This is a genomic window from Stenotrophomonas sp. 278 (genome assembly GCF_003935715.1).
GTDB lineage: Bacteria > Pseudomonadota > Gammaproteobacteria > Xanthomonadales > Xanthomonadaceae > Stenotrophomonas > Stenotrophomonas maltophilia_AH.
Window position 1 is genome coordinate 1 of sequence record NZ_RHPP01000015.1, and the last position, 47,799, is coordinate 47,799.

At 65.8% G+C, this 47,799-nt stretch carries 47 protein-coding genes; 11 read left to right on the forward strand and 36 right to left on the reverse strand.

Translation table 11 applies throughout. The features are described 5' to 3' along the window. The 3 genes from lptE to EGJ34_RS04360 form a co-directional block, all read right to left on the reverse strand. Positions 1–559, reverse strand: a 559-nt coding sequence (gene lptE / locus EGJ34_RS04350) for an LPS assembly lipoprotein LptE (RefSeq protein WP_125359315.1), incomplete at its 3' end; no start/stop codon positions are given. 124 nt (positions 560–683) lie between these two features. Next, positions 684–3,323 (reverse strand): leucine--tRNA ligase, encoded by a 2,640-nt coding sequence (gene leuS, locus EGJ34_RS04355; RefSeq protein ID WP_125359316.1) that lies wholly within the window; start codon positions 3,321–3,323, stop codon positions 684–686. A gap of 165 nt (positions 3,324–3,488) precedes the next feature. Beyond that, a complete protein-coding gene (locus tag EGJ34_RS04360; protein ID WP_125359317.1) occupies positions 3,489–4,088 on the reverse strand; it encodes a DUF998 domain-containing protein in 600 nt (199 codons plus the stop codon). Positions 4,089–4,213: 125 nt separating this feature from the next. On the opposite strand from EGJ34_RS04360, the gene trxA reads away from it, so the two are divergent. The 3 genes from trxA (at position 4,214) to EGJ34_RS04375 (ending at position 7,424) form a co-directional block, all read left to right on the forward strand. Beyond that, positions 4,214–5,071 (forward strand): thioredoxin, encoded by an 858-nt coding sequence (gene trxA, locus EGJ34_RS04365; protein WP_125359318.1) that lies wholly within the window; start codon positions 4,214–4,216, stop codon positions 5,069–5,071. A gap of 155 nt (positions 5,072–5,226) precedes the next feature. After that, a complete protein-coding gene (locus EGJ34_RS04370) occupies positions 5,227–6,867 on the forward strand; it encodes a CHASE2 domain-containing protein (RefSeq protein ID WP_260476901.1) in 1,641 nt (546 codons plus the stop codon). A gap of 92 nt (positions 6,868–6,959) precedes the next feature. Next, the gene (locus tag EGJ34_RS04375; protein ID WP_125359320.1) at positions 6,960–7,424 is read left to right on the forward strand and encodes a DUF4442 domain-containing protein; all 465 of its coding nucleotides are present in this window, start codon (positions 6,960–6,962) and stop codon (positions 7,422–7,424) included. Here the strand turns inward: EGJ34_RS04375 and EGJ34_RS04380 are convergent. Beyond that, entirely contained in the window at positions 7,357–8,739 is a 1,383-nt protein-coding gene (locus EGJ34_RS04380) for a hypothetical protein (RefSeq protein ID WP_125359321.1), read from the reverse strand. The two genes, EGJ34_RS04375 and EGJ34_RS04380, sit on opposite strands and share 68 nt — an antisense overlap. Positions 8,740–8,817: 78 nt before the next feature. On the opposite strand from EGJ34_RS04380, the gene EGJ34_RS04385 reads away from it, so the two are divergent. Continuing rightward, entirely contained in the window at positions 8,818–9,495 is a 678-nt protein-coding gene (locus tag EGJ34_RS04385; protein ID WP_125359322.1) for a DUF502 domain-containing protein, read from the forward strand. Positions 9,496–9,605: 110 nt separating this feature from the next. Beyond that, complete coding sequence (locus EGJ34_RS04390) at positions 9,606–11,516, forward strand: DUF885 family protein (RefSeq protein ID WP_125359323.1); 1,911 nt, start codon at positions 9,606–9,608, stop codon at positions 11,514–11,516. A gap of 73 nt (positions 11,517–11,589) precedes the next feature. Here the strand turns inward: EGJ34_RS04390 and EGJ34_RS04395 are convergent, their stop codons facing one another. From EGJ34_RS04395 to EGJ34_RS04525, 27 genes are all read right to left on the reverse strand, one after another. After that, positions 11,590–11,910: a hypothetical protein gene (locus EGJ34_RS04395; RefSeq protein ID WP_125359324.1), complete on the reverse strand. Its 321-nt coding sequence runs from the start codon at positions 11,908–11,910 to the stop codon at positions 11,590–11,592. Then, positions 11,907–12,599: a hypothetical protein gene (locus EGJ34_RS04400; RefSeq protein WP_221740379.1), complete on the reverse strand. Its 693-nt coding sequence runs from the start codon at positions 12,597–12,599 to the stop codon at positions 11,907–11,909. The genes EGJ34_RS04395 and EGJ34_RS04400 overlap by 4 nt, the downstream gene beginning before the upstream one ends. After that, entirely contained in the window at positions 12,580–13,128 is a 549-nt protein-coding gene (locus EGJ34_RS04405; protein ID WP_125359326.1) for a hypothetical protein, read from the reverse strand. The genes EGJ34_RS04400 and EGJ34_RS04405 overlap by 20 nt, the downstream gene beginning before the upstream one ends. Further along, positions 13,118–13,942, reverse strand: coding sequence for a type III secretion inner membrane ring lipoprotein SctJ (gene sctJ / locus EGJ34_RS04410; protein WP_125359327.1), 825 nt, complete (start codon positions 13,940–13,942; stop codon positions 13,118–13,120). Before sctJ ends, EGJ34_RS04405 begins: the two co-directional genes overlap by 11 nt. Further along, positions 13,939–14,229 carry a type III secretion system inner rod subunit SctI gene (sctI, locus tag EGJ34_RS04415; RefSeq protein ID WP_125359328.1) on the reverse strand — a complete coding sequence of 97 codons (291 nt, stop codon included), beginning with the start codon at positions 14,227–14,229 and terminating at the stop codon, positions 13,939–13,941. Before sctI ends, sctJ begins: the two co-directional genes overlap by 4 nt. Before the next feature lie 75 nt (positions 14,230–14,304). Further along, positions 14,305–14,634, reverse strand: a complete 330-nt coding sequence (locus EGJ34_RS04420) for an EscF/YscF/HrpA family type III secretion system needle major subunit (protein ID WP_125359329.1) — start codon at positions 14,632–14,634, stop codon at positions 14,305–14,307. 24 nt (positions 14,635–14,658) lie between these two features. Further along, the gene (locus tag EGJ34_RS04425) at positions 14,659–15,837 is read right to left on the reverse strand and encodes a PrgH/EprH family type III secretion apparatus protein (protein WP_125359330.1); all 1,179 of its coding nucleotides are present in this window, start codon (positions 15,835–15,837) and stop codon (positions 14,659–14,661) included. Positions 15,838–16,014: 177 nt separating this feature from the next. Continuing rightward, a complete protein-coding gene (locus EGJ34_RS04430) occupies positions 16,015–16,629 on the reverse strand; it encodes a lytic transglycosylase domain-containing protein (protein WP_221740380.1) in 615 nt (204 codons plus the stop codon). Further along, the gene (locus tag EGJ34_RS04435) at positions 16,626–16,871 is read right to left on the reverse strand and encodes a phosphopantetheine-binding protein (RefSeq protein WP_125359331.1); all 246 of its coding nucleotides are present in this window, start codon (positions 16,869–16,871) and stop codon (positions 16,626–16,628) included. Before EGJ34_RS04435 ends, EGJ34_RS04430 begins: the two co-directional genes overlap by 4 nt. Next, positions 16,868–19,261: a hypothetical protein gene (locus EGJ34_RS04440; protein WP_125359332.1), complete on the reverse strand. Its 2,394-nt coding sequence runs from the start codon at positions 19,259–19,261 to the stop codon at positions 16,868–16,870. The genes EGJ34_RS04435 and EGJ34_RS04440 overlap by 4 nt, the downstream gene beginning before the upstream one ends. A 124-nt stretch (positions 19,262–19,385) precedes the next feature. Further along, complete coding sequence (locus EGJ34_RS04445; RefSeq protein ID WP_125359333.1) at positions 19,386–20,549, reverse strand: IpaD/SipD/SspD family type III secretion system needle tip protein; 1,164 nt, start codon at positions 20,547–20,549, stop codon at positions 19,386–19,388. A 9-nt stretch (positions 20,550–20,558) separates the two neighbouring features. Then, complete coding sequence (locus tag EGJ34_RS04450) at positions 20,559–21,821, reverse strand: hypothetical protein (protein WP_125359334.1); 1,263 nt, start codon at positions 21,819–21,821, stop codon at positions 20,559–20,561. A gap of 30 nt (positions 21,822–21,851) precedes the next feature. Beyond that, the gene (sctE, locus tag EGJ34_RS04455) at positions 21,852–23,666 is read right to left on the reverse strand and encodes a type III secretion system translocon subunit SctE (RefSeq protein WP_125359335.1); all 1,815 of its coding nucleotides are present in this window, start codon (positions 23,664–23,666) and stop codon (positions 21,852–21,854) included. Between the two features lie 6 nt (positions 23,667–23,672). Then, positions 23,673–24,200 carry a type III secretion system translocator chaperone SicA gene (gene sicA, locus EGJ34_RS04460; protein ID WP_312023014.1) on the reverse strand — a complete coding sequence of 176 codons (528 nt, stop codon included), beginning with the start codon at positions 24,198–24,200 and terminating at the stop codon, positions 23,673–23,675. Positions 24,201–24,376: 176 nt separating this feature from the next. Further along, entirely contained in the window at positions 24,377–25,432 is a 1,056-nt protein-coding gene (locus tag EGJ34_RS04465) for an EscU/YscU/HrcU family type III secretion system export apparatus switch protein (RefSeq protein ID WP_125359336.1), read from the reverse strand. Next, a complete protein-coding gene (gene sctT / locus EGJ34_RS04470; RefSeq protein ID WP_125359337.1) occupies positions 25,429–26,226 on the reverse strand; it encodes a type III secretion system export apparatus subunit SctT in 798 nt (265 codons plus the stop codon). The genes EGJ34_RS04465 and sctT overlap by 4 nt, the downstream gene beginning before the upstream one ends. Before the next feature lie 4 nt (positions 26,227–26,230). Further along, complete coding sequence (sctS, locus tag EGJ34_RS04475) at positions 26,231–26,488, reverse strand: type III secretion system export apparatus subunit SctS (protein WP_125359338.1); 258 nt, start codon at positions 26,486–26,488, stop codon at positions 26,231–26,233. A 4-nt stretch (positions 26,489–26,492) separates the two neighbouring features. Then, on the reverse strand, positions 26,493–27,158 hold the full coding sequence (locus tag EGJ34_RS04480) for an EscR/YscR/HrcR family type III secretion system export apparatus protein (protein WP_125359339.1): 666 nt from the start codon (positions 27,156–27,158) through the stop codon (positions 26,493–26,495). After that, positions 27,155–28,102: a FliM/FliN family flagellar motor switch protein gene (locus EGJ34_RS04485; RefSeq protein ID WP_125359340.1), complete on the reverse strand. Its 948-nt coding sequence runs from the start codon at positions 28,100–28,102 to the stop codon at positions 27,155–27,157. The genes EGJ34_RS04480 and EGJ34_RS04485 overlap by 4 nt, the downstream gene beginning before the upstream one ends. Beyond that, positions 28,099–29,193 carry a hypothetical protein gene (locus EGJ34_RS04490; protein ID WP_125359341.1) on the reverse strand — a complete coding sequence of 365 codons (1,095 nt, stop codon included), beginning with the start codon at positions 29,191–29,193 and terminating at the stop codon, positions 28,099–28,101. Before EGJ34_RS04490 ends, EGJ34_RS04485 begins: the two co-directional genes overlap by 4 nt. After that, the gene (locus EGJ34_RS04495; protein ID WP_125359342.1) at positions 29,184–29,630 is read right to left on the reverse strand and encodes a hypothetical protein; all 447 of its coding nucleotides are present in this window, start codon (positions 29,628–29,630) and stop codon (positions 29,184–29,186) included. The genes EGJ34_RS04490 and EGJ34_RS04495 overlap by 10 nt, the downstream gene beginning before the upstream one ends. Beyond that, entirely contained in the window at positions 29,614–30,927 is a 1,314-nt protein-coding gene (locus EGJ34_RS04500; protein WP_125359343.1) for a FliI/YscN family ATPase, read from the reverse strand. The genes EGJ34_RS04495 and EGJ34_RS04500 overlap by 17 nt, the downstream gene beginning before the upstream one ends. Then, positions 30,924–31,319, reverse strand: a complete 396-nt coding sequence (locus EGJ34_RS04505; RefSeq protein WP_125359344.1) for a hypothetical protein — start codon at positions 31,317–31,319, stop codon at positions 30,924–30,926. The genes EGJ34_RS04500 and EGJ34_RS04505 overlap by 4 nt, the downstream gene beginning before the upstream one ends. Beyond that, a complete protein-coding gene (locus tag EGJ34_RS04510) occupies positions 31,316–33,382 on the reverse strand; it encodes an EscV/YscV/HrcV family type III secretion system export apparatus protein (RefSeq protein ID WP_125359345.1) in 2,067 nt (688 codons plus the stop codon). The genes EGJ34_RS04505 and EGJ34_RS04510 overlap by 4 nt, the downstream gene beginning before the upstream one ends. Further along, positions 33,379–34,503, reverse strand: coding sequence for a type III secretion system gatekeeper subunit SctW (gene sctW, locus EGJ34_RS04515; RefSeq protein ID WP_185750062.1), 1,125 nt, complete (start codon positions 34,501–34,503; stop codon positions 33,379–33,381). Before sctW ends, EGJ34_RS04510 begins: the two co-directional genes overlap by 4 nt. Continuing rightward, on the reverse strand, positions 34,484–36,193 hold the full coding sequence (gene sctC / locus EGJ34_RS04520; protein WP_125359347.1) for a type III secretion system outer membrane ring subunit SctC: 1,710 nt from the start codon (positions 36,191–36,193) through the stop codon (positions 34,484–34,486). The genes sctW and sctC overlap by 20 nt, the downstream gene beginning before the upstream one ends. Positions 36,194–36,196: 3 nt before the next feature. Next, a complete protein-coding gene (locus EGJ34_RS04525) occupies positions 36,197–36,889 on the reverse strand; it encodes a helix-turn-helix domain-containing protein (RefSeq protein WP_125359348.1) in 693 nt (230 codons plus the stop codon). A gap of 183 nt (positions 36,890–37,072) precedes the next feature. On the opposite strand from EGJ34_RS04525, the gene EGJ34_RS04530 reads away from it, so the two are divergent. From EGJ34_RS04530 to rnfB, 5 genes are all read left to right on the forward strand, one after another. Beyond that, entirely contained in the window at positions 37,073–37,468 is a 396-nt protein-coding gene (locus EGJ34_RS04530) for a VOC family protein (RefSeq protein ID WP_125359349.1), read from the forward strand. 131 nt (positions 37,469–37,599) lie between these two features. Beyond that, the gene (locus tag EGJ34_RS04535) at positions 37,600–38,049 is read left to right on the forward strand and encodes a DUF2147 domain-containing protein (RefSeq protein ID WP_125359350.1); all 450 of its coding nucleotides are present in this window, start codon (positions 37,600–37,602) and stop codon (positions 38,047–38,049) included. Between the two features lie 114 nt (positions 38,050–38,163). After that, positions 38,164–40,245 (forward strand): methionine--tRNA ligase, encoded by a 2,082-nt coding sequence (gene metG, locus EGJ34_RS04540; protein WP_125359351.1) that lies wholly within the window; start codon positions 38,164–38,166, stop codon positions 40,243–40,245. A gap of 48 nt (positions 40,246–40,293) precedes the next feature. Next, the gene (locus EGJ34_RS04545; RefSeq protein WP_125359352.1) at positions 40,294–40,884 is read left to right on the forward strand and encodes an HAD family hydrolase; all 591 of its coding nucleotides are present in this window, start codon (positions 40,294–40,296) and stop codon (positions 40,882–40,884) included. Between the two features lie 25 nt (positions 40,885–40,909). Continuing rightward, complete coding sequence (gene rnfB / locus EGJ34_RS04550) at positions 40,910–41,344, forward strand: Rnf electron transport complex subunit RnfB (protein WP_125359353.1); 435 nt, start codon at positions 40,910–40,912, stop codon at positions 41,342–41,344. A gap of 110 nt (positions 41,345–41,454) precedes the next feature. On the opposite strand, the gene EGJ34_RS04555 is transcribed toward rnfB, so the two are convergent. Continuing rightward, the gene (locus EGJ34_RS04555; protein WP_125359354.1) at positions 41,455–41,802 is read right to left on the reverse strand and encodes a RidA family protein; all 348 of its coding nucleotides are present in this window, start codon (positions 41,800–41,802) and stop codon (positions 41,455–41,457) included. Positions 41,803–42,008: 206 nt separating this feature from the next. Between EGJ34_RS04555 and mprF the strand changes: the two genes are divergently transcribed. After that, a complete protein-coding gene (mprF, locus tag EGJ34_RS04560) occupies positions 42,009–44,564 on the forward strand; it encodes a bifunctional lysylphosphatidylglycerol flippase/synthetase MprF (RefSeq protein ID WP_125359355.1) in 2,556 nt (851 codons plus the stop codon). Between the two features lie 144 nt (positions 44,565–44,708). Here mprF and EGJ34_RS04565 read toward each other — a convergent pair whose 3' ends face one another. The 4 genes from EGJ34_RS04565 to EGJ34_RS04580 all read right to left on the reverse strand — a co-directional run bounded on the left by EGJ34_RS04565 (position 44,709) and on the right by EGJ34_RS04580 (position 47,607). Then, the gene (locus EGJ34_RS04565; protein ID WP_125359356.1) at positions 44,709–46,049 is read right to left on the reverse strand and encodes an AcvB/VirJ family lysyl-phosphatidylglycerol hydrolase; all 1,341 of its coding nucleotides are present in this window, start codon (positions 46,047–46,049) and stop codon (positions 44,709–44,711) included. 71 nt (positions 46,050–46,120) lie between these two features. After that, positions 46,121–46,735, reverse strand: coding sequence for a DUF998 domain-containing protein (locus tag EGJ34_RS04570; protein WP_125359361.1), 615 nt, complete (start codon positions 46,733–46,735; stop codon positions 46,121–46,123). A gap of 39 nt (positions 46,736–46,774) precedes the next feature. Further along, on the reverse strand, positions 46,775–46,960 hold the full coding sequence (locus tag EGJ34_RS04575) for an oxidoreductase-like domain-containing protein (RefSeq protein ID WP_125359357.1): 186 nt from the start codon (positions 46,958–46,960) through the stop codon (positions 46,775–46,777). Between the two features lie 44 nt (positions 46,961–47,004). Further along, a complete protein-coding gene (locus EGJ34_RS04580; RefSeq protein WP_125359358.1) occupies positions 47,005–47,607 on the reverse strand; it encodes a hypothetical protein in 603 nt (200 codons plus the stop codon). Positions 47,608–47,799 lie beyond the last annotated feature (192 nt).

The window sequence follows — 47,799 nt, forward strand, 5'->3', positions numbered from 1 at the left end:
GGCTGGCCGGTGTCGCCGGCACCGCCGCCGGCGCGGTCGGGCTGGGCGCACGACCGCGTTCCAGTTCCTTGCGCACCACGCTGTCGATGCGACGCATGATGGATGCGGACATTTCGCGGCGCAGTTCGTCGGCCAGGATTTCACGCTCGGTGGTGGTACCGGTGGCGTCGGTCGGCGGCGACACGTAATCGCGCGAGAGTTCGATCACCTGCTGCGGCACCAGGTCGCTGCCATCCTCGCGGCGGAACACGAAGATCACCGCGTAGCGCAGGCTGTACTCCTGGGCACGGCCCTGGGCATCGATGGCGATGGGCAGGTCGCCCCAGCGCTCGGACAGCACCTGCAGCTGTGCCGCGGGCCCCTTGCTGTCCTCATCGGCCAGTTCCGCACCTGACGCCTGCAGCCCCCGGCGCAGCAGCTTGGCCAGCTCGCTGTACGGCGCGGTGGAGACCACCCGGACGGCAGCGGTATCGGCCGGCAGCATGAGCTTGTTGCGCAGGTGGAAGCCGCACCCGGTCAGGGCAGCGGTGAGGACGAGGGCAAGCAGGAGTCGGATCATGGGCACAGTCTGATTGAGCCGGGCGATACCGGCAACAGGAAATTCGCCCTCCACGATGCCCGAACGCGCGTGAACAAAGGTTGGATGGAACCGCCGCCGGGTGATGCCCGGCGGCGCGGGGCCATCACCCCGCCACGATGTTCACGATCTTGCCCGGCACGATGATGATCTTGCGCACGGACAGCCCTTCCAGGAACTTGGCGGCGTTCGGCTCGGCCACGCCCAGTGCCTCGATCTGGTCACGGGAAGCATCGGCCGCCACCTCGATGGTGCCACGCAGCTTGCCGTTGACCTGCACCGCCAGGGTGACCGCATCACGGACCAGCGCCGCCTCGTCAGCCTGCGGGAAGCGCTGGTCTTCCAGCAGCGACTCGCCCTTGCCCAGCACCTGCCACAGCGCGTGGCTGGCGTGCGGAGTAATCGGATTGAGCAGCAGCACGGTGGCCTGCAGGGCTTCCTGGCGCACGGCCCGGCCCTGTTCGGAGCTGTCGTCGAATTTGGCCAGTGCGTTCATCAGCTCCATCACCGCGGCAATGGCGGTGTTGAAGCTGTGGCGGCGACCGAAGTCGTCATTGACCTTGCCGATAGTTTCGTGGGTCTTGCGGCGCAGCGCCTTCTGCTCGGCGTTGAGCGCGGCCACATCCAGCGCCGGAGCGGCACCGTCGGCGGCGTGCTTGTGCACCTGCGCCCACAACCGGCGCAGGAAGCGCGCCATGCCGTCCACGCCGGCTTCGTTCCATTCAAGCGACTGTTCCGGCGGTGCGGCGAACATCGAGAACAAACGCACGGTGTCAGCGCCGTACTTGCCCACCATGGCCTGCGGGTCGACGCCGTTGTTCTTGGACTTGGACATTTTCTCGGTGCCGCCGATCTGCACCGGCTGGCCGTCGGCGATCAGCGTCGCACCGGTGATGCGACCACGCTCGTCGCGCTGCACGTCCACGTCGGCCGGGTTGATCCAGTCCTTGGAGCCGTCTTCGTTCTGGCGGAAATACGTATCGGCGATGACCATGCCCTGGCACAGCAGGTTCTGCGCTGGCTCGTTGCTGTCCACCATGCGCGCATCACGCAGCAGCTTGTGGAAGAAACGGAAGTACATCAGGTGCAGGATGGCGTGCTCGATACCGCCGATGTACTGGTCGACCGGCAGCCAGTAGTTGCCGCGCTTGTCCACCGCATCGCGGGCACCCGGCGAGGTGTAGCGGGCGTAGTACCAGCTGGACTCCATGAAGGTGTCGAAGGTGTCGGTCTCGCGCTCGGCCGCACCGCCGCAGTCCGGGCAGGTGGTCTTGCGCCATTCCGGGTCGGCCTTGATCGGTGAGCCGGTACCGACGAAATTGACGTCTTCCGGCAGGACCACCGGCAGCTGCTCTTCCGGCACCGGCAGCGCACCGCATTTCGGGCAGTAGATCACCGGAATCGGGCAGCCCCAGTAACGCTGGCGGCTCACGCCCCAGTCGCGCAGGCGATAGTTCACGCGGCGCTGGCCCTGGCCCTTGCGCTCGAAACGCTCGGCCAACGCTTCAAACGCACCCTGGAAGTCCAGGCCGTCGAACTCGGCCGAATTGACCAGCTCGGTTTCGCGGCTCTTGTCGCCGTACCAGTCCTGCCAGCGGCTGCCGTCATATTCACCCTCGTCCTTGCGCGGGCTCTTGAGCGCAATGACCTGGCGGATCGGCAGGTTGTATTTGTTGGCAAATTCATTGTCGCGCTGGTCGTGTCCCGGTACGGCCATGACCGCTCCGGTGCCGTAGCCCATCAGCACGAAGTTGGCCACCCACACCGGCACGGTGTCGCCGGTGACCGGATGCACGGCGCGCAGGCCGGTGTCCATGCCGCGTTTTTCCTGGGTTTCCAGTTCTGCTTCGGACACGCCGCCCTGCTTCATTTCAGCCAGCAGCGCCGCCAGCGCCGGGTTCGATTTGGCGGCATGCAGCGCCAGCGGGTGTTCGCCGGCAATGGACACAAAGGTCACGCCCATCACGGTGTCCGGACGGGTGGTGAACACGCGCAGCGGATCCAGCGCGCTGCCGTCGACATCACGCACGTCGAACTGGATTTCCAGCCCTTCGGAGCGGCCGATCCAGTTGCGCTGCATGGTCTTGACCGAGTCCGGCCAGCCCGGCAGGTCGTCCAGCCCGTCCAGCAGTTCCTGGGCGTAGTCGGTGATGCGCAGGAACCACTGCGGAATTTCACGCTTTTCCACCAGCGCGCCGGAGCGCCAGCCACGGCCGTCAATGACCTGCTCGTTGGCCAGCACGGTCTGGTCGATCGGGTCCCAGTTCACCACCGCGTTGCGACGGTACGCCAGGCCCTTGCGCATCAGGCGGGTGAACATGCGCTGCTCGTGCACGTAGTAGTCCGGCGTGCAGGTGGCGAACTCGCGCGACCAGTCGATCGCATAGCCCATGGCCTTGAACTGGCCGCGCATGTGCTCGATGTTGGCGTAGGTCCACTTGGCCGGCGCGGTTTTGTTCTTGATCGCCGCGTTTTCGGCCGGCAGGCCGAAGGCATCCCAGCCCATCGGCTGCAGCACGTTGTGACCGGTCATGCGCTTGTAGCGACTGATCACGTCGCCAATCGTGTAATTGCGCACGTGGCCCATGTGCAGCGCACCGGACGGGTACGGCAGCATCGAAAGGCAGTAGTACTTCGGCTTGTCCGAAGACTCGTTCACCTCGAAGGCACGGGTGGCGTCCCAGAACTTCTGGGCGGCGGATTCAACCTGCTGCGGGTCGTAAACGTTGGGTTCGACGCTGGTCATGGAAACGCGTGTGCGGCGGCAAAGCGGCACAGGGTACCGCAGTGCGGCAAAGCGCTCCAATCGGTGCCGGAAACGACATCGGCGAGGACTTCATGCTGTTGATATATCAAGGATTTGTGAAGGACGACGTCCGACACCCCCTTTGACAAGCGCGCAAGCCCGGCGTCAGCGCCGCGCCACCGGCAACACCACGGCCAGCCACACCGCCCAGGTCACAAACGCCAGCCGCTGCGCCAGCGGGGCCGGCATCACCATCTGCAGCACCAGCGCGCCAAGGCCCACCAGCACGCCCGCCGCCAGATGCACCGCCGCCAACCGCCGCCCAGCGGACAACCCGCGTTCGCCCAGTCCGGACAGCACCGCGCCCGGCACGAAGGCGAGCACCCACACCATCCACGCACTGGCGTGGTACTGGCTGGCCCGGCTTTCAATATCACTGGCGTCCAGCGGCAGCAGCCCCATCGCGGCAAACGCCAGCCCGGACAACAGCAGCATCTGTCCGCCCACCCGCAGCGACCACGGCGCGGTGCGCGGCACCCGCGCCAGCAGCCGCAGCGCTACCGCCACTGCAATCAGTCCCGGCACCACAAACCCCAGCACATTGAAGGCCAGCGCGTGCGGCACCCCCAGCGCGCCCAGCAGCGCCACCGGATGGCCCAGCGGCAGGTAACCCGGCAGCGCGGCACCAAAGCCGATCACCGCCAGGATGAACAGGCCCGCGCCAACCGCGCCTGCCCACGGGTCATAACGTTGAAGTGTCTGCATGCGCCCATTGTCTGCCACCCGGGCGCGCACGCCTATAGCCGGGCATGACGGCAACGGCCGGGGTTGCGCCGGGCCATTCGCGTCACCATAAACTGGAGACATCTTTACCGGTTGAACTGCCTGCCATGAGCGAAGTGACCCACGTCTTTGAAGCCACCACCGCCACCTTCGAGGCCGAGGTTCTGCAGAAGTCGCTGCAGACCCCCGTGCTGGTCGACTTCTGGGCGACCTGGTGCGAACCCTGCAAGACGCTGGGGCCGATCCTCGAAAAGCTGGCCGCCGAGTACAACGGGGCCTTCCAGCTGGCCAAGGTGGACGTGGACAAGGAGCAGCAGATTGCCGCCGCCTTCCAGATCCGCTCGGTGCCGACCGTATTCCTGGTCAAGGGCGGCCAGCTGGTCGACGGTTTCCCTGGCGCATTGCCGGAAGGCCAGCTGCGCGAGTTCCTGACCCAGCACGGCATCACCCCGGCCGAAGCTGCCGATGAGGCCGCCGCCGAGCCCGAACCGCTGGATCCGCAGGCCCAGGTGGACGTGCTGCGCGCCAGCATCGCCGCCGAGCCCGACAACGAAGCATTGAAGCTTGATCTCGCCGTGGCCCTGCTGCAGACCGGCGGCACCGCCGAGGCCCGCTCCCTGATCGACGCCCTGCCCGCCAACCTCGCCACCGATGAACGCGCCGTGCGCGCCCGCGCGCGCCTGGATTTCGCCAGCGCGCTGCAGGATGCACCGTCGCCGGAATCGCTCGACGCGCGGATAGCGGCCAATGGCGACGACCTGCAGGCCCGCCATCTGCGCGGCGTGCAGCTGCTGCTGGCTGGCCAGGACAGCGCCGCGCTGGATCAGTTCATCGCCCTGCTCGAGCGCGATCCAAACTTCGCCGGGGGCCTGCCGCGCAAGCTGCTGGTGGATGCCTTCAAGGTGATTGACGACGCCGCGCTGGTGGGTAGTTACCGCCGCCGCATGGCCGCGCTGCTGTTCTGAGCCGGGCCGGAAGCGGCACGGCTCCCCTTCCCCGCACGGCAACCGGGTCATAATGCCGGCGCGGGGTGCGGTGCACTCCGGTCCATCCGGGGGGATGTCCGGTTCCGACCATGGGGGTCGCGAGCCAAGCCCCGTGCATCGGGGCTCAGATGATCGTGAGTTCACACCGCTTGCCGCACCCGCTGTCCTGGCCAAGGCGCATCACGCTGCTGGTGCTGGTTGGGCTGGTGGCCGCCACACTCAGTCATGCACAGGTGTTCTGGAAGCAGGACGAAGCCCTCTACGACCGTTGGGTGGGTTCGTGGCGCTACACCCCCGACCCGCGCCTGCTCATCATCGCCATCGACGCGCCCAGCGTGCATGCGCTGGGGCCGCTGCCATGGCCGCGCTCCACCCACGCGCAGCTGCTGGATCGCCTGACCGAGGCCGGGAGCCACCGTGTGGTGATGGACCTGCCGTGGTCCGACCCCGATACAGAAGACGCCAGCCAGGACGCGGAACTGGCGGCCGCCATCCGGCGCAACGGCAGCGTGGTGCTGCCGGTCGCGGCAGTGCCCACCCGGCACCCCGGCGTTGCCGAGGAGCGGTTGCCCATTCCGATGATCGCCGCCAATGCCTCCACCCTGGGTCACAGCGATGTCGAGGTCGACCCTGACGGCATCAGTCGCGGCCTGTACCTCACCGCTGGCATCGGCTCACCTCACTGGCCCGCCCTGGGCGTGGCACTGGCAGGTCGCCGTCCGCCGTTGCCCGGGCGACTGGAAGCGCCCCCGGAAAACGCCTCGCCCTGGCAGTGGCGACGCAACCATCAGGTGCGGGTGCGCTTCGCTGGTCCTGCGCGGACCTTCCCCCAGCTTTCGTACGTGGATGTCCTGCAAGGCCGCGTCGATCCTGGTGTGCTGCATGGCCGACTGGTACTGGTGGGGGTGACCACGCCGGCCGAAGCGCCGCTGCTGCTTACGCCGAGCGCCCCGGTGCGGGGTTTGAGCGGCAGTGAGTATCAGGCCAACGTCGCCGCCATGCTGCTCGACAACAAGACCCTGCGGCTGCTGCCCGGCTGGGCGCAGACCCTGCTGAGCGGCCTGCTGGTGATGCTGTGCGGCGCGCTGCTCCTGGTGCCCCGCACCCGGAGGGGTCTGGTGCTGGCGGTTCCGACGGTATTGCTCGGCAGCTTTGTGTTGCTGCGGTTGAGCGATGTGTGGTTTGCCCCGGTCGCCGCAGTGGTCACGCTGGCCGCCCTGCTGGGCGCGTGGCTGGCCTGGAACCTGATCCACTGGCACCGCTTCATCCATACCGACCCGGTGACCGGGCTGGGTACGGGACCGCGCCTGGAGCATCATCTGCGCGAAGCGCACGGTTCAGCCCAACGCCTGCAACGGCCGTTGAGTGTGGTGCTGGTGGAGCTGGACCACTTCAACACGCTGGTGGACCTTCACGGTCTGAACGCCGGCAACGCCGCCCTGCGCGCCGTCGCGTCGCAGCTGACCGCGCATGCGCGCCGTCCGCATGACGTCAGCGTGCGCCTTGGCACCGACCGCTTCGCCCTGCTCCTGCCCGAGACCAACGGCGAAGGCGCATTGCAGGTGGTGGAAGACCTGATAGCGCGGGTGCGGGGTTTGAACGTGCCCGTACAGCTGGGGCAGACCACACAGGTCACCGTGACGGCCGGGCTGTACTCGCGCGTGCCCGATGCCGCCAGCACGCCCAAGGTCTTCATGGAGGGTGCCAAGGCTGCCCTGCTCCGCGCGCGGAGCACAGGCGGGGATGGCTACGCCACCGACATCATCGACGAGTGACGCCGGGATCATGCACGCAGGTGCCCCCGCGCTTTGAACCATACGCCAGCGAATGGTAGGCTTTCTCCATCTCCCCAACCTCCTTCCGCGCAATGAAGGCCAGTCTGTTCCGCCACGGCATCAATCTGTGGCCACCGTTCCTGTTCGCCGGCATCCACGTCACCCACGTCAGTGACGACTATCGCTACGTCCGTGTGGAACTGCGCATGCGCCCGTGGAACCGCAACTATGTGGGCACCCACTTTGGCGGCAGCCTGTTCGCGATGACCGACCCGTTCTGGATGCTGACCGTGATGCAGAACCTGGGCCGCAACTACTACGTCTGGGACAGGGCGGGCGAAATTGAATTCCTGAAGCCCGGACGCGGCACGGTGGTGGCCGAGTTCCGACTGGACGACGCGCTGCTGGATGGCCTGCGGGTCGAGACGGCGGACGGCCAGAAACATCTTCGTTGGTTCAGCAACGACATCGTCGATGCGCAGGGCGACGTCATCGCACGGGTGCGCAAGCAGGTGTATCTGCGTTTGAAGCCGAACGCACGCACAACGACCGGGTGACGCGGCCGCGCCAGTGCAATGGCAATGACGCACGCACGCGCCCCTGTGGCGCGCCGGCCGTGTCGTACCGTTCCAGCTCGAGCGCATCGCCTGCCGGTGTGCCACGCAGCTCCCTTGACGGGCTCCGCAGCCATGAGGGCAGCTCGGCCAGCGCAGTCAGCGCGTTGTCATCACCCTGCGTCAGCGGCTGCTCGCGCAACCACATCATGATTGCCGCCAAGCGCAGCTGCGCCCCGTGATCCTGCATGCGGTGAACGTATACCTCGTAATCCGGGCCATCGATGCCCATCACGATGCACCCTGTCAGGTTGGCGACGCAGTGCGGGTCCCATACCGGCGGCGGGGCCGGCAATTGAACGCGCTCATCCTCATGAATCTGCGCCTGCGCAGAGGCACTGCAGGAGCGGGACAGCAGCCACGCGGCCCGGGCCTGGGTCTTTTCGGCACTGAAGAAGCCTCGCTGGTACGGCTCTACGCTTGCCGACGTCATTGAAGCCGCCTGGTACGCAAACTCGCCGCGCAGCGGGTGACACATGTCCAACTCGGCGACCGCGGGCGGCGCGAAGGCCGTCGCGCACAGCGCGGGAAGCCGTTCCTGGCGTGGCAGCTCTGACAGGATATCGGTGAACAGGCTGGCACTGCGCTCGGCCCACGCCCCGCCTACCGCCGCCACAAGCAGGCTGTCGCTCCTGCGCATCAGCATGCGTGCGGACATGGCGTCTTCGCATACACCCTTCAGGGCTGCTTGGCTGTCGCCATGCACGTGCGCCAGCGCGTGCGCTGAGGTGCGCTCCATCACCAGTGCCAGTCGCGGAAATGGCATGTGGGCTTCGAGCGTGAACCCATTGCGGTAATGCCCATACCGGCTGAGCGCCGCCACCCGCTCATGCAGGGCGTCGTGACCGGCGTGGTCGGCCGCAACGGCTTCCTGGTGCTTACGTACCTGCTCAAGGCAGCTGCCCGTGTCGCGACGGCACCACCGGGTCTGGCTGCTGATGGCAGGGAAACGATCCCCTGCAACGCTGTCCTGGACCTCGCCGTCTGCACCTCGCGCCATCGCGTCGCGGTGCCGCGCCACATCCTCGGCGAGCAGCTCCGCCCATTGATCTTCTGCGACGCCGTCATAGGGCAACAGCCAGATGGCCGGAAATGCGTTGTCCTGGGGCGAAGGCGCGCTCTCGCCGGCCTGCCGCATGTCTTCCAGCGCCCGCGCCTGCGCTTCGGGTACCGGCAGCGCCCGTGAGATGCCCCAGATCAGCACCGGCAACCCCAACAATGCCCCCAGCACGATCGCCGACGTCTTCCATCCCTTCAACACAGCATTCCTCCCCGGTGCCGCTTCCGGCGGCAACGCGCAGGGTAATCCGGGCGGCAAGACCGCTACAATGCGCCGATGTCGATCGAAGCCCCCCATCTGGTTCCGCGCCCCTCCCTGCAGCGCCTGTTCCTGACCGGCCTGCTGACCCTGCTGCCGATCTGGCTGACCTGGGTGGTGGTCAAGTTCGTATTCGTGCTGCTTTCCGGCATCAGCAGCCCGCTGGTGGTGCCGTTCTCCGAGCAGATTGCCGGCTCGTTCCCGCACTACCTGGGCTGGGTCAAGGTGGAATGGGTGCAGAACGTGATCGGCCTGGCGGCGACGCTGCTGGTCATCCTCAGTGTGGGTGTGCTCAGCCGCCGCGTGATCGGCCAGCGCCTGCTGCGCTGGTTTGGCGCGGTGATCAAACGCATTCCGCTGGCCAGCATCATCTACGAAAGCGCCAAGAAACTGCTGGACATGCTTCAAACCGAGCCCGGCACCACCCAGCGCGTGGTGCTGATCGACTTCCCCCACCGTGACATGAAGTCGGTGGGGTTGGTCACCCGGGTGATCCGTGAACAGGGCACCGGCCGTGAACTGGCCGCCGTGTATGTGCCGACCACCCCCAATCCGACCTCCGGCTATCTGGAGATCGTGCCGGTGGAACTGCTTACCCCTACCGACTGGACCGTGGACCAGGCCATGAGCTTCATCATTTCCGGCGGCGCGGTGGCCCCGGAAAGCGTGCCGTTCACCCGGGCCGGAGATCGCTGAAGGCTGACCGCACGACCAACGGTCGTGCGCTACCGGCTGAATGGCCGGTGGTCGGGGCCGGGCGAATCAGGCAAGCTCCCGGGTCTGTATAGGATTTACGGAAGCGTTCCATGTCCCACCCCGCCCGCGCCCTGGCGCTTGCCTTCGCCGCCGCCCTGATCTTCAGCGCCGCACCGCCGGCTGAAGCGGCCAAGAAGAAGGCCAACCGCCCTGCCGCCGCGCAGACCCGCCCGGCCGCCAAGCCCAAGGCCAAACCACGCGCGCGTCCCGCCGCACCGGCACGCAAACCGCTGGTCCGCCAGCAGAGCAAGGCCGCGCAGCTGAATCTGGTGTACGACGAGTATTGGGATGCCTCCATGCGGTTGAATCCGCTGCAGGCCACTTTCCAGGGCGATGGACGCCATAACGACCAGCTGCCCAACATCCTCTCGGCCGCCTGGCGCCAGCAGTCGCACGATTTCACCACCGAATGGCTGGGCAAGGTCGAGAAGATCGGCTCCGATGGCCTGGAGGGCCAGGACCTGCTGAGCTACCAGATGTTCGTGCGCGACGCACAGATGTCACTGGCGGCGGAAAAGTACCCCTCGTGGATGATGCCGATCAGCCAGTACTACAACCTCGGCAGCATCATGGCGATTCTGGGCTCCGGCTCGGGCGCGCAACCCTTCAATACCGTCGCCGACTATGACGCCTGGTCGCGCCGCTCATTGGGCATTCCGGCGCTGTTTGACCAGGCCATCACCAACATGCGCGCCGGCATGAAGGCGGGCGTGGTGCAGCCGCGCGATCTCATGGAAAAGGTGCTGCCGCAGCTGGACGCGGTCATCGTGCCCACCGCCGAGGAAAGCATCTACTGGGCTCCGGTGCGGAACCTGCCTGACGATTTTCCGGAGGCCGACAAGGCGCGCATCACGGCTGAATACAAGCGCATGATCGAACTGCGGATCATGCCGGCCTATCGCGCTCTGCGCGGCTTCATCGCGACCGAATACCTGCCCGCCACGCGCACCAGCGATGGCCTGTCGGCCCTGCCCGATGGGCAGGCCTGGTACGCGCAGACCGTGCTGCAAAGCACCGCCAGCACGCTCAGTCCCCAGCAGATCCACGCACTGGGCGAGCAGCGCGTGGCCGCACTGCAGGAGCAGATCGGCAAAGTGCTCAAGGACAACCGCATCCGCGGATCGCAGCAGAAGGTGCTGCGCTACATGCGCAGCGACCGCGACTTCCAGTTTGCGACGCCGCAGGCGCTGCTGGGTCGCTACACCCAGCTGCAGCAGCAGGTGGCCGCGCGGCTGCCTTCGCAACTGGACATCCTGCCCAAGGCCGCATTGCAGATCCGCGCGGTTGAAGCCGACCGTGCGGGCAGTGCCGCAGCAGTGAGCTATCAGCCGTCACTGCCCGATGGCATGCGCGCTGCGGTGCTGTATGTAAACACCGGGGCCCTGCCAAGCCGACGCAGCTGGTCGGCACCCATGCAGTACCTGCACGAGGCCATTCCCGGGCATCACGTGCAGCTGGGACTGCAGCAGGAACTGGACAAGCTGCCGCGCTTCCGTCGAATGGGCGGCGACATCGCTTTCGTGGAAGGCTGGGGCCTGTATGCCGAATCGCTCGGCGATGCACTGGGCGTCTACGACGACCCTTATGCCAAGGTAGCCTACCTGCAGGCCGCACTCACGCGCAGTGCGCGCATGGTCGCCGACACCGGCGTGCATGCACAGGGCTGGAGCAAGAAGCAGGCGGTGGACTACCTGGTCAAGACCGCCGACATGCCGGCGGACGACGCCACGGCCGAGGTTGAACGCTTCATGGCCCTTCCCGGCCAGACGCTGGCCAACGGCCTGGGCGAGTTGAAGATGATGGAGCTGCGCGATGCGGTCCAGGCGGCGCAGGGTGCCCGTTTTGACCCGCGGCGCTTCCACGCCGAAGTACTGCGGGACGGTTCAATGCCGCTGGATATCCTGGACGCGAAGATCAGGCGCTGGATGTCGGCACCGGCGGAACAGGCGACAACACCGTAGAGCCGGGCTCTGCCCGGCTGAAAGCGGTGCGCAACGGAGCCGGGCACAGCCCGGCTCTTCTTTGTCGCCGTGGTCAGTCGGCGTAAGGCTCAGGCTTCACGCCCAGCTTCTCGTCCGGGTCACCCAGCATCATGGCCTGCAGGAACTCGCCCTCGAACCACTTGCGGCACATCATGTCGACCATTTCCTTCGGCGACACCGGCATCGGCTTGGTGCCGGGCTTCTCCTGGATCGGCTGGATCTCCGGGACCAGATCGCTGAAATCCGGCCTGCGCTCTTCTCCCCCCGTGCCTGCGCCAACCACGTCCCGCAGGCGCTGATCCAACGAAGTGGACTTGCTGCTGGGAAGGGCAGAGAAATTGGACGCCACGGCGTCGAGCTTGTTCAGCATCATCGGTTTACTCCATTGACAGAATCGGGAAATGGCAATGGCTTCAATCGGGCGTTGATCGCAGCCAGATACCGGGAGGCACGCTCGCGCGCACCGGCTTCAAGCGCATCGGCATCCACGCTGGCTTCCACCGCACGGCTGAGCGCATGCACCGGATCCAGTTCGTATACCAATGCACCCACGCTCAACACGGGCAATGCCCCCTGCCCTTCCAACACTACGAGCGGGAGCTCCGGCGTGTGTTGCGCCAAGCGTTGCTGCAGTGCCTCACGCAGTGCATCCATCTGCGGCGGCACGTGCAGGCGGATGTCGGTCTCGCCGCTGGCAAACGCCTGTTCGCAACGACGGATGACCAGATCGGCCTCGACCGACTCTGCTGCCAGACTGGCGCTGATGACCGTGCGCAATTGGCCCAGCACGGCTTCACGCAGCGTCTGCACGTCCGCCAGCGCCGCTTCCAGCAGCGGTACCGCGTGGGTCACCGCTTCGGCATAGCCCTGATGGAAGCCATCACGATGGGCGTGTGCGGTGGCCAGGGAGACCTGCGCAGGCACCCCCTCCAGGACCGCCGCCGCGCGCCGCCGGGCCGTGCTGACCAACCGGTCGGCGCGTGCGGCCTGGCCCAATGCGCTGGGCGAGATGATCCCGCCGACCGCGAAGCTCAGCGCCTGCTCAGGAAAGCTTTTCAACATAGTTCAGGGCACTCCAGAAGAGATCAAGGTCCGGGCGGACCTCCAGTTCGGGCGCGTCGCCGCTGTCGGCATGCAGCGGCAGCGCCAGGCGCGGTCCCAGCCACGGTGGCAGCAGAGGAGCCAATGCCCGCACTTCGGCCGCGCCCCAACGCAACAAGGAGTCAGGGTCTTCATCCAGCGGCAGTCGTGGTCGCTCGGGGGTGTCGTACCGCGAGTAGCCCGCGCGCATGAACGCCTGCAGCGGCAGCGGCAGCGCGGTGCCGCCGCGCTGCATCGACACCCAGTCGCGCAGGCGCGCCGCACCTATCAGGATCGCCACCTCGGGCAGCCGCTCCCATGCGGCGACCACGCGCCGCGCCAGTGGCGCGCGGGCATGCGCGCCGGCCGACGGCAGCGGCAGGTCAAGCTGGCGGATCAGCGTGGCATTGAGCCAGCGCTGCTGGGCCGCCGTCGCCTGCGCGTACGTGGAACGCCAGGGCCGGTAGTAGCTGGCGGGTGCGTATACCAGCCGCAACAGTTCAGACTCCACGCCAGCGGCTCCCGGTGGGCGAAGGGTTGCGTCGGCTCAGCCGCCGCCACAGAGCACGCGCGCCGTTGGCCACGGCTGGCACTGCGCGCATGAGGACCCAGCCACCGAGCACCAAGGCCACGCCCAGCACCGCAAACACCACCAGCATGAGCATGGACACGCCGCGCTCGCTGGCGGACGTCACCGCCAGAGTCCGCGGGCCTTCGACCTCGGTCAGAATGACCGAGACATTGTCGTAATCAATGCCATCGAAGGTATTGCGCAGAAACCGCTTGATTGACTGCATCAGGACTTCCTCATCCACACCGGGCGCGTGCGCCACCACAGCGGCTACATGCATGCGGCGCGGATTGGTTCGACGGTTCTCTCCGCCGATGCTGGCGTCGTAGTTCAGGTGCACGCGGGTGGACTGCACACCGTCAATCAGCTGCAGCGACTCTTCCAGGCGCTGCTCCACCGCGGAAATCAACCGTGCGCGCTCACCGAGCGGCGTACTGACCAGCGAATCCGCTGGAAACGCACTGGCAACCTGGCTGCGCGGAGCTGACGGGAGGTCGTTGCGCTGCATCAGCTCGATGGATTCCGGCAGGTCGCGAGCCGCCACCTGGACCTGATAGCCGCCCTTGCCGGCGTTGAGTTTTTCGGCGGAGATGTTATGCCGCAGCAGCACCGCGATCACCTCGTTGGCTTGGCGCTCGTCCAGGCCTTCCAGCAGCGGCTTGCGCGCGCAGCCGCTCAGCATCAGCAGGGCCAGCACTGCCAACAGCACCCACCCCACCCTGCGGGAGGTAGCGGCAAACAACGGCGTGTTCATGACTTGAGCAGCGTCTCGACGGTCTTGTTCATGTGATTGGCCAGGCCGGCGGCCACGGTCATGCGCTTGGTGTAGTCGGCCAGTGCCGTCTGCAGGGCGAACATTTCGGTGGGGTTGGTCGCGGTATACGGATCGTTGCTGGCCGCATGGATCAAGGCCTGCTGTTCGCCGGCGGTGACGTAGCTGTTGGCCAGGGCCTGGCTCATGCGATCAGAGAGCGATACGGCGGCACCGTCTGCGCCTTCGGTCGCGTCGATCGCCGTGGCTATCTGGGTAACGTGCAGCATGGTGGGGTTTTCTCCTGCGGAGTCTTGCGCGAGGGAAAGCCGGCCGGACAGGAACGCTCCGGCCAGCAGGATGCATCAGCCCAGGTTTCGGGCATTCTGCTTCTGCATGTCAGCCAGGCTCTTGGCCGAGTTGGACTGCAGCGAACGGTAGGTGGTGTACTCGGACAGCGCGGTCTGGTACTTAGCCAGCTTCTTGGGGTCGGTCGGATCGCCGGTGTTGTCATCCGACCCGTCGCCTGCAAGCTCATCGAACGCTTTCTTCAGCTCCTCTTTCAGCTTGGTCACACCCTTGTCAAATGCATGGCTGTGCTCACTCAGCCAGCCCTTCCAGCGGTTCAGATCTTCGGGATGGTTTGGATCCCAGCCATTGCCAGGCGCAGGTGCCGGGCGATTCAATTCACTCATTTCACTTCTCCAGAGTAGGATGGTTCATCTGCTGCCTGAGGTCGAAAACTCCCAACGACCCTCACCAATGGAGAGCAGCTGATCGTCGGAGTACTGGTAGGAGCGCCCTTTGAGCAGGTCGTCCCACAAGCGGATGTTGATGTGCACGCGGCGCGCGCCCCATTCCTGCACGAACTCGTCGCGGTAACGTGACATGGCGTGCAGTGCGGCATCGTCAAGGAAGGTGTCGTTGGTAAGACTGGTTCGTCCCGCCTGGGTGCCCAGCCGGGTGGTGATGCCGCGGGCACTCAGCCCGTTGCGGGCAAGGCTGACCAGATGGCCGTCGCCGACCGAGCGCACGTCGATGCGGGTCGCGTAAGGCAGATGCGGTGCGAGCATGGCCGCTACGCGGCGACGGCGCTCGCTGTCGTCCGCGCTGACGGCGGTAATCACCACTTCGGGTACCTGCGGTGTACGAAGCCGGATCACCGCGTAGTCCACGCCAGCGCTGTCAAGGAAGGTGCCGATGCGTGCGATTTCCAGATGGCGGATGTGGTAGATGTCCTTGGTGCGGCCGGCACGCTCGCTGGCGCGCTGGCCCCAGCTCATGGCTTCGGCGGTGTCACTGAACGCGTGGATGCGGCCATGCTTGTCGTGCACCACGTTGTAGTCGTAAGGCGACTGCGCCAGCACCAGCTCCAGATTGCGCACCTGGGTCGCCGGACGCTGACGGTCATAGACCCACCAACCGGTGGCCGCCACCACCGCCGCCAGTGCCGCGAGCGTCAGCCAAAGTGTGATCGGCGCTCGCTGAGGTGCGGCAGCGGCAGCATGTTCCAGCGATGCGTACGGTGCCACCACCGGCAGGCGATGATCCAGAACCGCCGCCGACCAGGTCTCGTTCTCCTCACGCACGGCCAGGGTCAACCCTGCCACGTACACAACCTCATTGAGCGGCAGCTCCTGCGCGATCCAGCAGATGTTGCCGTTCTCACGCACTTCCAGGCTCACTTCGCTGTCCGCGCAACGGACACGGAACGACGCGGGCAGGTGGTCACCCGGGATGTAGAACACGTTGTCCGCGTTGGCCAAGGTGCTCTCCAGCCGGTCTTCATGCAGCGTACGCGCCGGTCCCACGTGAAAGATGGTGTCGCCCGGCAACAGCGTGAATTCGACGCCGTCGAGCTGACCCGAGAGCAGTTTCAACTTGTGAATGAGAGACATGCGGAATCCGAAGACGAGGACGAAGAAGTGAAGCGGCGCGGCACACCGGCTGCCACGGGGCGCAGACTGACAGCTGCGCGCAGGTCAACGTACAAAATTAGTTTCAAAGTGATTTCGGCGAGCGATGTCAACTGCATGCTGCGCCAGGAAGAGTCGCACCGGTCGAAGCGCGCGTCGTCAATCGCGGGGCCTGTGATACAGCGCAGAGACTTTTGCAACGTATTGACGCGTCTCCGCAAATGGCGGAATCCGATTGCCATGGCGCTGAACCGCGCCCTCGCCGGCGTTGTACGCAGCGAGCATCAGTTCGAGGTTGCCGTTGAAGCGACGGTGCAACCACACCAGATAGGCGGTGCCTGCGCGGAGATTCTGCAGCGGGTCCAGCAGATCCCGCGCGCCGAAGCGCTTACCCGTGGCAGGAATCACCTGCATGAGACCCAACGCACCGGCGCGCGAGCGCGCCCGCTCGTCATAGGCCGATTCCACGGTAACGATGGCGTGCAGGAGCCGCGCGTCCACCGCGTGCTCGGCCGCCACCTGGTCAATCAAGGGAGCCCAGCGTGCATGACCTGCCGGGCGCACTGCCGATGGCACACGCGCACCGGGTTTCCCACGCGCGGACGCCCGCACCGCCATGGGACGGTGCGGGTCGAACGCGGTGGCTCCGGCCAATGGAGTCGGTGATACCTGCAGCTGACCATCAGGCCCCAGCGTGGCATAGACCCGGGCCTGCGCCGGACTGGCAGTGGCGGCTACAGCCGCCACTGCCATCGCACACACGCCCAGTTTCACGGCAGCGCCGAACCGGTTACGGCCACGTACAGCTCGATCACGGTGCTGACGCGCTCCAGTTCCTCGGGCGTAGGAATGCGGCCGCCGGCCTCCTCGATGTCGATCAGCAGGGCGTGCATGCCCAGCGAGTCGATGCCCAGGTCCTCGACCAGCCGCAGCTGGCCGGTGATCTCGCGAGGCTCACGTTGCAGGTGGTCGCCGATGCATTCCCGCAGGTCGTTCAGCTCGAAGTGGCGTTTCATGGACGCTGCCCCGGCCAGACGCCCCAGCCCTTGCCGGATGAGCTTCTGACGATGAAAGGCGCTGACGAGTTCAGGGCAGCGCGCTTCTCCTGAATCTCCGCCAGCAGCCGCGCTGACATGGTGACTGAGTTCATCTTTGCCGCGTCAGCGCGCTCAAGCGAACTGACGTGACTCGATGTGTCCTCGCCTCCGGTCGATTCATCCAGGCCGGAGTCACGCGAGGCAGAAAAGTAGGAGTGAGACAGCATGGATTTCTGCACCACCATGTCGTCGCCCGTCTCGGATTCCGGCCGCTCCGCAGCCGCCCACAGACGCGCATGCAGAGCATCCACATCAAACGAGCGTATCCGCTCCATATCCACCGGCCTCGGCTCAACATTGGTCAAATCCCGAAGGTGCTCTGCCTGGGAGCTGGTGAGGGAAGTAGTGCTGGAAGCACGGGCACGCCAGTCGTCCCGAAGTATCCGGTCACCCTGGTTGATCGCTTCCTGCGTGCCGACCGAGTAATTCAGGCCTCTCTTCTCCCGCACCACCGCCTGCAGGGGAAGGTGTTCGCCTGAAGCTCGCTTGAGCTTGATCGCATCGAAAAGCGCCTGAAGCTCCGGCTTGGTCCCGGCTACTGGATCGCGCTGACCTGGACGTCGCCCCGCGACACGCTCCATGCTGTCGAAAACACTCACGCCGGACGTCGAACCGGACATGCGTGACGACCCCGAGTTTCGTCGGGAGACCGGCTCACTCCCGCTTGTCGATGACGCGATGCTTCCCGCTCGCTGGAACGCACGGAAGTCGGCCACGTTCACTGTGGTATTGGGAAGATCGGCGCGCGCTTCGACCAGTTCCCCGTCACTGAGTATGCTGCGGCTACGACCGTAGGAGCGATCATCAGGTTCCGCAACGAGCTCCTTGACGTAGGACTCGAACTCATCGTTGGGCACCGTTTCCCTGGTGTGAACCTCGACGCGCACAGGCGTTTCCACATCGAGTTCGAATGCCTGCTCTTCCTGGAACTCCGCCACATTCCCCTCAACTGCAACGTGCTCGGAAGTCACGCTCGCCGACGCGGGCTGCCCAGCGCAGGAGAAATCGAAGAGCGCTGACTCACGCCTCATCTCATTCTGCTCGGCATGCATGACCGGCGGCAGATCCTTCTCAACGCCAGTGTTATCCACACCACCTTTCAGCCAACGCGACAGCTCGGCATTCTTCTCCGCCAGCTGTTGCTCCAGATCGCGGATGCGCCCGTTCTTTCTATCCAGGCCCTGCTTGAGATCTTCAGTGAGACCCAGCAGACGGTCCACGCGCTCTTCCGCGCGCCCCAGGTTGTACGCATCCCGCCGCGCGACATCGAGCAGATTGGAGACCGAATTCAGATCCAGGCACCTGCCCTCCAGCGCTTTCACCAGATCGCTGAAGTTGTTGTTCACCGTGGTCGGCGAGTTGTTGTACAGAATCGGCGCGCCCGCGCTGCGATCCAACAGCTCGCGCGGCACTGCCGGAGGCTGGGTGTCCTTTCTGTCTTGGGGATTTTCCGGCCCCTTCTGGCCTGGCTGCCCTTCGACCACGATCTGCGGGATCTTGAGCAACATCAGCAATCCATTCTGGACCGTATCCGTCTTACCCGTGAGAATCAGATGCTCAGCGGCTGCACGGATCTTCTCTGCTGCGCGCCCCTGCAATACGCTCATCACATCGAGCGAAGTGTGGCCCTCGTCTTTCAGCTTCTTGACCAACCCGCCCAACCTGTCCCCAACGGCCAGGGTCAGCGACTCCTGCAGTACGCCCTGGACAACACCGCCGACGAGCTCCTGGAGATCCAGCGAGCTCACGCACTTGACGAGGCACTCGCCGGCTTTGGCCAGCTCGGCCGCGGCATGCCTGGAGGCACCTCCCATGCTCATTCCTTGAGGCGCGCGATCACATTTGCCCGAGGAAACCGCCATGTTGACGATGGCCTTCCTCAAATCCTTCTCGCATTTGATCAGCTTGGGATCATCGGGACGGCTTGCCATAAGGTGCGTCACCGCCGCATGCAGGGTTCCCAGCGCGGAAAAGCGACCCAACACGATATTGCCGAATCGTTCGGGCTGGTTCGGATCCAACCATGACATGGAACGACGTACCGCTTGCGCATCCGCGCTGGAAAGCGCCGGTTGCGCCCCCGCGTCGAGAGACGCCGACATGACATCGAACGCCTTGTTTGTGGCATAGCCAAAAGCGCGCTGCGCGTACATTCCTGACACGTTGGTCATCTGACACGCGGGGAACTGACTGGGTCGATTGCCAATATCCGCCAATGGGAGACGCCCTACTGCCTTTGCGAGGCTGAGTTCCCGCACCAGCATGCTGGGGTGGGTGCCGGCGATGGGGGTTTGAATTCCGTGTGGCATGGATTAATCCTGATGTTCAATTGATCGCGTTCAGCGCAAAGCCCACAAGCGACAACCGGTTTCCAGATTGCAGCTTGTGAGCCGGGTTGGGACGAATGAATCGGCTATCCGACCGTGACCTTCATCAGAGTCCGTTGATGAAGCTCATGTCGGCATCAGTGATTTTGTCGATGGTGGAGCTGAGAATCTTTACAATATTGTCGAATTGCTGCGTCGTCTCACTCAGCTTCTCACCCAGCACCTTGCTCATATGCTTGATCTGCTCGACGTTGCCGTCTTTGGCCGAGATCCAGGCGTTGTACTTGGCACTGTCCCAAGTGAACACGGGTGCGAATGGGCTGTTATCCATGCTTTTGGCAATCTGAGCCACCTCGTCCATGCTCATTTTGACCCTGTATAGCCCATCGGACCCCGGACCATCGACCTTCAAACCCGGTATTCCAATGCTGTCGACAAATGCCTTCGCTGCTTCCTCGCTCGGAAACTCCGCGAGAGCGTTTTCGTCAAGACCGTACTTGCTCATCAGGCTCTTGAGCTCGCTTAGAACTTCACTGAAATCGACCCTCACGTCCCCTTTGTCGCCGACGCCATCAACTTTGATATTCTCCATGATGTCGGAGAACTCCTGGTAGAACTCCAGGAATTTCTTCATCGCGTCCTGATACTTACTGAGCCAGTTCTGCTTCAAGGCAGACAGTAGTACGCCAATCTGGTCGTAGAACTCCGCGTGTGAGTCCCAGATCAGACCGGTGGCGTCTTTGGTCGCTGGATCAATGGGCGGCGGACCGTCACCTGTGGGGCGCTGCTCGCGGGTCTGATCGGTCTCACGCGTATCCCGGGTATCGCTGAAATCCAGGAAGCCCAGAACGCGCAGCAGCTCCATGTTGGGTCGCTGGGCATCGTCGATCGCGGCATCCAGCTCACCGGAAAGCTGGGCTTCACGCTCACGATGCTTCTTGAGCAGCTCCTGCATCTCGGGGTGACAGGCGACCTCGCTGCCCTGCGGCATCAATGTGGAGGGAACCGCCGACAGACCCAGTTGCGCCGCCATGGCAGCGGACTGCTGCTGCGACGCGTTCAGCTGTGCGGTGTAGCGCATGGCCACCTGGCTCTGCTTTGCCCAGGCGTGGCGCACGTTGTCCATGAACACCTGTGCCTGGCTCAGTTTCACAACGGTCGCGGGGTCGAGCGCGAGCGGATCGGCTCCCTTCTGCGTGTCGGTGGGAGCCAGCGCATGGGGGTGGCGAGCTCCGATGCTGCCCGGATTGGATTGGATGGCGGTCGTCATGTTGGAACCTCAGGACTTCTGGATGATGTGGCTGCTGGTGCTGGCGATGAGGTTCATCAGGCTCTCCAGCATCTGCGTGGTGGCTTCGCGCATGTCGCGGTTCTTCATCTGCTGGTCCTGATGGGCATCGGCGACGCGCTTGAGCGTTTCGGCTACGTTGAGCATCAGCTGGCGTTCGGCCTCGGTGGTCTCGGCCTCGATCTGAACGCCGGCGCTTATCGTTCCGCCGATGGACGGAGCCATCATGTTCAGCATGACGGCGTTGCTTGCCGGAATCTGCGACTCGGCCATGCGATACGCGTGCGCCGCCTGCAATGCGTCGCTGTTGCCGTAGGCCGATACCTCATTCACGGCGGTCTTGATCTCGGAGGTATAGGAAGACGCATCATCCTGCAGGTCTGCCGCGGGGCTGCCCTGTGTGCCAGACGACTTCACGGGGTCGCCATCGACATTCCGGGCAGCGCGATGCTGCGCGGAGGGCAACCCGGCCGCCTTGGTGGCATGGCTTTGGCCCGCTGCACCCACGCTGGCCCCGTTGGCGGTGTTCTGATGCCTGATGTTGCTGTCAGTCTGCATGCTGGTGGACTTCATCGACTGCTTAAGTGCTGCGCCGCCGATCGCCCCTGTCAGGAGCGTTGCACCAATCGCGCCGCCCAGATTCTCACGCGCCTTCTGAATACCCCTCTCGCCCGCCACGATGGTCATCTCACGCTGCATGATCACCATCTGCGAGCCATTACGGCGATCCATCGCCTCGAACTTCAACAGCAGTTGGCGCAGCAGGGTCAGCAGGTTCGCAAACGGACTGCTCTGGATCCAGGCTCCCATATTGGCTGAACGATCCGCCGCATCGGCGTCGATGCCGTTGGGCTGCTGCGTGGCACCGGTATCCCCCTGGGCGTCGCCCACGCCGCGCATCATCACAGTGGCGGCGGCCGCTTCAGCCAGGCGCGCTTCGGTACCCGCCTCCGTTTTGACCGGGTCGCTGGCTCCTGCCAGCTGCGCCAGCATGGTCGGCAGCTTGCTCATGATCCCGCTCAGCAAGGCAGACGCCTCACTCAGCGGGATGGCAGGCGCACGCAGGTTGACCAGCGAATGGACAGCGGTCTTGCCGGTATCAACGACCATCTGGGCGGCGAGGCCAGCCACGAGCGCGGCCAGGGTCGCCGAATCCATGCCCGCGGCTTTGATCTCGGCGCTCTCCTGCGCCTTGGACTCGCGTGACAGCAACGGCTGGAATGCCGGGGTATTGGAGATGATTGCGGTAGTCATGAGGTAGGTCCTTGAATGGATGTGCCAGGGTCAGGCAGCGGCCGCGCCGACGCGCGAGGTGATATGCGACGCCGTCTGGTCCTGGATTTCGCGCACGTCGGTCATGTTTTCGAACAGGGCGGCGATCAATGAGTTGGTCTGCAGGTAGTAGTCCAGGATCATCTGGATCAGGTCGCGGAAGATCTCCGAGTCGGCCATGCCACGCTCGAGCTCGGCCAGCATCTTGGCCGCGTCCAGGTGCATCTCCGCGATGACGATCGAGCCGACGCCCTGCGCGGTCTGGTTGGCAAACTGCATGCCGTGCATGGCCTTGGTGGCCTGACCAGCACGCAGCGCCAGCGTGTCGGAGTTGGTACCCACCACCTTGGAAACAGACTTTGTCACCGCCGCGGCGATGTCGTCTACGGTGTGCTTCAGGCTGTGGGCCGCGGCCTTGATGATGGCGGGAAGCGCCTTGCTGATGGCTTCGGTCACCGCCTTGGTAACCGCCTTGGTCACTGCCTGGACCGCCGTGGTGCTGGCTGCCTTCTTGCTGACAAAGGCGATCGCCACGACCATCGCGGCCACCGCGATCAGCGCCACCACGTCCTTGATCTTGTCCACCACGTCGGCGGAGACGCCCAGCGCCTTCAGCGCGCTGCCCACCACCTTGGCCACTTCCTGGACCAGCTTCATCACCAGCTTCATGATCGGCTCAAGCACCTTTCCGAGCGGGTCGAAGCCCAGCTCCTGGCCGATGGCCAGCGCCAGCCCGACACCGGCCAACGCCATGCTGACACCCCCGGTAAACGGAGCCGCGATCACCGCCACCACGGTGACGACCCAGCCGATGATCTTGCCGAGGCAGCCCATCTTCTTCTGTGCCTGCTCCGCCTTTTCCAGCTCGCGCTGGTATTCCTCGGAGCGACGCAGGTTTTCGGCCTCGCGCGCCTTCAGCATCGCCTGGACAAACTCGGTGTCCTTCGCGAACTTTTTCAGGTTTGCGTCACCGATGATCTTCTGCAGCGTGGCCAGCAGGAATTCCAGTTCAGACTGATTGGAAAGTGCCTGTTCGTCGCCCCTCACGCTGATGCTGCGGTTCGGATCCAGCTGGTCGGCCTGGCGCTTGAATTCCTCAAGGTCCTTCAGCGCGCTGTTGAGGGTGTTCAGCGCTTCGTTGAGCTTGGCGTGGGCGGTGTCCACCCTGCCCTGCTGGACGGCGACGTTGGCCTTGGCCGCTTCAAGCTGGGCGCGGAGTGCTTCCTGCTCTTCCGGCGGCGCGTCTGCCAGCGCCTGTTCCAGACGGGCAACTTCAGCCTGCGCCTTCTTGAGTGCCTCCGCGGCCGCCGCCAGTTCACCCTCGGCCTGTCCGGCTTCGCCCATGGCGGCGTCAACGACGGCCTGCGCCAGCTTGATGGCTTCGGACAGTTCGGCGGCACTGGCAGCGCGTGCCGCCAGGCGCGCCTTCACCAGCTCCAGCTGGGACGCCAGATTGCGGCTGTTCTCTTCGCTGACCGCGCTGCTCAGCTGCATGCTCATCATCAACAGCACCGCTTCCGGGGTAAGCTGGCGCTGCTGTCCCGGAATGCCGGGATTCTGCTGGTGCGCGGCGCGCATCAGGCGCGGCATGTCGGGCTGGCGCAGCTCCGGGGTGCCTGGGGCCTGCGGCCTGGCGGTCTTGGCTTCGCCGGCCTGCTCGGTGGCGGCCTTGGCAAGCAGGTTGAGCGCATGCTCGTCAATGGCCTTGATCTGCTGCATCGAGGCAGCACCAAATCCGGCCGAGACTTTGGCGGCGGATTCGTCCGACTTGCTGGTGGCTCCGGTGAAGGCGTAAGGCGTGGTGCCGAGGGTGGCGGAAATGTTCATGCGGAATCAGTCTTCCTGGGTAGATTCGGGAGGTTCGCTGGTGGTGCTGGCCATGGCCTGCAGATAGGCCTGTGCCTTGCCCACCAAGGCAGGTTCGTCCGAACGCTGGGTGACGGTCTCGAAGCAGTCGCGCGCCAGCGCGACCTTGCCCATTGCCAGATGGCACTGGCCGACGTGCAGCATGGGCCGTTCGTCACGCTTGAGCAGGGCATATGCCAGCGCGTACATGTCGATGGCTTTGGCGTACTGCTTCTTCATCTGCAGAACGGCAGCCAGCCCGAGGGCGTAGTCACCGTTGTAGAAGTCGTACAGGTAGAGGAAGCGGAAGAAGGTTTCCGCCTCGTCCAGCCGGCCATCGGTGTAGAAGCGATGCGCGTAGGCGTAAACGCTTTCCAGCATGTCGTCACTGACACCCTTCAGGTCCTTGAGGGCGGCACCTTGTTGGGCTCCGTCCAGCAGAAGCTGGGCCATCTCATCCAGCATGGCCTGGTCGGCGTCGGATCCAGCAGTGTTTTCGGGGGCGGTTGCATTCATGAGGGGTTACCTGGGTTGGGTGCCGCCGTTACTGCAGGACAAGCACAGTGTGGCGGCGGAGGCAATAGGGGGCTTTCGTGTTTCACTCATTTGTGGTGTATCGACCAACGGTCGATACCTACCGTTTCTGTATCGACCAACGGTCGATACCTACCTTTCTTGGCCAGGGTCGATGCCTAGGCGGTGGGTTCGTCCTGGTCGGGGTCGAAGCCACGTCTCTGGCGCTCGACCTGGAGCAGCCAGTCGAGGATCCGGAGTACTGAATCGGTGAGGTGGCGCGGCACGAACTGATAGCGCCGGGTGCCGAAATAGACGCCGCGCGCCAGTGGGATGTCACGCACCACCGGCACGCCATGGAACTCGGCGCACTGGATGACCCGGCGCGCGCGGTGCCCGCGCTCGCGCACGGACACGAACTGCAGGCCGGGGTAGTCCGGATGCAGGTAGATGCCCACGGCGATGTGCGTCGGATTGGCCAGGATCATGGTCGAACCGGCCACGTCAGCCTGTACCTGCGCCGAAAGCTCATCATTGATCTGGCGGCGCTTCTGTTTGATCTCCGGGTTGCCGTTGTGGTCCTTGTGCTCCTGCTTCACCTCGCTCTTGTCCATGCGCATGTCACGGATGTAGAGACGGTGCTCGACGAAAGCCGCGCCCAGGAAGATCGGTGAAAGCACTGCCAGCAGCAGCGCGGTGCTCTTCCAGCCCACGTCGTGCCACAACGCACCAGCGGCCTTGTCCGGCAGCATCACCTGCGAAAACAGCGTCGGCGCGAACAGCTGCCACGCGAGGAAGGCGAACAGGCAGCCGGCCAGCAGATACAGCACGGCGGTAACCGCGCCCTTTACGGTCTTCAGCGAGAAGAGGTTCTTGAAGCCGGACACGGGATTGACCCTCGCCAGGTCGATCCGCACAGCTTCTGCGGCGATGACGCCCTTGCTCTGTACCAGCGAGATCAGCACGGCGGCCACGATCGCCGCCAGCCCCACCGGCACCACCATCCACAGGAAGGCAACGGTGGCCTGGTGCCCCGCCTCGGCCGGGGTGAGCGCAAACCCGCGTTCGGCCATGCCGCGATAGAACGCGTGCACATGCCCGGCCGATGTCGCAGTGGCCAGTGCCACCAGTCCGGCAATAAGCACGGCTGCGGCAGCAAGGTCACGACTGACGTAACTCTTGCCCTTTCTGGACTCTTTGAGCAGGCGGTGCGGTGTCGGCTTTTCAGTCTTCATTGGGCGGCCGGAAGCAGCAGTCTGAGCGCGTCGGTGCTGTCACGAATCAGCGGCACCTGCCGCGTGATGGTGGGCATGAGGTACAGGAACAGGGCAACGAAGGCGATCAGCGACTTGATCGCCAGCGAGATCGAGAACGGGTTGAGCTGCTGGGCGAAGCGCGACAGCGTTCCCAGCAGGATTTCCACCAGAAACAACAACAGCAGGACCGGCAGCGCCATGCGCACCGCCCCGGCCAGCAGCGTGCCGGCGAAGTCCTGCAGATTGCCGAGGTTGAGCGAGACAGGGCCGCCCATCGGCACCAGCGCATAGCTATCCTGGATCACTTCCAGCAGCGCGATCATGCCGCCGGTGGCCATGAACACCACCACGCTCATCAGCTGCAGCAGATTGGCCAGTTCCGTAGCTTCCATGCCGCTGACCGGGTCGAGCATCGCGCCAACGCCGGCACCACGCTGGTTGTCCACGATTGCGCCCATGGCATGGAAGATGTGGAATGGCAGCGCAACGACGACGCCCATGGCGGTGCCAATCAGGACCTCGCGCAGCAGAGCCCCGCCCATTGCCAGCATGTCCTGCGGGAAGCCCGCTGCGGTACCCACCGTGGATGGCCACAGACCAATGAGCACCATGACGGCGACCACGGTACGGGTCATCTTGGCGGGCATCACGCCGGGTGCCAGGTATGGCACCCAGACCAGACAGGCACCTATCCGGGCCATGCCCAGCACCAGTGGCGGCAGATGATCGCGACTGAGCGCCACCAGCTCGGCGTCGAGGGGGGACAGCTGCATATGCCTACCCCGCCAGCGCGGTCTGCAGGGCCAGGCGGGCAAAGTCGAGCATGCGCGCGCTCATCCACGACATCAGCAGCAGCAGACAGGCGATGACCGCCAACAGCTTGGCACCGTAAGGAAGGGTCTGCTCCTGCAGCTGGGTGACGGTCTGGAACAAACCGATGGCCAGGCCGACGATGGTGGCCACAGCAACCGGCGCAGCCGACAACAGCAGGATCAGCAGCAGGCTCTTGTTGCCCATGAACATGATCGCGTCCATGGCGCTACATCGGCACGTCGAGGTACTGGCGGACCAGCCCTTGGGACAGCAGGCTCCATCCATCCATTGCCACGAACAGAATCAGTTTGATCGGTGCGGAGATGGTCACCGGACTCATCATCATCATGCCCAGCGACAGCAGCACGCTGGAGACCACCAGATCGATCACCACGAACGGCAGGTACAGGTAGAAGCCAATGCGGAATGCATCCTTGAGCTCGCTCAACGCGTAGGTGGGCATGAGCGCGAACAGCGAGCGCTCATGGGGTTCCAGGGCCGGCAATGGCTGGCCGGGCTCGGCCTGGCGGGCACGTTCAAAGAACTCCAGCAGCTCCGGATCCGAGTATGTCGCCAGGTAGATCTTGTAACCGTCCAGGCTTGAATCCAGGAACGCGATCACGGCGGCAACCGAGTTCAGGGGTGCCTCAAGCGCCAGGTAGGCGTCGTACATGTTGGTCACGATCGGCTGCATGACGTAGAACGCCAGCATCAACGCCAGGGCGTTGAGCACCATGTTGGAAGGGACCTGCTGCAGGCCCAGTCCGTTGCGAAGAAGCACGAACACCACCGAAAACTTGAGGTAACACGTACCCGCCGCAATGATGAAGGGCAGCAGCGCGGCCATCGACATGACCGCGATCAGCGAGATGTCGTTGTTGACGAAGCTCATGTCAGTACGGGGGCCTGATGCAGCTGTACGCCCAGCTGGTCGCCCACCTGGACGAGTTCGCCACGGGCGATGACCTGGCCATTCACGCGCAGCTGCAGCTGCGTCCACGTGTCTACTGGAAGATTGAACACGGTGCCGGGCTGCAGTGCGCCCAGGTCACCAACCCGCTGCTGCAACTGGCACAGCACCACCTCGACGGTGACCGGCAGGCGCGCCACGTCCAGACCCGGCGCAGACGGTGCGGGGGCCACGGGCATTGGATCGAGCCCGACACCGTCGGCATCGTCCTCGACAAAATCAAACGGGGTATTCACAGAAACGGTCTCCAAGGTGAAATCGAAGGTGTAGAGGCGCTGCGCGCCGATGCGGGCAACAGGCTGGAACTGAGCCAACAGCAGCACGCTGCCGGGCGCGAGTGAGCGCAACCGCTGCATCGGCACGTGCAGGCGGGCTACTTCCAGGTCAACCGGAAGGCTTAGATTGACGATGGGATCGCGCGCCCCAAGCTGCGGCACAAGCTCGGCACGCTCGATCCATGCGGGGCCCTGTGCACTGGCCAGGAACGGACGCAGCTCGCGGCTGACCGCCGACAGGCCGGTCGGGACGACCTCGCGCAGTTCAACCAGCGCGTCGTCCAGCAGAACCTGGCGGATGTCCAGCAGGCGGCTGTCCGGCAGCCAGCACGCCAGGGTCTCCCGATCCACGAGCTCGGACCACGCCAGGCCTGACAGCGACGGCAACATGCGCGGACACCAGCTGTCGGCACTCACCACCAGCTGCAGGGTGCCGAACGGGCCTCGAACGTCAAACCGCAGCATGGCACCGTGCGAAGGTGGGACACCCCAGTCCACGGCCAGTCCCACGCGGGCGCATTGCGCGACCACCTGGGCCTGCGCGACGTCGTCGGCCGACAGTGCCGGAAACGGCCAGGCACAGGTGCTCATGGGGTGTCCTGCTCCTGCTGCTGGCGACGGCGACCGTCCGGGTCGGTGGTGCCCCCGCTTTCCACGCGCAGGTTCTCACCGGCCAGGCGGACCTGCAGGCCGTCAGGTGTCGTGCTGCTGCCCAGGGCCTGGCCGACCCTGGCGTTGGACGGCGTAGCCGTCCAGTGGCCGCCCAGCTGCCGTGCAATCGCCACCGAGTTGCCCGGTCCCCAACTGGTAAAGGCAACGTCCATGCGCGCTCCGGCGCTGGCACGTCGGGCCAGCACCTCCGCGGTCTTCTGCGCCTGCTGCACATGCTGCAGGTTGCGCTGGTTGGCGGTATTGGCTTCGCTGCGCGCCTGCCCGGCCTCGCCAGCAGCCGTCTCGGCGCTGTGCCGTGCCGCCGCATCCTGCGTGCTCAGTGCAGGCAGCGGCATGGCGCTGCCTTCATGCCTGCCCGGCGTACTTGCCGACTCGGTAACCGGGGCGCGCGACACCGTGTTGGGGGCGTCCGACACGCGCGGTGCCTCCGCACCCGCTTGAAGCGGATTCAATGCCAGCCGGCCTACACTGCGCCGTTCGGCGACGGTGCCGTCTGTCTCCACCGAACCTGGCGCAGGTGCATCCGTCGGCGAAGGAAGCGTCGCTGCGCGTGAGCGGTCATGCGTGTTTTCCGGCTGGGGCCTGGGCGCAGGGGTGTCGTCGGCTTCCGGCTGCGGGTCGGACGGAAGCGTGGCCACCGTCGGGGGCGGTGCCGGATTCGACGACTTCGGCACGCTGACCGGGCGCGGCCGCATGGCCAGCATCGCTTCGCGCGTCGCTGGGTCAGCGGCCACCCGCTCGATGAAGCCATCGGCCTCGTCACTGGAATCTTCGCGGGGTGTCTGCTCAGCGCGATCGCAGGTCGACTCGTCGTCCTGGTCCGGAACCACCGGCTCGGTGTCATCTTCCGGAAGATCCTTTATCGATTCCGTCGCGCCCGCATCGTCCGAAGTGGACGATGCGCCCATCGCATTGCGGTGCTCCTGCTCCATGCGCTTGGCCAGCGGCTGCACCGGTGCAGCCGCGCTCACGGCTTCCACGGCCGCGGTGTTGTCAATGGTCAACGACATGCATACTCCTCTTGAATCTGTCGTTCGTCGCGGCGCTGCTGCGCCTGCCGACGATGGCGTTCGATACGTGCGCCGGCTGCGTCCAGCCGCCGCGCACGTGATTGCTGGTGGGCGGCGTCGCGCCGCAGTTCGCTTTCCTGGCGACGCCCCTGTTCGGCCTGGGCCTGCAGGTCACGCGCACGAAGCTCACACTCAAGAACGTGCGCGCGCGCGATGGCCACCGCGCGCAGACGGTCAAACAGACGCTGCCGGTCCAGGCCCAGTTCGTGTCCTACCTGGGCGTCCAGCAACCTCGCATTGGCCTGCTGCTGCAGCGTATGGGCCTGCGCGTCGTGCGCGGCAGCAGCGGCCGCCTGCGCTGCCGCGTCGCGACGAAGGCGCTGCGCGCGGTGATCCACCCAGCGCGCAATCCGGCGCGGATCAGCGGAGGACGGCATGCAATCCCTCCACGGCCGCACTCGCCGGCACCCGCTCATGCAGCCCCTGGCGCAGGAACGCGTTCAGGTGCGGCTCGCGGGCCACCGCGTCGTCCTGATCGCGCTGCGCGCCGGGGCGGTATTCGCCGATGTCACGCAGCAGCTGAAGGTCTTCCAGCCGCCCCATCAGGCTGCGCAGCCGGCTGGCCGCTTCGCTCTGTTCGGCGCTGGCCAGCTGCGGAAAGAGCCGGCTGGCGCTGCGCAGTATGTCGATGGCGGGAAAGTGTCCACGCTGGGCGAGCCGGCCACTCAGGTGGATGTGCCCGTCAAGCAGCGACTTCACCTCTTCGCCGACCGGATCGGGGTCGGTATCGTCTTCCAGCAGCACGGTATAGAACGCGGTGATGCTGCCCTGCCGGGTATTGCCAGGCCGTTCGACCAGGTGCGGCAAGGCCTCGAAGACCGAAGCCGGGAATCCGCGTCGTGCCGGCGGCTCGCCTGCGGAAAGCGCCACGTCGCGCAATGCACGTGCGTAGCGGGTCGCGGAGTCCATCACCAACAGCACGCGGCTGCCCTGCTCGCGGAAGTACTCGGCAATGCGGGTCGCGACCATGGCCGCGTTGACCCGGGTCGCCGGCGATGTATCGGAGGTCGCCTGGACGAGAATGGTGCGTGCCGCGTTTGGGCCGCCGCCGATCGCCTCGACGAAGGCCGCCACCTCGCGTCCGCGTTCTCCGATCAGGGCCACCACGCGCACGTCGCAGTCGGCATTGTTCAGGAGCATTTCCATCAGTGTGGTCTTGCCGCAACCCGCAGCGGCGAATACGCCCATGCGCTGGCCTTCGCCCACGGTGAGCAGCGCATCGACCGCGCGGATGCCGGTATCGAACGGGGTGGCGATCGGCCGGCGCTGGCGATAGTCCAACGCGACCGCCTGCACCGAGGCCGCGCACCCGGCGGCAGGTCCCATGACGGTCGAGGCCGAGGAATCCGACCCAAGCCGTTCGACCACCTCGCCAAAACCATCCACCACGCAGCCCAGCAACTGTGGCCCAAGCCCCACCTGCAGCGGCTGCCCGGTCGGAACCACCAGCACGTCGGCAGCGAGACGCGACGGCGCGCCCAGCAGGGCCACGGTGGCGATGCCATGATCGACCCGGGTGACCACGCCGTGGGTCAGCAACCCGGCATCACCCGCTGAACGCCGCACGTGGCAGTGTTCGCCCACGGCCACCTTCGCCAGCGGCACACGCAGTTCCCCGGCACGCACCGCCAGGGGCCGCGCGCAGGGTCGCCACAATGGAACGATCGAGTTCACCGCAACAGCGCCTGCAGTTCCAGTACGCGGCCATGGAAGCTCTCAATGGCCTCGGCCATCAGCGACGACTGATGCTGGCACTCCTGCATCAGCATGCCACCCACCAGGGAAGCGTCGTCGATCACACGCAACGACAGGCAGCCATTGGCGAAGTGCGCCGACGGTGCCGAAAGCGCGACAAGCAACTCCTCGGCACGGTTGCTGAAGCGCAGGTCAGGCGAGGTTTCCAGCCGGCCCCACAGAAACACCGCATCCCCCACCGGATCGAGCAGCAGTTCGCCGACATCGGCGAACCCCATGACCACCGAAGAGTGGGTATCGAACTGGAACCGGGAGGGATCGCAGCCCAGTTCGTTCAACGCGGCAGTGAGGGTATCGAAGAGATGGTTCATATGCTTCTCATGACATCAAGGGTGACCGCGTCGGAGATCTCGCCGAACGAAAGCACCGGTGTCGCGGGGAGTTTGTTTTCGATGAACCGCTTGACGAAGCGGCGGATGTCGGGAGCCACCATCAGCACCACGTCGGGGCGATAGGCCGACACCTCGCCCACATGCAGGGCGAAGCGGTCCATCAGCTCGTTTGCCTCGGTGGGCTCCAGATTGAGGTACGCCGCACCCTGGCTCTGGCGGATTCCGCTGCGGATCTGGTCTTCCACCTGGCTGGACACCAGAATGGCGGGAATACGGCCGTCACGCGCGAAGCGCGCGGAGATGTAGCGGGCCAGCGCGCTGCGCACGTGTTCCACGAGGAGGATCACATCCTTCTCGCGCTGGCCCCACTGGGCCAGGGTTTCCAGCACGACCTTCATGTTCCGGATGGACACGTCTTCGCGCAGCAGACGCTGCAGCACCTCGGCCACGCGCTGGATGGGCATGTGCCGGTAGGCTTCCTTGACCAGTTCCGGGAAGCGCTTCTCCAACGCGTCCAGCACGTGCTTGGCCTCCTGGATGCCGAACAGTTCTCCGACGTTGCGCAGCACGGCCCCGTGGACCAGGCGCCGCAGTTCCTCGTAATCGGTGGAGACATCGCAGCCCATGGCCTGCACGTCAGCCTGCGAGGCAGCCGGCACCCAGCGCGCGACGCTGCCGTCGTGCGGAACGGTCAGGCCCATGTCCAGTGCATCCAGCTCGTCCTGGCGGCCGAGAACGCGCACATGCCCGCTGACGACCTGGCCACTGGCGGCCGGGATTTCGTTGATCAGCACCTTTACCTGATGATCCTGGACGGGCTCATGGGGTCGCAGCACGAATGCGGCCAACTGCATGCCCGTGTTGATGAAGGCGTCGTTACGCAGGCGCTCCTCCCACTTTTCAGTGGTCGCGACATCGTGCAGCGGGCCAGGCATCAGCAGGATCAGCGGCAGGGTCTCGCTGGTGAGGTTGCCGTTGGCGTCGCGGGTACCTTCCGTGCTGCCGGTTGCACCCGCGTTCCCCGGGCCAGCGCCTTCGTTGCTGGCAACGCTGCCGGTGCCACGTCGCATGCGCCAGAACAGCAGCGCGCCGAGGCCCAGCGCCAGACCGGCGAACACCGGCAGCGGGAACCCGGGCAGTAAGCCCATGAGCAGCACCAGGATGGCTCCGATTGCCAGCACGACGTTGCTGTTGAACAGTTCGCCCAGGATGCTGGCACCCAGATTGTTGTCCTCGCCGCTGACGCGGGTGACGATGAAACCCGCGCTGATGCAGATCAGCAGCGCCGGGATCTGAGCCACCAGTCCGTCACCGATGGTCAGCAGGGTGAAGGTGTTGAGCGCTTCGCCGAACGGCATGCCATGCTGCAGCATGCCGACGGCGATGCCGCCGAACAGATTGACGAACACGATCACGATGCCGGCGATGGCATCGCCCTTGACGAACTTCATGGCACCGTCGTACGACCCGTACAGCTGGCTCTCGCGCTCGACGTCGCGACGGCGGCGCTGTGCTTCCTCGGAGGTGATGGCCTCGGCACGCAGGTCGGCGTCGATGCTCATCTGTTTGCCGGGCATGCCGTCCAGCGAGAAGCGCGCCACCACTTCACCGATCCGCTCGGAACCCTTGGTGATCACGATGAACTGGACCAGGGTGATGATCGCGAAGATGACCGCGCCCACGACGAGGTTGTCGGCGACCACGAACTCACCAAAGGCGTTGATGATGTGCCCGGCGTCCGCATCGACCAGGATCAGGCGGCTGGTACTGACCGACAGCGCCAGCCGCATCAGGGTGGTGAACAACAGCACCGAGGGGAAGGTGGAGAAGCTGAGAATCCGCTCCACGTAGAACGAACTGAGGAAGATGACGATGGCCACTGCCATGTTCAGCGCGATCAGCACGTCCACCACCAGGGTCGGCAATGGAATGATCAGCATCGCCACGACCACGGCCATGAGCGCTACCAGGGCCAGCTCTGGCCGCAACATGCCGCGGGCGCGTGCCGCCCAGCCGCCGTTCGGGGTCATCGCCGTGCTCATGCCAGACCTCCCGCGAAGCCACCGGCGCGCCCGCGATCACGCTTCATGCTTTCCACCACCATGGTCTCCAGTTGCTGGATGGCCGTCTCACGCGCTTCCGGGCCGACCCATATCGCGTCCGGCAGGTCTTTGAGGGCACGTCGCAGGGCCTGGACCAGGCGCACACGCTGGTCGGTTGCCAACGCGACACGGGCGGCGGCGAGCGGGCCGGTGAACAGGCCCTTCCAGTCCTGCAGGCCGCGCACGACGTCGAGCAGGCCCACCACCACCGCATCGGCACGCGTTGCCATGCGCACCAGCAGGCCGGTGCGCTCGATGTCATGGACCAGCAACTGGTCCACCGAGCGCAGCACGGCCAGCTTGCGCACCTGTCCCAGCAGATAGCCGAACTCGTGCAGCGAGGCGCTGGGATCGAGCGAGAACATGTCGGCGGCGATCGCCTGCTCCATGAAGTCGACGATGACCGCGCGCCGCTCGAATCCGTACTGCTCGATCCAGGCGATGTACTCGCCTGCGCAGTCGTGCGGGTTGCCGAGGAAGTCGCGATAGCTCTGCCGCAGCGCACGCGCGGTCAGCTGCGAACCTCGCGCGGTCAGCCGCGCTTTCACCGCGACGTTGGCACCGCCACGCACGGCGGCACCCTGGCCCTGTGCGGCCTGCTCCTCGAGCAGCTGCTCAAGCGCCGCTTCCAGCAGCTCGTGCATGGCCTCCAGTTCGTCTTCCGTCAGCAGCGCACGAAGCACCGCGAGCACGTCGCTGGGGTCGGGAAACAGCTGCTTCAGCAGCGACATCACCTGCGAGGGGCTGCGCATGCCACCCAACAGCTCACGGAAGCCGGACAGCTTCTGGTGAACCTTTTCGTCCAGGACATGGTCGATCCAGGCCTCGGTGGCAAACGCGGCGGGGCCATTCTGCTGGTTGCGCCGCATTGCCAGCGATGCCATCAACGCACTGGCGTCGTCGGCAGCCGCCATGGCCAGTGCCAGCACCCCCGGACGACGCGGAGCCGGTGCCTGGGTGCGGGCCTCGCCGTCGCCGTCCACCTGATCGGAGGAGGACGCCTGCCGCGAGGACTGCACCGGCACCGCCGGTGCGGATCGATTAATCGCGGGGAGCGCCATGCGCGGCCTCCATGGCGGGCAGGTCCCGCTTGATGTCGTGCAGGACGTCCTGCGGCGATTCACCCACTTCGTGGCCGTAGAGACTCTGCAGGCGCGCAGCATCGAGCATGTCGCGCTCACCGAGCACACGCGGCTGGATCAGGAATACGCGCACCAGGTTCTCGTGGCTGCGGGTGTCCTGCCCGAACAGCTTGCCCACGCCAGGCATGCGGCGCAGCCCGGGAATGCCGGTCTTGCCGTTGTCCAGCGACTGTCGCGTATAGCCACCGACGAGCAGGCTGAGCTGATGGGGCACCCGCGCCACGGTGTCGATGAGGGTCCGGTTGACCATCGGCACTCCGCCTTCGAAGCTGGCGCTCTGCGCGGCACCGTCTTCGATGGTGAGCTGCATTTCCACTTCGTCATGACTGGAGATACGCGGACGCACGTTGACCAGCGTGCCGTAGGTCACCGGTTCCAGCGAGGCGGTCCGTTCGGCCAGCAACTGGGTATAGAACGTCTGGTTGCTGTCGAAATAGGCGGGGATGTTCTCCTGCGTCATCAGCACCGGGCGCGATACGATCTGGGCATCGCCGGTGCTGGTCAGCGCCTGCACCGAGGCAAGGAAGCGCGGTCCGTCCAGAGCGGTGGCCGGGATGCCGTCATTGATGCCGATCTGCAGCCGGTTGCCGATGTTGATGCCACCGCTCCAGCTGACCCCCAGGCGGTCCAGCTCGGTTTTCTTGATGTCGATGATCCAGAGCGAGAGCTCAATCTGTTTGCGCGGGATGTCGAGCTCGGCGACCAGCCGCTTGATCTGCTCGATCTGTGCCAGCGTGCCTCGCACGATCAGGCTGTTGGTTTCCGAATAGGGCATCACCCGTGCCGGACCGGGCCCCACCGGTACGCGCTCGGGTTGGGGCGCGGGAATGCGCGCTGGTACGGCGGCGGGCAGGGGCTCCTCGACCACCGCGGTGGGGTCGGCGGGCAGCGCGGCCGGCTGCTTGACCACCGTGCCGAAGTCGCCAAGCTGGAGGACATCCCCCAGCGTGGAGGCCATGCCTGGGACCTCCAGGGCACTTCCACGCACCGCATAGCGACGACCACTGACGAAGCTGTGCTCCAGCTTGATCACTTCCACATGGTGCGGACTGGCATCGGCACCTTCGTACAGGTCGTCGAGATAGCGCGCGGCGTTGAGCACGATGTCCACGTACACCGGGGGGCCCGCCACGTAGAACGTGCCGTCGGCTCCGCCGCCGCGCACCGGATAGCGCAGGTCAGCCAGTCGCGCCTTGCGCAGGAAGTCGTTCAGCGTGGCCACAGAGGTGGAGCGCAGCCGACCCACGGCGTTCTTCTGCTCGCTGGATTCGTACACATAGATCGACTGGTTGTCGCTGTACCAGACCAGGCCGACATCGGCGGAGACCTTGTTCAGCACCTCGAACGGGCGCGCGAGGTCGAAGCTGCCGCTGACTTTCTTCCGCTGCGCCTTCGCGCTGACCACCACGGCCTGACGAGCCTTGGCCCCGATGGCGTTGAGCAGATGTTCGGCACTTTCCGCACGCGAAACAAAGCCCGATGCGTGCGGCAGGTCGGCACGATCGGAGATGGCGGTGCCCTCCAGCGGCGTCTGGGCATGCGCCGCAGGCGCACTGCCAGCATGGACAACAGCAGTAATGAACAACAGGGAGTACGACAGGGAACGCATGGATCACTCGGCAGGCGTCTTGACGGCGCGGTAGACGGACAAAGGGGAGCAGCCGATCAGGGCCTTGATGTCGGTGCAGAAGTGCGACAACGAGGCATAGCCGTGGTCGGCGGCCAGATAGGTGAACGAATGCGCGCGGCCCGGGTAGGCCAGCAGCGTCCGCGCGGCGCGCAGGATGCGCAGCTCGCGTTTGAGCGGACGTCCCAGCACCTGTCGGCAGCGGCGATGGAACTGGGCAGAAGACAGCCCATAGCGCTCGGCGAGCGCGGCCACGCTGTTCTCGCCGCCCTCCTTCAACAGAAAGCGCATCAGACCGTAGCTCTCACTGCGGGCCAGATGACGCAGGAGCGCTGCCAACGGGGTGCCTGCGGCATGGTCGAGCGCCATGCATTGCGGCGCGCGCGCCAGCTGGTCGATCAACCAGGTCGCTGCCACCTCGGGCTCCTCCAGCGCGGCCGCCACCGGCCAGCAGACCGTTGGCGGCTCGGCGCTATGGCGGACGGCGTCGCGCACGTGGTCGAAGTGGGCCAGCGCACGCGCCATGCCGCTGCCGGCCAGCGGGTGCGCAGCGAGCCCCTCATGACGAGGCGCGCTGGTCCCGGCCAGCAGCAGCCTCTGCCCGGGGGCCATGCACACCCGGCTGCCCGCAATCGACAGCACGACGCTGTCCTGCCCTGCGTTGACGATCACCTGCATGCATCACCTCCCGTTCGGACCCGATTACGCGGACGGCGCGGTTGGCACCCTCTTCGACACGGCCGGCATGATGGCGACGGGGGGAGGTGGAGGCTCTACAAGAAATTCGAAAGCGCCGACGGTTTGGGGTATACCCGTGACTCTGTTCAGAACTGGCGTGCGCCGCCCGCACGATTTCCGCCCATGTCATCCCCCCTGCTCGGCCTTCACCACGTGGCGCTGATCTGCGCCGACTACGCGCGCTCGCGCGATTTCTACGTCCGGGTCCTGGGCCTGACCGTACTGGCCGAGCATTACCGGGCCGAACGCGACTCCTGGAAGCTGGACCTGGCCCTGCCCGACGGCGGCCAGCTGGAGCTGTTCTCCTTTCCGGAGCCGCCGCCTCGGCCCAGCAGACCGGAAGCACAGGGTCTGCGACATCTCGCCTTCCGGGTGGCGGCGCTGGAACCGGTGATCGCGCGACTGGAACAGGAGGGCGTGGCGTGCGAGCCGATCCGGGTCGACGAGTACACCGGGCGGCGGTTCACGTTCTTTGCGGATCCCGATGCGCTGCCGCTGGAGTTGTACGAGGCTGGCTGAACGAATTCAGACGTCTTGCGCGGGGAGGCATCCGCGCCGCGCGCCCGCGTTCCGTACCTAGGCGAATGGGTATACAGTCGCAGGGTGCCGGCATCGCGCCGGTTTTCATGAACATCCCTGGGAGGGGAACCATGCGCAAGACGTTCAAGACCCTGCTGCTGGCCATGCCGCTGGTAATGGCCGCAATGTCGGCCAGCGCCGCTGACAGCGCCGTGGGCCGCTGGAAGACCATTGACGACAAGACCGGCGAGACGAAATCCATAGTCGAGATCACCAAGGCGGCCAACGGCAGCCTGAGCGGCAAAGTGCTCGAGGTCCTGAAATCCGACAAAGGCCCCAATCCGGTCTGCAGCGATTGCAAGGGTCCGAACAAAGGCAAGCCGATCAAGGGCATGACCATCCTATGGAACCTGTCCCAGAACAGCGGCAGCACCACCGAATGGTCCGGCGGCACCATCCTGGACCCGGCCAATGGCAAGACCTACAAGTCCAAGCTGGAACTGCACCCGGGCGGCAAGAAGCTGGACGTCTCGGGATGCATTGCCATCATCTGCCGCGCCCAGACCTGGGTGCGCGAGTAAGCAGCGCCCTCCGGGCCGTTCACCACCATCCGACGGCCGAAGCGGCAACGCTTCGGCCTTTTGTCTTGACAGGGCGTGCGATAATCCCGCGTTCCCCTGGCAACTGCGTTCATCATGACCCGCACCGCTCTCGTCACCACCGCCCTGCCCTACGCCAACGGCCCCCTGCACCTGGGTCACCTGGTCGGCTACATCCAGGCTGACATCTGGGTACGCGCGCGGCGAATGAGCGGCGGAAAGACCTGGTTCGTGTGCGCCGATGACACCCACGGCACCCCGATCATGCTCGGCGCGGAGAAGGCCGGCGTGACCCCGGAAGTGTTCATCGCCAACATCCAGGCCAGCCACGAACGCGACTTTGCCGCCTTCGGGGTCGATTTCGACCATTACGACTCGACCAACTCGGCCGGCAACAAGGCGCTGACCGAGGCCTTCTACCTGAAGCTGGAAGCCAACGGGCATATTTCGCGGCGTTCGGTGGCGCAGTTCTACGACCCCGAAAAGGGCATGTTCCTGCCGGATCGCTACATCAAGGGCATCTGCCCGACCTGCGGCAGCGCCGACCAGTACGGCGACAACTGCGAAGTCTGCGGTTCGACCTACGCGCCGACCGACCTGAAGGACCCGAAGTCGGTCATTTCCGGTGCCACGCCGGAAATCCGCGATTCGGAGCACTTCTTCTTCGAAGTGGGCCGCTTCGAGGCGTTCCTGCGCGAATGGCTGGCCGGCGATGTGGCCCTGCCCGGGGTGAAGGCCAAGCTCGGTGAATGGCTGAATGCCGAAGGCGGCCTGCGCGCATGGGACATCTCGCGCGACGCGCCCTACTTCGGCTTCGAGATTCCGGGCCAGCCGGGCAAGTACTTCTATGTCTGGCTGGATGCGCCGATCGGCTATCTGTCCAGCTTCCAGGCGCTGTGCGCGAAGACAGGCGAAGATTTCGAGTCGCACCTGCGCGCCGGCACCAGCACCGAGCTGCACCACTTCATCGGCAAGGACATCGTCAACTTCCACGGCCTGTTCTGGCCGGCGGTGCTGCACGGCACCGGTCACCGCGCCCCCACCCGCCTGCACGTGAACGGTTACCTGACCGTGGAAGGGGCCAAGATGTCCAAGTCGCGCGGCACCTTCGTCATGGCGCGTACCTACCTGGATGTCGGCCTGGAGCCGGAGGCGCTGCGCTACTACTTCGCTGCCAAGTCCAGCGGCGGCGTCGACGACCTGGATCTGAACCTGGGTGACTTCGTCGCCCGCGTGAATGCCGACCTGGTCGGCAAGTTCGTCAATCTGGCCAGTCGCTGCGCCGGCTTCATCAGCAAGCGCTTCGACGGCCGTCTGGCCGATGCGCTGCCCGATGCGGCGCAGTACGACCGCTTCGTGGCGGCCCTGGGTCCTATCCGCGAGGCTTACGAACGCAATGATCCGGCGGCGGCACTGCGCCTGACCATGGCACTGGCCGACGAAGCCAACCGCTACATCGACGACCAGAAGCCCTGGGTGATCGCCAAGCAGGAAGGGGCCGAGGCCCAGTTGCAGGCCGTCTGCAGCCAGGGGCTGAACCTGTTCCGCGTGCTGGTCACCGCACTGAAGCCGGTGCTGCCGGCCACTGCCGCGCAGGCAGAAACCTTCCTGGCCTCGCCGGTGCAGTCCTGGACCGACATCGTCCGCCCGCTCACCGCGCACACCATTGCGGTGTTCGTCCCGCTCTTCACCCGTATTGACCCGAAACTGATCGACGCCATGACCGACGCTTCCAAGGACACCCTCGCTGCCGCTCCAGCTGCGCCCACTCCGGCCAAGGCCGCCAAGCCAGCCGCTCCTGCGGCGGTGCCCGCTCCCGCCGCTGCGGCAGGCGATGCAACGCCGGCGTACATCGGCATCGACGACTTCGCCAAGCTTGACCTGCGCATCGGCAAGGTGCTGGTATGCGAGTTCGTGGACGGCTCGGACAAGTTGCTGCGCTTTGAACTGGATGCTGGCGAGCTCGGCAGGCGCCAGATCTTCTCCGGCATCCGCAGCAGTTACGGCGAACCGGAAGCGCTGGTCGGCCGCAGCGTGGTCTTCATCGCCAACCTGGCTCCGCGCAAGATGCGCTTCGGCCTGAGCGAAGGCATGATCCTGTCGGCAGGTTTCGACGGCGGCGCGCTGGCACTGCTGGACGCCGACAGCGGTGCACAGCCGGGCATGCCGGTTCGTTGATCGGCAAGGTGCCACGACCAACGGTCGTGGCCTACCGGGAGGTGGTGATTGGAGCTTGCTCTGTTTGACTTCGATAACACCGTCACCGACTGTGACACCTACGCCCGCTTCCTGCGTCGCGTTGCCACGCCGGAACAGCTTGCCCATGCCTGGTGGAAAGTCGGTCCGTGGCTGCTGGCGTATCGGCTGAAGCTGATCTCGGCCGAGCGTATCCGCGCCCGCGTCACCCGGCTGGTGATGCGCGATCGCCACGGCGACGACATTGCCGCCCAGGCCGCCGGCTTTGCCCGCGAGGTGCTGCCGGAGGTGGTACAACCCAGGATGCTCGAGCAGATCCGCTGGCACCTCAGGCAGCATCACACCGTAGTGATCGTGTCCGGGTCGCTCGACCTCTACCTGCGGCCGTGGTGCGAGAGCCTGGGCGTGGAACTTATCTGCAACCGTCTTGAAGGGAAGGACGGACGGCTCACCGGCCGTTACGCTGATGGCGACTGTGGGCCCTGCAAGGCAGAACGCATCCGCAGCCGTTATGACCTGTCGCGTTACCTGCGCATCCATGCGTATGGAGACAGTATTGAAGACCGGCCGATGCTGGCGCTTGCGCATGAGCGCTGGTACCGCGGCAAACCGTTGAAATGAACCTCCCGCGCAGCCGACGCCACGCATGAACGCCTCCCGCCTCCCGCTGACCGAACGCCTGGACCGGCTGCTGCCGCAGACCCAGTGTGGGCAATGTGGCTTTATGGGCTGCCGCCCCTACGCCGAGGCGATGGCGCGTGGCGAGGCGGGCGTGGAACGCTGTCCGCCCGGCGGCGATGCGGGCGCGCGGGCGCTGGCGCAGGTGCTGGGCGTGACCGCGGTGCCGTTTGATCGCAGCCGGGGCGAACACAAACCCGCCCAGGTCGCGGTGGTGGTGGAAGCCGACTGCATCGGCTGCACCAAATGCATCCAGGCCTGCCCGGTGGATGCCATCGTGGGCGGTGCCAAATACATGCACACCGTCATCGCTGACCTGTGCACCGGGTGCGAGCTGTGCATTCCACCGTGCCCGGTGGATTGCATCGAATTGATTGCCACGGATCACGACCAACGGTCGTGATCTACCGGTAGGCCACGCAAGCAGCGCTACAAGCGCTGCTAACGTCGTTCATCGACGGCCCGAAGGGTTGTGCCCGCAGGGCGCACATACCGTTGGTCGTGGCGCACGGGTTACGGCAGCGCAGCAGTAACCACGATCTCCACCTTCCACGACGGGTCGGCCAGCTTGGCCTCGACGGTGGCGCGTGCGGGGGTCATGCCCGCCACCACCCATTCGTCCCACGCGGCGTTCATGCCGGCGAAATCGTTGATGTCGGCCAGGAACACTTCCGCACGCAGGATGTGTTGTTTGTCGCTGGCGACGAGCGCGAGCAACTTGTCGATCTCCGCCAGCACCTGTCGGGTCTGACCGGTGATGTCCTGGCTGGTGTCTTCCGGAATCTGACCGGACAGATACGCCACCTTGTTGTGCACGGTCATTTCGGACATGCGCGGACCGACGTCAAAACGCTCCAACATGGGGAACTCTCCTCTGCAATGGAGGCCCATTGTCGCCGATGCCGGTGGGGCTGTCCGTGAGCAGGCTCGAATCTGCATGCTCCATCCCGCCACAGCGGGCACAGCCGGACCTCTTGGCAATGCCGCCATCCAGGCGCACGATGCCCCGTCGCGGTACGCCGCGCGCGTTGACGTCTTCATCGCCCTGCCCGGAGCACGCTGCCTCGATGACAGATCCTTCCCCTGCGCCGGCTTCGGCGCATTCCGGCTGGCGGCGCGCTGCCACCGTGGCATTCAGTCTGGCCATTCTGGCCTTGGCATTGCATGGGCTTGCCAACGAATTCGACGAGCACGGCTACCGCGCCATACGTGAAGCATTCCGTGCGTTGGGCGGCGGCCAGATCGCACTTGCGGTGGTGCTGGGCCTGGCCAGCTATGCCTGCCTGATCGGATTCGACGCGATTGGCCTGCGCCGCAGTGGCAGGCATCTGCACCCCGCACGAATAGGCATCACCGCTTTTCTGGCCCACACCCTGGGGCAGACGCTGGGCTTTGCCGCGCTCACCGGCGGTGCCGTGCGCCTGCGCGGTTATGGCAGCGCCGGGCTGAGCCTGGGCGAGGTCGGCCAGGTGGTGCTGATGAGCACACTGGGTTTCGTGTTCGGTGCCTGGCTGCTGCTGGCGCTGGCTTTCGTGCTGGAACCGGAAGCGGCCGCACTCGCGCTGCCCGTTCCGGTGCCGGTCGTGCGTGCGCTCGGCGTGCTGGCCCTGCTGGGCTATGCGTTCACGGTGCTGCTGGTCGGCCGCGATGGCCGCACCTTCCATATCCGCGGCCACGCGCTGTGGCTGCCTGACCGCCGCACGATGCTCGGGGTGACCCTGCTGAGCGTGGTCGAGCTGGTGCTGGCGGCGGCGGCGTTCTACGTGCTGCTGCCGATGGATGCTCCCACCGGACTGCCCGGTTTCGTCGGGCTGTATCTGGTCGCGGTGCTGGCCGGCCTGATCTCAAGCGTGCCCGCAGGACTGGGCGTCTTCGAATGGAGCCTGCTCAAGCTGCTGCCACAGGTAGCCCCGGCGGCAGTGCTGGCCGCCGCGCTGATCTATCGGGTGACCTACTACGTGCTGCCGCTGCTGCTGGCGACGATGCTGGCGGTCGCTCCCGCGTTGCGCCGCCCCCTGCGGGCCGGTGCCGGTGCCACCCGCGCCGGCTGGACCGCGCTGCGGCCGTGGCTGCCGCAGATCATCGCGCTGGCCGTGTTCAGCGTCGGTGCGGCCCTGGTCATTGATGGAACGTTGCCCACACCGCGCCGGCACCTGCTGCATGCCTCACTGCCGGTACTGGAGACCTCGCACCTGCTGGGCAGTCTGGCCGGGGTGGCGCTACTGCTGATCGGCCAGGGTCTGCAACGGCGCAGCCACGCTGCGTGGGTGCTGGCGCTGGGCATCTGCGTGGCCGCGCCACTGCCGATCTGGCTGCGCGGGGGACAGGTGCTGATCGCGCTGTCGGCGGTGCTGGTGGCGATGGCCCTCTGGGCTTCCCGACGCGAGTTCTACCGCCAGGGGGCGCTGCTGGATGAGGCCTGGTCGTGGCCGTGGATCCGCAACCTCGGGCTGGTGCTGGTGGCGGTGATCTGGCTGTTGTTCTTCGTTTACAGCCACGTGGAGTACCAGAACGAACTGTGGTGGCAGTTCGCGGTGCAGGGCAATGCGCCGCGTGCACTGCGGGCGCTGCTGATGGTGGCGGTGGCATTGACCGTGTTCGGTCTGGCGCGCCTGCTGCACAGCACCCGTACACCGCTGCCGCCGGTCGACGCGGCGACACTCGACGCCCTGGCACCGGTACTCGCCGGTGCCGGGGATACCCAGGCCTGCCTGGTACTCACTGCAGACAAAGCGGTGCTGCGCGACGATGCGCAGCGCGGCTTCGTGATGATGCAGCGATATGGCGGCTCGCTGATCGCCATGGGCGACCCGGTCGGACCGCCCGACGTCGCGCGCGCGCTGATCTGGCGATTCCGCGAAGAAGCCGATCGCCTCGGCCTGCGGCCGGTGTTCTACCAGGTGGGTGAAACGTACTGGCAGACCTACCTCGACCTGGGACTGAGCCTGGTGAAGCTGGGTGAAGAGGCGATGGTGCCCCTGCACGACTTCAGCCTGGAAGGGCGCGAACGCGCCGACCTGCGCCAGGCCTGGAATCGCGGCAAGCGCGGCGGCCTCAGCTTCCGCGTCGCCAGCACAGACGAGGTGCCAGCCCTGATTCCGGCGCTCGCGGAGGTGTCACAGCAATGGCTGGAAGACAAGGCCGGCGACGAAAAGGGGTTTTCGCTGGGCAGCTTCAGTGCGCCCTATCTGTCCCGGTTTCCGGTCGCGCTGGTGGAAGCGGAAGGCCGCATTGTCGCCTTCGCCAATCTGTGGGAGGCACCGGCCGGGCACGAACTGTCGGTGGACCTGATGCGCCATGTGAACGATGCCCCCAAGGGCACGATGGATTACCTTTTCATCGAACTGTTCCTGTGGGGCCGCGCACAGGGCTACCAGCGATTCTCGCTGGGCATGGCTCCGCTGTCGGGGCTGGCACAGCACCGTCTGGCCGGTCGCTGGAACCGGTTTGCCAACCTGGTGGCGCGGCACGGCGAACGCTTCTATGGATTCAGTGGACTGCGCCGTTTCAAGTCGAAGTTCGCACCGACGTGGCGCGCGCGCTATCTGGCGGCACCGGGCGGGATGCACCTTCCGGCGGCGCTGCTGGATGCGACGCGGTTGATCAGCCGGGCACCGCGCTGACACGCATGGCGATGTGCGCGCGCAGGATCATGGCGTTGACACGCATGGCGTGTCACTACGACCCTGGGTCGCACGATCCTGGGGTCGAACGGTGTTGGTGGGCGAACCGCGTTGTAGGGACACGCCATGCGTGTCCGGACGCGCTCATTGCGCTGGCACATGCTCCAGAAGCGTGCGTGCGAGCAGATCGTAGTCACCTTTGAAATGATGGTCACCCGGCAGCGCGATCACCTGCGCCTGGCCCGCGGGCAGGTCGGGGCACAGTGCGTCCTTGTCGTCCTTGCCGTACAGGCACAGCGTGTGCTGCGCCGGCAGCTTGGCGATCTCCGGCGCGATCGGTACCCCGCCCCCGCCGCCGCCCAGCCAGTTGCTGACATGGAATTCGTAGTCGGCCTTGCGGCCCACCGACATCAGCCCGACCAGCGCGACCGCATCGCGGGTGCCAGGTTCAAGCTGGTTGACTGCTGCGGGCAGTACATCCGCCCCTTGCGAGAAGCCGATCAACAGCAGCCGCTTGCGCTGCCACTGCTGCTGGTAATGGGCGGCAATACGCTCGAGGTCGCGGGCAAAGCCGGCCGGCGTGCGCTGGGTCCAGAAGTAACGCAGCGAGTCGACCCCGACCACCGCGACACCGGCCTCGGCCAGCGTTGCGGCGACTTCCTTGTCCAGGCCGGCCCAGCCGCCATCGCCGGAGACGAAGATGGCCAGCGTGTCGCCGCCCTTCGCCGCTGGGATCTCCACCACCGGAAGCCCGCTCAGACCCTGCGGTGGCGGGGAAAGACTGACGCCCTTCTGCGCCCCCAGCACCTGCGCGGCGGCCAGCAGCCCCGGTACATCACTGCTCGCGCCGGTGCGCTGGAACTCGCGCGCCAACCCCACCTTGCGCACGAAAGCCGCCGCACTGCCGACCGCGCATTGTGCGTCGCCGGCGGCGTTCAACCACGGAAAATTCAACTCGGCAGGCACCAGCCGCCCGTGGCTGACACCGGCACCACAGACCTGGCGTTCGCGTGCCACGTCGGGACAGAAGCCGGTGGTCAGCACACCCGCGAACACCTGGGTGTCGGCCTGCGCCGCCACCGCATAAGCCAGCTCGGCCCCCCTGCCATCGCCGCCGATCAACGGCAGGTGATAGCCCGGCACGTGCAGGTAGGCCTGGAAGAAGCGCGAAAAGTTCTCGACGTCACCTGCGCCGAATGCGCAGCTGCCGCCGTCGGCGGCAACGGCCTGATGCAGCCGGGCGACATCCACCCGCGCCACCAGCGCGCCCTGCCCGCGCAGCGCCTCAATGCGCTGCGTGGTCAGTGCCGATTCGCGGCCGCCGTCAAACCACACCACCACGCGCTGCGGCTGGCCTTCCGGCACGTACATCGGCACATCATGAAAGCGACCGTGGCTGACCTGCTGCGGCGCGGCGTGTGCGCCGGCGCTCAACAGTCCGCATAGAACCACACCCCACCACTGCCGCCTGCTGAGTGCCCGCATCGTGACGCTTCCCGGAAAAGTCAGCCCACGATACCCCGGTGGCGCGCCAAGGGGATGTACAGAGCGTGGCGTCAGCGGGCAACGCGTCGGGTCTGTCGCCACTGTTGCAGCGCGACCGCTGCCAGCCACAGCACCACGGCGGCGATGACCAGCTTCTGCCCTGCCCCGCGCGGTGGACCGCGCCACAACACGTGCAACCACAGCAGCACGAAGCACAGCCAGGCCCACCACCAGGCCAGCGCGGCCCAGCGCGTCCAGTGCGGGTCGGCGCGCAGATACCAGCTCTGCAGCAGCATTGCCACGCTCACGCACAGAAACGCGGTGTTGGCCGCCAGACCGTGCACCAGCGGGGCGAGCAGAGGGGCCGTTTCCGGCAACCAGCTGTCGCCCACCGCGACCCCCATCAAGCCCAGACCCGCCAGTCCGAACAACAGCGGCGCGGCAATGCTGCGCCGCGGTGACTGCAGCCCGACGTGCAGAGACCACGCGAGCAGGATGATCGCCACCGCCAGCACGCAATATGCCGTGCGCAGCGCCAGGCCCCAGGGACCATGCAGATACAGGCTCAGCGTGGCCTGGACCCAGTCCAGATCATCGCGGGCCCATTGCGTCCACAGCGCCGTCAACACAAACGCGCACAGGGCCAGCAGCGCCATCAACGCGATCGATGCCTGGGCGCGGCTCAATGCCGGTGTTGCCGTGGATGGGATCATGCGCGGGCGACCTCAGGGTGCAGTTTCAGGGTGGCGCAGCTTCCAGGCAGCCAGCGCCGCGCGGTAGCGCTGCAGTTCCTCGCTGTAAAGGTCCAGCACGCACAACGGACAGCCACTGCCGCAACATTCGTTCGGGCCGGGCTCTTCCGGCGGCAGCGGGCGGGGATCGGCATCGGGCGGAAGAACGGGATCGGGCATCGGCAAGGCGGGCGGCAGGTGAACCGGGCCAGTGTAAACGACGCTCAGCGGCCCAGCCGACGACGCAGATTGGCACGGGCCGCCGCATCGAGTCGCTGATGGAAGAAGTCGCTCAGGAAAATGCGCGGGCGCTTGAGCAGTTGTGCGAGAAAGCGCCTGCGGTTGATGCGGAACAGGAACCCCGGCACATGGCCGGCATACTCTTCGGCAATGCCACGGTCGTAGGCCTCGAATACGTCCGCTGGGGCTCCCAGGATGGCCATGTCGCAATCCAGGAACAGCGCCGCCTGGTCGTCTACATCGTCGCGACCCAGTGCACCGTGCCGGGCGGTCAACCCGATCAACTGCTCGACCCGCGCCACGTCCACGCCCGCACCAGGCAGCCAGCGCTCGATCTGCGCGCGCGCCAGCGCCGCCGAACGCGTTTCATTGTCACTGCGACCGGCGTCGTAGATGGCGTCATGATAGAGCGCGGCCAACTGCACCTCACGGGGCTGCGTCCAGCCCGGGCCTTCGGCGACCTCCTGGCAGTGCTGCAGCACCGCACGTACGTGCGCGAAGCTGTGGTACGCCCGCGGCGGCAGGGCGTACGCGGTTTCCAGGTCGGCCTGCATGGCTGCCGGCAGGGTGATCGGCGCGAAGGTCATGGACGCATGATTGGCCGGCGAACGGGGCGCTGGCAAGCGACCACCGTCGCGTCGGCCGACAAACGGCGCGCCGTGGGGGACCGGCCGGCCTATGCTGGCAGCTGAGAGACGCCCTGCCTGTGAGGTGACCGCGATGTCCGCGTGGACTGTTCCTGCCCTGCTCGGCATGAGCCTGGCGACTCTGCTGGCCGC

Coding starts and splice junctions, on each gene's coding strand:
- leuS (WP_125359316.1), bottom strand. CDS start 3,323: ATGACCAGCGTCGAACCCAACGTTTACGACCCGCAGCAGGTTGAATCC.
- EGJ34_RS04360 (WP_125359317.1), bottom strand. CDS start 4,088: ATGCAGACACTTCAACGTTATGACCCGTGGGCAGGCGCGGTTGGCGCG.
- trxA (WP_125359318.1), top strand. CDS start 4,214: ATGAGCGAAGTGACCCACGTCTTTGAAGCCACCACCGCCACCTTCGAG.
- EGJ34_RS04375 (WP_125359320.1), top strand. CDS start 6,960: ATGAAGGCCAGTCTGTTCCGCCACGGCATCAATCTGTGGCCACCGTTC.
- EGJ34_RS04385 (WP_125359322.1), top strand. CDS start 8,818: ATGTCGATCGAAGCCCCCCATCTGGTTCCGCGCCCCTCCCTGCAGCGC.
- EGJ34_RS04390 (WP_125359323.1), top strand. CDS start 9,606: ATGTCCCACCCCGCCCGCGCCCTGGCGCTTGCCTTCGCCGCCGCCCTG.
- EGJ34_RS04395 (WP_125359324.1), bottom strand. CDS start 11,910: ATGATGCTGAACAAGCTCGACGCCGTGGCGTCCAATTTCTCTGCCCTT.
- EGJ34_RS04400 (WP_221740379.1), bottom strand. CDS start 12,599: ATGTTGAAAAGCTTTCCTGAGCAGGCGCTGAGCTTCGCGGTCGGCGGG.
- sctJ (WP_125359327.1), bottom strand. CDS start 13,942: ATGAACACGCCGTTGTTTGCCGCTACCTCCCGCAGGGTGGGGTGGGTG.
- sctI (WP_125359328.1), bottom strand. CDS start 14,229: ATGCTGCACGTTACCCAGATAGCCACGGCGATCGACGCGACCGAAGGC.
- EGJ34_RS04420 (WP_125359329.1), bottom strand. CDS start 14,634: ATGAGTGAATTGAATCGCCCGGCACCTGCGCCTGGCAATGGCTGGGAT.
- EGJ34_RS04425 (WP_125359330.1), bottom strand. CDS start 15,837: ATGTCTCTCATTCACAAGTTGAAACTGCTCTCGGGTCAGCTCGACGGC.
- EGJ34_RS04435 (WP_125359331.1), bottom strand. CDS start 16,871: ATGAAACGCCACTTCGAGCTGAACGACCTGCGGGAATGCATCGGCGAC.
- EGJ34_RS04440 (WP_125359332.1), bottom strand. CDS start 19,261: ATGCCACACGGAATTCAAACCCCCATCGCCGGCACCCACCCCAGCATG.
- EGJ34_RS04445 (WP_125359333.1), bottom strand. CDS start 20,549: ATGACGACCGCCATCCAATCCAATCCGGGCAGCATCGGAGCTCGCCAC.
- EGJ34_RS04450 (WP_125359334.1), bottom strand. CDS start 21,821: ATGACTACCGCAATCATCTCCAATACCCCGGCATTCCAGCCGTTGCTG.
- sctE (WP_125359335.1), bottom strand. CDS start 23,666: ATGAACATTTCCGCCACCCTCGGCACCACGCCTTACGCCTTCACCGGA.
- sicA (WP_312023014.1), bottom strand. CDS start 24,200: ATGAATGCAACCGCCCCCGAAAACACTGCTGGATCCGACGCCGACCAG.
- EGJ34_RS04465 (WP_125359336.1), bottom strand. CDS start 25,432: ATGAAGACTGAAAAGCCGACACCGCACCGCCTGCTCAAAGAGTCCAGA.
- sctT (WP_125359337.1), bottom strand. CDS start 26,226: ATGCAGCTGTCCCCCCTCGACGCCGAGCTGGTGGCGCTCAGTCGCGAT.
- sctS (WP_125359338.1), bottom strand. CDS start 26,488: ATGGACGCGATCATGTTCATGGGCAACAAGAGCCTGCTGCTGATCCTG.
- EGJ34_RS04480 (WP_125359339.1), bottom strand. CDS start 27,158: ATGAGCTTCGTCAACAACGACATCTCGCTGATCGCGGTCATGTCGATG.
- EGJ34_RS04485 (WP_125359340.1), bottom strand. CDS start 28,102: ATGAGCACCTGTGCCTGGCCGTTTCCGGCACTGTCGGCCGACGACGTC.
- EGJ34_RS04490 (WP_125359341.1), bottom strand. CDS start 29,193: ATGTCGTTGACCATTGACAACACCGCGGCCGTGGAAGCCGTGAGCGCG.
- EGJ34_RS04495 (WP_125359342.1), bottom strand. CDS start 29,630: ATGCCGTCCTCCGCTGATCCGCGCCGGATTGCGCGCTGGGTGGATCAC.
- EGJ34_RS04505 (WP_125359344.1), bottom strand. CDS start 31,319: ATGAACCATCTCTTCGATACCCTCACTGCCGCGTTGAACGAACTGGGC.
- EGJ34_RS04510 (WP_125359345.1), bottom strand. CDS start 33,382: ATGAGCACGGCGATGACCCCGAACGGCGGCTGGGCGGCACGCGCCCGC.
- sctW (WP_185750062.1), bottom strand. CDS start 34,503: ATGGCGCTCCCCGCGATTAATCGATCCGCACCGGCGGTGCCGGTGCAG.
- sctC (WP_125359347.1), bottom strand. CDS start 36,193: ATGCGTTCCCTGTCGTACTCCCTGTTGTTCATTACTGCTGTTGTCCAT.
- EGJ34_RS04525 (WP_125359348.1), bottom strand. CDS start 36,889: ATGCAGGTGATCGTCAACGCAGGGCAGGACAGCGTCGTGCTGTCGATT.
- EGJ34_RS04530 (WP_125359349.1), top strand. CDS start 37,073: ATGTCATCCCCCCTGCTCGGCCTTCACCACGTGGCGCTGATCTGCGCC.
- EGJ34_RS04535 (WP_125359350.1), top strand. CDS start 37,600: ATGCGCAAGACGTTCAAGACCCTGCTGCTGGCCATGCCGCTGGTAATG.
- metG (WP_125359351.1), top strand. CDS start 38,164: ATGACCCGCACCGCTCTCGTCACCACCGCCCTGCCCTACGCCAACGGC.
- rnfB (WP_125359353.1), top strand. CDS start 40,910: ATGAACGCCTCCCGCCTCCCGCTGACCGAACGCCTGGACCGGCTGCTG.
- EGJ34_RS04555 (WP_125359354.1), bottom strand. CDS start 41,802: ATGTTGGAGCGTTTTGACGTCGGTCCGCGCATGTCCGAAATGACCGTG.
- mprF (WP_125359355.1), top strand. CDS start 42,009: ATGACAGATCCTTCCCCTGCGCCGGCTTCGGCGCATTCCGGCTGGCGG.
- EGJ34_RS04565 (WP_125359356.1), bottom strand. CDS start 46,049: ATGCGGGCACTCAGCAGGCGGCAGTGGTGGGGTGTGGTTCTATGCGGA.
- EGJ34_RS04575 (WP_125359357.1), bottom strand. CDS start 46,960: ATGCCCGATCCCGTTCTTCCGCCCGATGCCGATCCCCGCCCGCTGCCG.
- EGJ34_RS04580 (WP_125359358.1), bottom strand. CDS start 47,607: ATGACCTTCGCGCCGATCACCCTGCCGGCAGCCATGCAGGCCGACCTG.